The organism is Cohnella caldifontis (genome assembly GCF_029360585.1).
GTDB classification, from domain to species: Bacteria; Bacillota; Bacilli; order Paenibacillales; family Paenibacillaceae; genus Cohnella; species Cohnella caldifontis.
Genome location: NZ_JAQZSJ010000004.1, coordinates 57,672 through 115,342 on the forward strand (window position 1 = coordinate 57,672; position 57,671 = coordinate 115,342).

A 57,671-nucleotide genomic window follows, 5' to 3' on the forward strand; every position below is an offset into this window, starting at 1 on the left:
CGACGCCTGTTGGGCTCAGGGCCATGAAATCCTTGCCCCACTGGCTGTCGCTCACCACGTCATTACGCGCGGAGTTCGTCGGGTGGATGAGATCCTGATACGGCTTGTCCATCATGAAGGAGAGGAATTCCCACGCTTCTTCGGGGTGTTTGGTCTGCTTGTAAATGAAGTACGGCACGACTTCCATGTACGTCGCCGGCTTGAGCTTGTATGGAATCGGAGCGATTTTGACGTCTTTCATGCCGTCCGGATTTTCCTTCGCCCGCTGCTCCTGCCAAGCGCCGTTGACGCTCATCGCGTATTGTCCCAGCGCCAGGTTCGTGTCCAATTCCTGATAGCCCCACGTTTTGCTGCCGATGACGCCTTTGTCCGCCAGATCCTTATAGAACTGGAATACTTCCGCGGCGCGCTTGAGCTGCTCGGGATCGTCGTTCCACGTGTTTTTGTACTTGCCGTCATCCATCTTCTCGGCGATTTCAAGGTCGTTCTGGGCCAGATACACGATGAGCTCCTGCGGCACGCGGACGCCCGTGCCCGTGATGCCGAACGCGTCGACGCCGGCGGCTTCTTTGATTTTCGGCCCCATGGCGATCAGCTCGTCCCACGTTTTCGGAGGCGCGCTGATCCCGGCTTTCTTCAGCATGTCTTCGTGGTATTCCAGGGCGCGGATGCCCAGATAGTTCGGCATGCCGACCAATTTGTCGTTGACTTTGAGAGCGTCGATGACGTTCGGATAAATTTTGTCTTTATCGCTCCACTTGTCGAAATAAGGCGTCAGGTCCAGCAGCGAATCGATCGCCGCGAATTCTCCGACCCACTCCGGCAGTCCCCAGCTGACGTCCGGCGCATCTCCTGCGTTAATCGCGGTGACCAGCTTGTCGTGAAGCATTTCGTAGCTGATGTATTGCATTTCGATTTTGATGTTCGGGTGGCTCGATTCGAATTCTTTAATGAGTTTCTCCGCGTCTTTCGATTCCTGGAGCGACGGATCGTCCGCATTCCAATACTGAAGGATGACTTGCTCCTGCGATGATCCGGATCCTTGCGAAGCGGACTGCGTTCCGCCGGCGGAACCGCCGTCGTTCGGAGCCGCTTTGCCGCCGCCGCTCCCGCATCCCGCCAGCACGGAGACCGCCAGCACGCCGGCCAGGAGTAGGCTTAATTTTTTGTTCCCGCCCATATTCCGTTTCCCCTTTCGTTATTTCATATAATGAATACGTTCCCAAGTGTAACAGAGGACCTTGGGACGCAACATGAGACGGAATTTAGATCGATGTGGAATTTATTCAGGTCGCGTGCCGCGGATAACTTCTTGCGGCATACAAAAGAATCAAGCCGGCGGCGATCAGGGATCACGGTCAGCTTCAACGGAAGCTTGCCGAAGTTAGCCAGACGAGCTTCACCTACGAATATATGGCTTATCCGATGACGTGTTTCCTGATGACTCGAGTGTTCTGTGTGTTCTACTTCGGAACCATGACCCGAGTGGAAGCGCCAAAACAAAAGAACGCAGCCAAAAAGTCTGCCGAACGCGCACCGCGTTCCGGCAAGACTTTTTCGTTGCGCCCCATGATCTACCGAAGCTCAGCCAGCAGTCCTTTGAGATGGTCGATGGACTGGCGCGTGAATTCGTCGAACACCGCCCGGTCGTCCGTCTCCATCGAAGCCGCCGCATACGGGTTCGAAACCGCCGGTAAAAACTCCATCGTCAGCGAGCCTTGATATCCGACGTCGATCAAGGTCCGCAGCACGGCGGCAAAATCCGTGATTCCAAGCCCTGCCGCTTCGCGGGTATTATCGGCGATATGAACGTGGAAGAGGTACGGCGCGATGTTCCGAATGGCCTGGCATGGATTCCTCTCTTCGATATTCATATGGAAGAGATCCGCCATGATGCCGACGCTCGGCATGCCTACTTCCTCGGCCAAACGCTTGGCCAGATCCAGCTTGTTGACCAGATACGTCTCAAAACGGTTTAAGGCCTCGATCGCGAGACGGATCCCTCGGGTCTCGGCATATTGTCCCGCCTCCCGAAGGCTCGATACGGCGTTGCTCCATTCTTCCCTCGCCGTCGTGCCCGGCGCGGATTTGCCCACGGGCGAGGGGACGACGATGAGCACCTTGGCTCCCGCCTCGGCCGCCAAATCCACGCACGCTTTCACGTAAGCGACTGCATGGGACCGAATATCCGGATCGGATGACGATAAATCCCGCTCCGCCGTATAAATCCCGCAAATCGAGGTGACCGACAATCCGTATTGCGCCATCAGCCGTTTGATTTCGGCGGTGTCCAGGCTGGCCGGCTCGCCGGCCAGTTCAATGCCGTCGTATCCGAACCGCCGAAGCCGCTTGAAGCTGGCTTCCAGCGGCTCGGCGCCGTAAATCCATTGCGTCGCGCTGTACTTGAACATCCGAATCGTTCCTCCTTTATCCTTTGACGGCTCCCATGGTGAGCCCGCTGACCATTTTGCGCTGCAGGATGAGGGTGATGATCGCGATCGGCACGATGATCATCGTGCCGGCTGCGGCGATTTGCCCCCACAGGACGCTCACGGGCGTCGCGTATTCGTTGAGCCCGACCGGAGCGGTGCGCACGTGCGGACCGGACAAAATATTCGCGAACAGGAATTCATTCCAGGCGAAAATAAACGACAGCAATCCGGCGGACACGAGCCCGGGGCCAATGATCGGGAAGATCACGCGGAAAAACGCGGTAAACCGGTTGCTGCCGTCCACGAGCGCCGATTCTTCGATTTCGCCGGGCACGTCTTTGAAAAAGCCGTACAGCAGCCAGGTGGCGAGCGGCAAATTCATGAACGTGTACATAAGCACCAGAGAAGTATAGGAATCCAAGAGCCCGAGCTTCGAAAATACCAGGTAAATCGGCAATATCGACACGATCGGCGGGATAATCCGGAGCGTCAGGATCCACGTCAGAATGTTTTTCCCGCCTTTGAGGTTGTACCGGGCGAACGGATAAGCGATCCCGCATCCAAGAATGATCGCGATCACGGTCGAGACAGCCGACACCCAGAAGCTGTTAAGCAGAAACCTGGAGAAATCGCGATCGACGAGCACCGCACGGTAATTGTCCCAAGTCGCCGAAAACAGCCACTTGGGCACGGCGGTGAAGGCGTCATTTTGGGTTTTGAGCGAAGTGAGCACCATCCACACGATAGGGAAAATGAAGATCAGCATGGCAAAGATGACGATCGCGTATTGCGCGGCAAGGCCGGAGCTGCTTCTATGCTGTCTCATCGCGAGGCCCCCTCGTCAAACAAATTCATTCGTTTCATCGCCAGCGAAATCAGCGTCACGACGATGACTAGCATGACGACGCAGATGGCGGCGCCGTAGCCGAATTCGAGGAATTTGAAGCCTTTGTCGTACACGATCCAGCTCAATGTGGACGTGACGTTGATCGGGCCGCCTTTGGTCATCATGTAAATGGTGTCGTAAATGCGGAAGGCGTCAATGGTCCGCAGCAGCAAAGCGATGGAAATGATCCGGGACAGCTGCGGAATCGTCACATACCGGAACATTTGCCAAGGGGAGGCCCCGTCGATCGCGGCGGACTCGTACGGTTCGTCCGGTATGCCCTTCAGTCCCGCGAGCAAGATGATCATCATGAACGGCGTCCATTGCCAGATGTCGGTCAGGATCAAAGCCGGCAGCGCGAGATGGAGATCGGACAACCAGGCTTGGCGCGAAAAACCGGCCAGCTCCATGAAATAATTCAATACCCCGTACTGCTCGTTCATCATGAACCGGAACATCAGGCCGACCACCGTCGGCGCCATGGCGATCGGCAGCAGCACAACCGATTGGAAAATTCTTTGGCCCAGCGGCAGCCGGTTCAGAACGAGCGCCAGCCCGAGACCGATGAGGAATTCGAGTGCGACCGTGCAGACGACGAAAACGGCGGTCACCTTGAGGGCGTTCCAAAAGTTATGGTCCTGGAACAACGTCCGATAATTGTCGAAACCGACGAACGGATTTTGGGGGCTGATCGGGCTGTACTCCTGGAAGCTGATTTTCAACAAGAACACGAAAGGATAGATTGAAAACAGCAACAGGAGGAGCATGCCGGGAGCCATGACCCAGTAAGGTCCGGTTCGCGCGAGTCTGAATTTCTTCATCTGACGGCCTCCTGTCGGAAAGATGAAGGGGGAGTGTCTCTCCCCCTTTTGGTGCTGCGCCCGTCTCCGGATGAATTACTTCAGCATTTGATCCACGGCTTCATCGGCTTTCTTGAGCGCGTCTTCGACGGACATTCGGCCGAGCTGGATGGCGCTCAAATATTCGGAAACGGTGCTCTCCCACTTCTCTTCCTGCGGGAAGAAAGGACGGGCTTTCGTCGTTTTCATCGCTTCGGCCAGCGCTTGGTAGCGGCGGAAACGGAGGACGTCGGTGCCTTCGATTTTGGCGCCGGTGAGCGCCGGATCGTTGTAGGACTCGGTGCGGACCGGATCGCCGCCGCCCATCGCCGCCTGCTTCACGTCGTTTTGCTTGCTTTCGAGCCAAGTCATGAACTTGAACGCTTCTTCGGCGTTTTTGGACGTTTTCGGAATGACGATCGACCAGCCGGCCAGGTGGGGAATCGATTCCTTCATGGCCGGAATTTGCGCGAATTCCCATTTGCCCACCGTTTTCGACGTTTTCGGATCGTCGACTTCGAATGCCGACCAGGACCAGTGAATCGCCATGGCGATTTTGCCCTGGGAAGCGTCCGAAGCCACTTCGGCGAACGTATAATCGTTGATGCCCGGAGGCGAATATTTCAGCAAGTCCGCCCAGGTTTTGGTCGCTTCGATCGCCTGCGGCGTGGACAGCGACGATTTCATGGTGTTCCAATCGATGACGTCCGCGCCGTTGGAGTACAGGAAGCTGAGCCACGTATGCACGTTGCCGAAACCTTTGGTTGCCTGAGCGGCCCAGCCGTACATTTTCTGACCGTCCACCGCCCTGCCGGTAAAGAACTCCGCGGCGTCTTTGAACTGGGCCATCGTTTTCGGAGGAGCGAGATCATACCCGTATTTCGCTTTGAAGTCGGCTTTGTTCTTCTCGTCGTTGAACAGGTCCGCACGGTACCACAGCAAATGCGGGTGTATCGTCTGCGGCAAACCGTAAATCGTGCCGCCTTCTCCGAAGGAGCCGTTCTTGCCGTTCCACTGCGTGAGCGCAAGCGCGCGCGGCAAGTATGCCGACGTATCCACGTTGTATTTCTTGATCAGGTCGTCCAGCGGCAGCAGGCTGTTCGTCGAGGCGAACTCCGGAATCCAGTTGTAGTCGACATTGAACAAGTCATAGTTGGCTTGGCCCGCGATCGCGAGTGCGAGTTTCTGGTAAATCACGTCGCGGCCGACCAGCTCGATGTTGACTTTGACGCCCGTTTCTTTCTCGTACTCTTTCGCCAGCTCCTGCGTGGCCTGTCCCCAAGTGGCGCCCAGGAATACGCCGTTTAGCGTCACTTTCTCCCCGGACGGCGGGCTGGCGCTGCCGGAAGCGGAGGCGGCCGAAGGTGCGGAAGGAGCAGCGGAAGAAGAAGCGGCACCCTGATTCGATTTGGACGAGCAGGCGCTAAGCAAGAACAATCCGGCAAGCATCAGAATGAATGACGTCTTCATGAATCTGCTTTTATTCATGGACCCAAGTCCCCCCAACGGATAATTAGATCTGCGTGGAATCGACGACGATTTTGATCGTGTCCTTGCTGGTTATCGCTTCTTGAAGCCCCTCGACCACTTGAGGCAAAGGGATCGTCTTCGTGATGATGTCTCCGGGCTTGAAACGTTTGCTGCCGATGAGCGCGATGGCCTTCACCCAGGTGTCGTATGTCCCGGCGTAGGAACCGACGATCGTCAGCTCTTTGCTGTAAATCTCGAACGGCTTGATCTCCATCGTCGCCGCGGCCGGCGCCGCACCGTAAGTGACGAGCGTCCCGCCTCTGCGGACCATTTGGAACGCCTGCTGGTATGTCGGGATCGAGCCGACTGCTTCGATGACGAAATCTGCGCCCCTGCCTTCCGTTAAATCTCGAACGGCCTGCACCGGATCGAGCTCGGCGGCGTTCAGCACATGATCGATGCCCAGCGATTTCGCTTTCGCGATCCGGGTCGCGTTCATTTCGCTGATGATGACGCGGGCGGCGCCGTTCATCTTGGCGAGCAACGCGTGCACGAGGCCCATTGGTCCGGCGCCGATGATGGCGACCGTGCTGCCCATCGTGATGTTCGCGCGATCCTGCCCCCGGATGGCGCAGGCCAGAGGTTCGATGTAGGCCGCCTCTTCCCACGTCATGCCGTCCGGCAGCTTGTAAATGTTTAACTCAGGCGCTTTCACATACTGGGCGAAGGCTCCGTCGGTGTGCACGCCGATCTGTTTGATGTTCTCGCAGAACAGCTTCTGTCCCATCCGGCAGTAGAAACATTTGCCGCAGCTCATGTTGATGTCGGCCGTCACGCGCTCTCCGACTTGGACCGTCGTGACCGCGGACCCTGCCGCGACCACCTCTCCGGAAAATTCGTGCCCCTGGACGAGCGGATAGGGCACCGGAAACGTCCCTCTGAAAATATGCGGATCCGTCCCGCAAATCCCGACCCGTTTGACCGCGATCAACACCTCCGACTCCCCGATTTCGGGAACCGGAACCTGTTCGAGCCTCATGTCCCCGGGCTTGTGCAGGACGGCGGCGAGCATCGTGTTCATCTTCATGCGCCTCCCTTAGATGGATTGGAACAGCTTGCGCAAATACTCGATGGATTCTTGGGAGTACCGATCATAGAATTCTTCCATCCGCACGCCTCCGAACGGATCGGCGAACGGCGGCAGCAGCTCCATCGAAATGTAGCCTTCGTACCCGATGTCGGTTAGCGCTTGGGCGATCGGCCGGAAGTCGATATGGCCGCGGCCCGGCGCCGCGCGGTTGCTGTCGGCGAAATGCACGTAGAACAGCTTGTCGCCTACCGAGCGGAATGCCTGCGCCATATCCGTCTCTTCGATGTTCATATGGTACGTGTCGCCCATGCATCCGACATTGGGCAGACCGACGTCCGTGACGAGCGCCAACGACTGTTCCAGTCGGTTGATGAGATAGTTCTCGTACCGGTTCCAGGCTTCGACGGCCAGCCGGATCCCGTGTTCCCCGGCGTAGCTGCCGGCTTCCCGCAAGCTTTCGACGGCCCACTTCCATTCGGTCGCCGCATCCGCTTCCGCATGGATTTTCATATTCGCCGTAGGCGTCACCGAAATGCCCTGGGCGCCGAGCGTCTTGGCGAAATCCACGCAGCTCTTCAAATACCGCACGGCGTTTTGACGAATCTCCGGACGGCTCGACACCAAGTCGCGGTCCGGAGTGTAAATCGCGCAAATGGAGGAAGCGGAAATTTGATGCCGGCCGAGCGACTCCCGGATTCTGCCGGCATCCATCTTGTCCGGTTCCCCGACGAACTCGACGCCGTCGTAACCGAATCTGGCCAGCCGCTCGATTCCCTGCTCGATCTCTTCGCCCGCGTAGACCAAAGTGTTGTAGGCGTATTTGATTTTCGCCACTGTATGACCTCCCTCATCGGAATGACTTCATGATACCGGGGAAGCGTTTTCGGTTTAACAGGTGAAATTTAATGTTTCCCCCCGTATTTTTAGCGAACATCAAAAAGAACCCTGCCCATCGGCAGGGTTCATTCTCGATCGGCGTCGGCGTCCGCTACCGGGTGCCGCACCGAGACGCGGAAGCCGGCCGCATTCTCCGTATCGATCACCACGCCGTAAGGTACGCCGAAGTGCAGACGCAGGCGTTTGTGCACGTTGATGAGACCGATGCCGCGCGGCTGATCGTTAGTCCCCGATGTTTCTTCTAAAGATAACGGCTGCTGAAGCCCCGGACCGTTGTCTTCGATGATGAAGAGCAGGTCGTTATCCCGACGCTTGGCCGTCACCAATATTTTGCCTTTGCCTTCCGGCAATCGATTGACCCCATGCTTGACCGCATTCTCGACCAAGGGCTGCAGGATCAGCTTGATCACCTGAAGCTTCACGATTTCCGGCTCCACCTGAAAATAAACCTGAAACGACCTTTGGCTGCGGATCTGTTCGATGTCCAAATACAGCCTCGCATGCTCGATTTCCCTTTCCACTGTCGTCCGCTCGTTCCCGTTGTTCAGGCTGAACCGCAGCAGGTTGGCCAGCTTCATGACCATCGCCGCGATGTCGCCGACGCCCGCTTTCTCCGATTTCCATTTAATCGCGTCGAGCGTGTTGTAGAAAAAATGGGGATTGATTTGATGGTTCAACGTTTGCAGCTCCAGCCGCCGTTTGTCCGCCTCCATGTCCCGGGTCGTATCCAGCAGGTCGTTCATCCCCGAGATCATCTGATTGTAACCGCGCACAAGCTGCCCGACTTCGTCCTTCTTGCCGTGATGGAACGGAAACGGCTGGAGCATCCCCATCTTGACGCGGTTCATGTGATTGACGATATCCTTGATCGAAAGGGTGAAGCTTCGCACGATGACGACGAGGAGGATGGTCATGAGAATCAGGCTGATGAACACGATCCAGAACGTAAAGCTCTGGATTTGCGCGATAGCCCCCGTCAAATCCTTGTGCGGCACGGCCGCGACGAGGCGCCAGCCCTCGATGCCCAGAGGCGTCTCGGCTTTGGACCAGACGCGGTCGGAAATCCGTTTTTCGTTAAACGAGGCGGATGCCGGATGCGAAATGACGTTGTGATGTTCGTCCAGCATGTAAAACATGTAATTTTTGAATGAGGACGGCGGCGAGAGCATTTCCCGAACCGCGTTGTTGGGGATTTGAATGGCGAGCACGCCCAGCGGCTCGTAATAATAGGAGGAGCGAATGGCTCGAACGTAGATGAAAATGGGCTGATCCATCCCTTCATCCCAAACGTGGTACCACATGCCGCGATTTTGCAGGTCGAAGATGCGGCTGAAAAACGTCGGCGACGGGTCGATTTTGTTTAACTTGATTAACTGTCGGTAACGTGGGTATTTGGAGATGTCCTTCGGGAAGACGTACAGTTCGTTGAAACCTTTGCGGCTCGATATAATCTCGATCATCCGATTGATGAAATCATACTCTTCCTGCTGGTTGGCCGGCGGCTTGGAGCCAAGCAGAACCTGCAGGTCCCGCGATGCGATCATCTTCTCGGATTCCATCTCCACGCTGCGGAAGAAGGCGTTGATTTGCCGCGCGTTCAGTTGAAGATTGTCCTCGAGAAACTGCGAGGTGACAGTCGACAGCTGCTTTTTCGATTTTTCGTATGACAGGATGCCGAGCAGCACCACGGGAATGAAGACGGACAGGGACACGAGCGCGAACATTTTGTTGAACAGCCTGTTTTTGTTTTCGAACAGTCGTCTGATCATTTCCCGTATCGATACTCCTTCGGGGTTAGTCCCGTCCGCTTCTTGAACAAGAGCCCGAAATACTGCAGATCGCGGTACCCGACTTTTTCGGCGATCTCGTAAATTTTCAGGCTGGTTTCCCTCAGCAGCGTTTTGGCGCGATCGATTCTCACCTCGGTCAAATAATCCAGGTACGTCCGGCCGGTCTCTTTCTTGAACGTTTGGCTGAGCCACACGGGGTGAATGCACAAGGCTTCGGCGAGGACCGCCAAGGAAAGATTCTCTTCGGCGAATCTTTCGTCGATGATTCGGACCGCCCGCTCCACGATGGCGTTCGTCTTCGGCGTTTGGCATTCTTTGACGAGCCCGGAAAAATACCCGCCGAGCACGTCTTCGTAATCCTCGAGCGTCCGGCAGGCGTCCAGCGACTCCCAAACGCGGATCGGAATCTCCTCCAGTTCTTTCGAGACGGACCTGCGGATTTCCAGGTGAACCTCCGAGATCAGATTCAGCACGCCGCGCGTCATGTCCTCCCGACTCTCGGTCCCTTCTTTCCGCAGCGTATCCAGAAGGAAGACGCGCACGCCTCGGCGGATCGTCTCCTGATCTCCATGGACGATCGAGGAGGACAAATGCTCGGCGGACCAGGCCTCGGGCAGCCGGCCGGGATCGCCGGTCTCCGCGCAGGCTTCGGGATCGGACATCAAGGAGGAAATCCGAAACGCGGCCAGCGCTTCCTGATAGGCTTCGTGAAGCTGCTGAAACTTGGTTTTGACGGCGCTTTTGCCGACGGCGACATCGACTTTGTGGAACTGCGCGACGGACGCCGCCAGTCTGTCCGCGATCGCATGGGCGTTCACGCCGTCAACGGCCGTAATGAACACCCAGCGGTGCTTCGGATCTTTGAACAAAATCGACGGCGGATACGCCTGGGCGCAATCGTTCACGATATTTCCGATGGCGAAGGTTTGCAGGGCATGCGATTGTCCCGGCGGCTTGCCGTCCGGAAACCCTTTCGTATCCAACACGAAAACCGTGTACGACCGATCGGCCAACCATTCCAGGTCCCACAGGCGCAACCGGTGGTATAGATGTTCTTCCAGCCGGCTCGGCTTCAGGCAAAGTTCCACCAGGTGCTCGTCCCTTACCCACCGCGTTCCGATTTCGGCGAAAGATTGCTGCCGACGGAGCTCCAGATCCCTCGTTTTCCGTTCTCCGATGCGGAAAAGCGATTTGCGGATTTTCTCGACGAACTCGTCCGTCTCGTAGGGCTTCAGCAAATAATCGACCGCCCCGAGTCGGATGCTTCTTCTCGCGTATTCGAAGTCGTTGTAACCGCTTACTACAATAACCGTCGGCTGATAACCCCCATGAACGGCCTCCTCCACCAAATCCAAACCCGTCTTCCCCGGCAGCATGATGTCCGTGACGATCAGGTCCGGCCGCTCGGACTCCACGATTTGAAGCGCCTCTTCCGCTTGATTGGCGGTAAACAGCGCAAAATCCATATCCCGGATCGACTCTACCGCTCTTCGCATCCCTTCCAGAGAATCCGGTTCGTCCTCGATCAAGATGAGTTTCATTTCATGCCCTTCCCTTCTCTAACCAAACCGGACCGTTCCGATGACTCCACTTATAACTTATTCGTCCACTTTCACCCAACGTCTTTCGGCATGGCTTTTGAGAATCGCGTCGATGATCTTCATCGTATAATGGCCGTCCCCGATCGAGGCGAACGACGGCGATACCGGCTCGCCGGCTTCCTTCGCGCGCACGGCTTTGTAGAAATCGAGCAGCAGGTTTTTCATGCCGTCCGGCCATCCTTCCTGGTGCCCGCCCGGATAATGGGCCAGTTCCGCGGCTTGCCGGCTGAGCAGTCCCGGGTCGCGCACCAATTGGCGGTTCGCCTCGTCGCGGCGTCCAATCCACAGGTTATTCGGCTCCTCCTGGTCCCAGGCAAGCGCTGCCGTTTCGGCCGCGATTTCGAAATACAGGCGGTTTTTGCGGCCTGCCGATACTTGCGACACCGTAAACACGCCCTGCGTCCCGTTCTCGAAATGCACCAGCACGCTGCCGTAATCCTCCGTCTTCACGTCCACCGGCTCCGTCTCCGCTTCAACTGCTCCCGAGAACGTCGCAACGGATCCTTTCGGTTTTTGGCGGACGGGATGCACCGTCTTCAAATCCGCGCACAGCTCCACGATCCGCTGCCCGAGAATATGCTGCACGGTATCGCACCAATGGGAGCCGATGTCCGCGATCGCCCGGGATAATCCGTTCTTCCCGGTGTCCAGGCGCCAGCTGTAATCCGTGTCGTACAGCAGCCAATCTTGGGTGTATCCGCCGTAGACGAGGTTCGCCTTGCCGAAATCGCCGCGGGAAATATACTCGCGCGTCTGCTGCACGATCGGGAAATGCCGGTAGTTGAAGCAAACCCCGTTCACCGCTTCGCTTCGGCGGGAGAGCTCGAGCAGCTCCAAGGATTCCCGGCTGTTTTTGGTCAGCGGTTTTTCGGAAAGCAGATGTTTGCCCGCCTGAAGGACTTGCTTGTTCACGCGGAAGTGCATATCGTTCGGCGTGCAGTTATGGACGGCTTGCACCTCCGGGTCGGCGATCAGCTCCTCCGGAGATCCGTACGCCTTCGGGATGCCGTATTGATCGGCGAAAGCCTTCGCCTTCTCCAGGCTGCTGCCGGAGACGGCGACGATTTGCACGCCCGGCACCCTCCGCAGCGCCTCCACATGGAATGATCCCGAAAAACCCGTTCCAATGATGCCTGTTTTGACTGGATTCATGAGCGGATTCCCTCATCTTTCGTACTGGAATTTCGTCAGCGACGTTTGCAGCGCGCCGCATGCTTCTTTTAATTCCGCGGAAAGCCGGGCCAGGCCTTCGCTGATCGTCAATTGTTCCGCGCTTTGGGAGGCGACCTCCTGGGTAATCGCCGAAGATTCCTCGGAGACCGCTGTGACGTTCTCGATCGCTCTCTTCAACGTTTCCTGGGCTTGCTCCAGATCCTTCAGACGTGCCGTGCTGGCTTCCGCCTTCGTCAGAACTTCTTCCATATGGCCATGCACGTTGCCGAAAATCCGGTTCACCCGATGGACGTAACCCGCTTGCGCGAGCAAAATCGGCTGCGATTCGAGAATGGACGCGGACGTTGCCTGGATCTCCTCATGGAGCGTCTCCACGATGCCCGCCACCACTTCCATCGACTGCCGGGATTGTTCCGCAAGCCTTTGCATTTCCTGCGCGAGCACCAGGAAGCCTTTGCCTGCGTTTCCGACGCGGCTGGCCTCGATACCGGCGTTCAGGGAGAGGATCTTCGTCTGCTGATTCACCTGCGCCATCAGATCGAAGATTTTTTCCATCGACTTGGTGCTATCCCTGAGGCGCTCCACTTTCTGCGCCATTTCGCCGGTCTTGCGTTCCGCCTCGCTCGTGTTGGCCGTCAAATCCCCCAAGCAGCGAATGCCCTCCTGACTGAACACCCGGACTTCCTTCGCGGTATCCGCGACCTCCGTGATGCTCTCCATGACCGATTTCAATTGCTCGTTGGCCGCGAGCGTGACTTCGCTGCCGCAAGAGGCCTCTTCCGCAAGCGATACGGCGCCTGCGGCGATTTCTTCGGTCGCCGCGGCGATCTCTTTGGCCGTTTGGGACGTGCTAACCGACACCTGCACGATTTGGCCGGCCGTCCCCATCACCGCGGCCGCAAGCTTGTCCGTATCCCGGATCAACTGCGTCATCTGGCTCATCATTTGGTTAAAGCTGTTGCTCAGTTCCCCGATCTCGTCCTTTCGGGTGAAACCGGCGCGAACCTTCAAGTTTCCTTTGGCGCCTTCTTTCATTAAATTCCGGATGCGCTGCAGGGGACCGCCGATTCTTCTCGCGAGAAGGTACCCGATGACGAGCGCAAGGACAGCCGCCGAGAAGGCCGCGATCAGGGTAAAACGGTAAATGCTGTCCGCATGGGCGTATACCGAGGCTTTCGGCACAAGACCGATCAAAGTCCAGCCGGTGAGCTCGGATTTCGCGTATACCGCGAGCAAATCGGCGCTTCCGTCGCGAAGCGACAATTCGCCGGACCTGCCTCCCATCGCAAACGGCGGAGCGTCCGTCCAGGAAGCATTTGCGCTTGCCACGTTCGTTCCGTCGGCGTCCCGCATCAACACGTTCCCGGAATCCAGCCGGATTTTCTTGAGCGTATTGCCGAGTAATACCGGGTCGAACTCCATAAGGAGAACCCCGATGGGATCGTCAAAGGAGTTTTTCAGAATTTGCGCGACTCCAAACGACGATTCGCCGGCGCGCGCGATTCCGAGATAACCCTGCTCGCGCGGAGGCAGCCATACGAATTTGCCGTTCTGGTCGATCGCTTTCTTATACCACTCTTGGGTCGCGATATCCTTCGGAATCTTGACATCCGTCGTCCCGAACGATCCTTTGTCGTTGAGTACGTAGATACCCGTCACATAAGGCTGTGACAATTTCAGGTTTTGCAGGTAGCTGCGGACTTTTCGGTCCATCGTGACGCGCTGCACCTGCTCCAGGTCGAAATTCAGCAGCGTGAAAATCTGGTCCGTGAATTCCGTGTTGTTCCGGATCTGATTCGACAGGTTCTCGTAGTTGCCGAACATGTATTCCAGCTTTTCGTTCGCCTGGACGATCGTTTGCAGAGAGGAATTAGACACCTCGGAGGCGATGGTGCGCTTCGACAAGTCGTACGAAATGAGGCCGACAGCCAAAACGAATGCCAGAATGCCGACGAAAAAGATCAAAAACAGTTTGAACCCGATCGAGTGCAGGCTAAATCCTTTCGCAAACCGTCTATTCGCCGCCACGGGCATCCTCATCCTTCTCCGGATTTACTTGTTCACGGCTTTCCGGCCGAACGCGACGGCCAAAATGATGATGAGTCCTTTGATGATCATTTGCTGGCTGACGTCGAGTCCCATGATGATCAAGCCGTTGTTGATCGTGCCGATCATCAGCGATCCGATGACCGTACCGACGACGGTTCCGACGCCGCCGAACAGGCTTGTGCCGCCTAGAATGACGGCCGCGATGACGGACAGTTCATCCCCTTCGCCGAAAGTGAAGCGTCCGGAGTGCATCCGTCCGGCATACAGCATCCCGGCCAGGCCGGCGATCAACCCGGAAGCGGCGAGCACCATGAGCTTCGTCCGGGCCACGTTGACGCCGGAGAAACGCGCGGCGTTCTGGTTGCCGCCCGTAGCCAGCGTTCTGCGGCCAAACGTCGTTTTTCGCAGCACGACATGACCGATGACTGCGATCACCAGCGTCCAAATGAGAAGGACCGGAATCTTCCCGATGTCCCCGGACCCGAAGATGTAAGAAAAGTTTTCGTTGAGAATCGGGACGGGGGCCGTATCGGTAATCCACATGGCGAACCCTTTCGCGATTCCCATCATGCCGAGCGTAACCAGGAATGACGGGATGCTTACCTTCGTCACAAGCCATCCGTTAACGGTACCGATCGCCAGTCCCGTACCCAAACCCGCCACGATGGCGCCCATAATCCCGTAGCCGTGTTCGAGCGCCAGCGCGCTGGTAAGCGAAGCTAAGGCCGCGATGGAGCCGACCGATAGATCGATCTCCGCCGCGCTGATGACGAAGGTCATCGCCACGGCCATAATGGAAATGATCGCCGTTTGTCGAACGATGTTCATGATGTTGTTCGAAGTGAGAAACCCGTCGGAGTTCAGCGTGATGGCGAAATAGGCGAACACCACGATAAACGCGATATACACGATATATTGCCGCCAGTTGAATTTTCGGGTCCAGGCGACGGTTGCCTTCGCCTCAGAAGTATTGGATTGCATGCTGCAACTCCTCCTCGGACTGGATATCTTTCCGGTTATATTGATTCACGACCCGGCCGTCGTGGAACACGAGAATGCGGTCGCATACCGCCAGCAGCTCGGTGAGTTCCGAAGAAACGACCAGGATGCTTTTGCCTTCGGTCGCCAGATCGCGGATCATGTCTATGATTTCGGTCTTCGCCCGGATATCGATTCCGATCGTCGGCTCGTCGAGCATGATGATTTCCGGGGCATTGGCCAGCCACTTGGCGAAAACGATTTTTTGCTGGTTTCCTCCCGACAGCAGCCGGGTGGTTTTGTGGATCGAATCGGTTTTGATACTGAGCTTGCGCACCCATTCTTCGGAATTCCGGTTCCCTTTGCGGTCGTTCACGAAACCAAGGGGCCCCGCTATTTTGGAGATGGACGGAAGCATGATGTTGTCCTTCACTTCATGTTCCAAGACCAGCCCTTGTTCCCTGCGGTCTTCCGGAACGAGCGCGAGCCCGCAGCGGATCGCGTCTTTCGGGGATTTCATCCGTACCGGCTTCCCGTGGATGCGCACTTCGCCGTCCGTCCACGCGTCAATGCCGAACAGCGCGCGAAGCGTTTCGGTCCGCCCGCTGCCCATAAGGCCCGCGAATCCGAGGATTTCCCCTTGCTTGAGTTCGAAAGTAACGCCGTTAAGCCGGTTGTCCGTTTTCAATCCCGACACCTGCAGGATCGCTTCTCCATTGCCGGAAACCGGTCTTTCCTTCCATTCGAACTTATCCAGGTTTTTCCCCGCGATGTGGCCGATGACGCTGTCCATGTCGAGGCGGGAGGTGTCGTCCGTCACCAGGTGGCGGCCGTCTCCGAGGATGGTGATCCTGTCGCATACGCGATAGATTTCTTCCATCCGGTGAGAAATGTAAATGATCGAGATGCCCCTGCTCTTCAGACGTTCGATGAGCGAAAACAGGATTTCGGACTCCCGTTTGGTCAACGACGAGGTGGGTTCATCCATGATCAATATTTTCGTTTCCTTGGACAATGCTTTGGCGATTTCGGTCATCTGCCAGAAGCCAACGCCCAGATCGGCCACGAGGTCGCTCGGCTTCATGTCGACCTCCAAATCTTCCAACAGCCGCCTGGTCAACTCGGTGCATTGCTTATCGTCGATGAAACCCGCTTTCGTTTTCGGTTCCCGCCCGAGAAAAATGTTCTGTGCGACGGTCAAGGTAGGCACGAGGCTGAATTCCTGGAAAATCATCGATATGCCGTGTTTTTCCGCATCCGCCGGCGTTTGGATCTTCACTTCGTTTCCATCGATGCGGATCTGTCCCGCGTCCATTTCATAGACGCCGGTCAATATTTTCATGAGCGTGGATTTTCCGGCTCCGTTGCCGCCCATCAAAGCGTGGACTTCACCCCGAAGCAGTTCAAAACCGACGTCTTGCAAAACCTTGATGCCGTTGAACGATTTGCTGATGCCGCTCATTTGCAAAGCCGGCACTGCCATACTCCGACCCCCAGACGATATGTCGGGCGGGGACGGATGTCGCCCCCGCGCCGGCATGTTTTGGTGAAAACGTGTCGTTACGCGAACCTTACAGGCATTTGACCCACTTGTCTGTCTCGGCGGATTCGATGATCGCGTCGGAGATGACGGAGATTCGATAGCCGTCGTAGAAGTTCGGCGATACTTCCGTATCGTTCACGATAGCGGAGAAGAAATCGTGCGCTTCGATGATTTTCGTCTCCGTGTATCCGATACCGAGCGCCGGAATCGGCCACAGCGCATCCCCGTACGGATGGGCGGGGCCGGTGTAAATCGTGCGGAAACCGCGGCGGTCGTCCGGATCGTTCGAGAAGCACACCTGCAGCTCGTCGCGCCGCTCGTAGTTGAAGCAAATCGAACCCTTTTCGCCATGGATTTCGAACGTGAGATAGTTATTGCGGCCCCACGCGTTGCGCGTCGCCTCGATGCTGCCGACCGCGCCGTTCTCGAAGCGCAGCAACGTCGTCACCTCGTCATCCGTATCTACCGGTTCCTTCCGGACGTCCGCTCCCGCTTTCACCGTACCCAATTTGTCGACGGAGCCGGATTGCACCGGCCGTTCCGTGATGTAGTGGCTGAGCACGCCCATGACTTGGGAAATTTCGCCGACCAGGTAACGCGCGAAATCGATCACGTGCGTTCCCGTGTCTCCCAAAGCGCCTGAACCCGCGACGTCCTTGCGGAAACGCCATGATAGCGGCGAGCTGGGATCCGCGGACCAGTCCTGCAAATAAGTGCCGCGGAAATTCAGGATCTTGCCGATGGCGCCTTCTTCAATGTACTTTTTCGCCAAGGCCACGGCCGGCGTACGGCGATAGTTGAAGGCGACCATATGCTTCACGCCGGCTTGCCGAACGGCATCCCACATTTGCTTGGCTTCCGCGCCGGTCCGGGCCAGCGGCTTTTCGCAAATGATGTGTTTGCCTGCCTTCGCGGCCGCGATGGCGATCTCGGCATGGGAGTTGTTCGGCGTGACGATGTCGATGACGTCCACGCCCGGATCTTCCACGACTTTCCGCCAGTCGGACGAGTAGGACTCGAAGCCGTAACGGTCCGCCGCGGCTTTCGCCAGCTCGTCGTTAATGTCCACGACCGTTTTGCGGTAAGGAATCGCCGGAGCCGGCGAGAAAAACATCGGCATTCCGGCATAGGCCAGCGAATGCGCCTTGCCCATGAAACCTCCGCCGATCATCGCTACGTTCAATTTGCGCATGTTACGTGCACTCCTTTACTTTTTGGCTGCGTCTTGAATGGAGGAAGGAGCGTCGGTGCCGTATACCGTTTTCCAAGCATCCAGGATATTGTCTTTCGTAACCGGAAGAGCCGGTACCGCATAATACGGAGCAGTCTGCTTGCCGAGCAGGGCATAGCCCGCCAGGATGGCTTCCGCGGTTCCCTGGTCATACGGCAGCTGAGCGCCGAGACCTTTGATCATGCCGCCGGAAGCGATGTCGAGCGCAACGTTGGTGCCGAGGTCGATCGTGGTGATGACCAGATCGTTGCGGCCTGAGGAGCGGGCGGCTGCGAGAGCGCCTTCCGCCGGAACGTCCCAAACGACGAACAGACCTTTGAGGTTCGGATGCTTGGTCAGCAGTGCGGAAGCGACTTTCTCGCCGTCGTTCGGGCCCGTAATGCCGCCTTTGTCGATCAGTTTGATGTTCGGGTATTTTTCTTTGATCGTTTTTTCGAATGCGTCCGTTCTTTGCTTCGTGACGAAGAAGTCCGCGTCATGGTAGATCATGCCGATTTCGCCGGATTCGCCGATGGCCTTGGCCATGATGTTGGCGGACTCGACGCCGTTGCCGTAGTTGTCCGCGGATACGACGCTGACATAATCCTTGCCTGCTTGGAGGCCGTTGGGCTTGTTGTCCATGAACACGAGCTTCACGCCGGCCGCGGCGGCCTTCTTGTAGGCGTCCGCCGTCGATACCGGATCGACCGGGATGCTGACGATAACGTCCGGCTTCTTCGACAGAATCGTCTCGATGTCGGACACTTGTTTTTCCGACTTGAAGTTGGCGTCGGTGGTCGCGATGACTTCAATGCCCATTTTGGCGAAAGCCGCCTGCAGACCTTTGATTTGCGCCGTCGACCAGTCGTTGCCGGCATAGTGCATGGCGATGGCGGCCTTGTAGTGGCCCGCCTTGATTTTCTCGATGTCGTCGGCGGACAGCGACAGCGTTTTCGCCGAAACCGCCGTTTCGCCGTCCGGGCCCTTGCTCAAAATCTCTTTGTCCGGCAGCGCCTGGTTGATCGTCAGGGCTTCGCCCGACGCAGCGCTGGAAGCACTCGGAGACGCGGAAGCGGAAGCTGAAGCAGGTGCAGACGCGGAAGGTGAAGCGCTTTCGGAAACCGCCTCCGAGCTGGACGGACTCGAATCGCTGTTATTGCCCTTGCCGCAAGCCGCCAGAACGGCAACCAATGCCATAACCAGAACGACCGTAAGTGCGAGTTGCTTTTTCACGGAAAATGACCCCCCAAATGGTTATTGAAAATCGCATTGCTCGCGAAGATACTTTCTGCTGATGACCGCTCCGCGATAAGGGTCGTCGTGGCTGTCCAATTCGACGGTGATCCAACCGTCATAGCCGTGTGCCCGGAGGATCCGCGTCATCTCCGCGAAGTCCTGTCCGCCTTCACCCAAAGGAAGGAAGTTTCCGGAACCGTAATCCTTGTAATGAACGTAGCGGACCCGGTCGATGTATTTGCGGATCACGGCAACGGGATCGCCTCCCCCCGCTTCGATGTGCGCGGTATCCGGGCAGAGGGAAATGTTCGTCAGTTTCATGATGCGGTCGAGCTGATCCGGCGCCTGAACCATGGTTCCGAGATGCGGGTGGTAACTGGGTACGAGGCCGTACTTCTCCGCCACTTGCGCCGCGCCTTGCAGCGACTCCGCCAGAGCTTCGAAATCGGAATCGAGGATACCGGCTGCCCGGATCGCTCCTCCTCCGAGGACCAAATGCTCGGCTCCGCATTCGGCGGCCAGTTGGGCTACCTTTTCGATTTTATAAAGCTCTTCTTTCCAAATGTCCGGGAAAATGAAGTTCGCGCCGGTATAAACGCCTACGAGTTTTTGGCCATGCTGCTGCAGCAGGTTTCGGAATTCGGCGGGACGGTCCTCATACGTCATGAGGTTTCCGTCAAACAGTTCGATGCCCGCAAAGCCGGCGTTTGCGATCTCCTTGACCGCCTGCTCCATCGATCCCGGGGTCCAATAGTACAAATCCTTTACCGAGGTGACGCCGGCGGGATGACCCACGACGCCGCCCCATGTATTCGTCTGGTAACCAAGCTTCATCTTTGTTCACCTCCTTTCAAAGGCCGGCGTACGCATGCTCTGCCGGAATCGTCGGTTTTTGGCTTTTCAGCATTTGCGCCAGCTCGGCCGGCGCGCGTTCCCGCAAAATTTCCTGCCACTTTGTCAACAGATTTTCCGAAGTCACCTTATCAGGGCTTACGCCGATGAAGGAAGGAATGCTTCTTCCAAGCAAAGCGTTCGCCGCCGACAACGCCATTGCTCTTCCCTGATCGTAAGGACGCTGGGCGCTGATGCCTTTGATGGGGCCGCCCATCGCCATGTTGTAGGCCACGTCCGTATCCAGATCGGCCGTGATCACGCCGATGTCTTCGCGGCCCAACTCCCGAAGCGCTTTCAATACCGCGAGCGCCGGACCTTCCCAGGAAACGTACAGCCCTTCGATTTCGGGATGGTTTTTGATCATCTCGTAGCAGGAATCGAAGGCCTTGCTTTCCTTCATGAACGGTTCCATCGCCACGATTTCGAGCTCCGGAAACTCCTCGGAAAGAACTTGTTCCACCGCCATGTCCCGCTGTTTCGTGGCGAAGAACGAGGCCCCGTGAACGAGCATGCCGACCTTTTTCTTGCCGTTGTCGGTCAGGTATTGCCCCAGGATTCTCCCCGCGACTTGTCCGTTCTCCCGCTCGTTGACGGATACGCAGGTGACATAGTCTTCTCTTCTGAAGCCGCGCGGCACGTTGTTGATGAGCACCAGCTTGGTGCCGGCGTTCACGATTTCCCGGTAACTGCGCGACGTCAACGCCTCGTCCGCGGGGATACTGATCAAGACGTCCGGCCGCATCGCGAGGATGCTTTCATGCTGCGTGATCTGCATCTCCGGGTTAAAATGCGCGTCCGTCACCGCCAGCACCTTGATTCCAAGCTCCCAAAAAACGTCTTTGATTCCTTTCTCGTGCATCCTCGCCCAGGCGGTTCCCGCATAGTGGAACGATATCGCGGCCGTATAAGAACCGGATTTGATCCGTTCGATATCCGCGGCGCTCAGCCCGAGACATTCCGGACTTTCGGCTTTTTCGCCAAGCGGACCGCGGCCGATGCACTTCGTCGAGTGCCGGATGGTCATTCTGCACGGCGCGACGGCGTTCTCCCCGCTGTCCGGTTGAGACGCGATTTTGCGTGTCAATTTCTCCAGGCTCATTCTTCCGAGTTCATGCGGATCATGGGCAACCGTCGTAATCGCGGGATTGACCAGCCGGTTCGCTTCCAGCTCCGTAAGGCTCACCACCGAAAGGTCTTCCGGGATTTTGAAGTTTCGGTTCGTGAAATAACGCAGGAACTCGAAAGTCGCGACTTCGTTCCCGATCACCCATGCCGTCGGCCTGTCCTCCTCACAGGCCCCGACCGCATCCGTTTCGAACGCTTTGTCCGGCTGCCGCCCCAGTACCCGTGCCGGATCGAACACCAGCTCGTGCTCCCGCAAGGCGGCTTGGTAGCCGGAAAGGATCTGCGGGCAGGCGTATGGATTTTCGGGATCGTAAATCAAGCCGATTTTTTCATGGCCGCTTTTGATGAGGTGAAGCGTTCCTTTGTAGGCGCTTTCGCGGTAATCGATCAACAGATGCCCGTTTTCCGCGATGCGGTCCGCGTGGCCGATGATCACCATGGGAATGGGGAATTCAGCAGAGCGGATGCGTTCGCTGCGGCGTTTGTCCGTAATGAGGATGATGCCGCTCGGCTTTTCCAATCTCACATAATCCTGCACGGCTCCCGGATGATCCGACTGGAGAACCACGATCTGGCGGCCTTCCTGGGCCGCTTGGCATTTCACCCCTTTCAGAATCTCCACGCAGAAATAGTCCGTTATGTTTTCGACGACGCATAAGATCACGTCGGTTGAAGCCGCTTTCACGTTGCGCAAAAGGAACCCCGGTTTTTCGTCCAGCTCCTGGATGACCTTCATCACCCGTTCGGTCAATTCATCGCTGACGTATCGGGTTTTATTCACCACGTGGGATACGGTCGCGATCGACACCCCTGCTTTCCGGGCGATTTCCTTCATTTTCACGATTCGGTCACCTTGCATTCTTCTGCAAAATTTACGTAAATAAAAGCGTAAAAGCCATCTTTTTTACTCTCAGGATTTAAGTGATAGTCATTATATAACATGAAAACGCTGTCTGGGTCAATGAATTTACGCAAAAATTTTATTTTAGCCGTCAAAACGTGGAGGCGTGAAAGAAAAATCGTCCGTTTTTTCTCGATTTCACTGATTCACTCCCCTATTTACGTAAAAAAGCCGACCCTAAGGTCGGCTTTTATGGGATTTACGGGTTCCGGTTGCCTTTCAATGCGTTTGCGAGCTGAGCCGGTGCGCGTTCTTTCAGGATTTCCTGCCATGCGATCAGCAAATTGTCTCTCGTGACTTTGTACGGACTCACTCCGATATAGGACGGGGTGCTTCTGCCGAGGAGCGCGTTCGCGGCGGCGAGCGCGATCGCCCTTCCCTGGTCATAAGGACGCTGCGCGCTGATCCCGATGATGGAACCGCCGGCGGCCAGGTTCAGCGCCACCTCGCTGTCCAAGTCCGCGGTGACCACGCGGATCTCTTCCCGGTTTAATTCCCGCAGCGCTTTCAGCGCCGAAAGGGCGGGCCCTTCCCAAGAGACGTATAACCCTTCGATCTCCGGATGGTTTTTGATCAATTCGTAACAAGTATCGAATGCCCGGGATTCCTTCTCGAAGCTCTGCACCGCGACGATTTCTAGGTCGGGAAATTCTTCGGTGAGCACCTGTTCCACCGCTTGATCCCTTTGCCGGGTGGCGAAGAAAGGAGCGCCGTGAACGAGCAACCCGATTTTTTTCTTGTCATGTCTTTTGAAATAATCGCCCAACAATCTTCCGGCGATTTGGCCGTTTTCGCGTTCGTTTACGGAAACGCACGTGACGTAGTCCCGGCGTTCGAAACCTTCCGGAACGTTGTTGATCAGCACGAGCTTGATTCCGGCGTTTAACATGGTGCGATAACTGGCCGCGGTCATGACCCCGTCAACGGGAACGCTGATCAAAATGTCCGGGTTCATGGAAAGGATGCTTTCGTGCTGCTTGTTTTGCAGTTCCGGGTCAAAGTGGGCATCGGTGACGACGAGCACCTTGATTCCCATTTCGGCAAATACGTCCTTGATTCCTTTTTCGTGCAGCCTTGCCCATGCGGTGCCGGAATAATGGAAAGAGATCGCCGCCGTATACTCTCCGGTTTTGATGCTCTCTATCTCCGAAGCCTCCAGATGCAAGAGTTCCGGACTTTCCGCCTTTTCGCCGAGGGGGCCTTTGGCGATGGTCTGCGTTGAGCTCCTTACTTTGATTTTGCTCTCCACGACCGTATTCTCGGAGTCTTCGCCCAGCCGTTTGATTTTCGCGATCAGCTTTTCGAAACTTTTCCGACCGATTTCAGCAGGATCGTACGACACCGTGGTAATCGGCGGGCTCAGCAAATCCCCCCATTGGAACTCATGGAGGCTAACCAGCGATAGATCCTCCGGACATTTGAGGTTGTGGCTGCCCATGAATTTCAAACACCCGGTCGCCGCCGCCTCGTCCGCGCAGAGAACGGCGGTCGTCCGGTTGGTCTGAGATAGGATGTCCTGCACCTCGTGCTTATCGTAAGCGCACAAGTCTTCCATCGCGACGACAAGGGAGGGGTCAAACGGAATACCTTGCTCGTTCAACGCCTCCCGATACCCGAGGAGTTTGCGATCGAACCAGGGGCCGTCCTTATCCCGATAAACGAATGCCACCCGGTCATGTCCGCTTTTCATAAGATGGTGGACCGCCTTATAGGCGCATTCGAACGCATCGAAGACAATATTCCCGTTCTCTGATACACTGTCCGCTTGACCGACGAAAACAGCGGGGATGCCGATTTCCTTCATCTTGGAGAAGTCGCTTTCCGAACGCGCGCCCATGAGAAAAACGACGCCGGCCGGCTTTTCGAGCCGGATGTATTCGTGAAGCAAGCCGAAGCTGTCCGAATGCAGCACGACTACATGCATGTCTTCGAGCCTTGCCCGGTCTCTCAAACCTTTGATCACGTCGACGCAGAAATAATCCGTGATATTATCCGCCAAGCACAGGATGTTGCCGGATTTCAGCGACTTTTTGTTACGTAGAAGAAAACCCGGTTTGCCGTCCGTTTCCTCGATGACTTTCAGCACCCGCTCCGTCAATTCCGCGCTGACGTACCGGGTTTTGTTCACCACATGGGAAACCGTTGCGATGGAGACGCCGGCCCTCTCCGCAATTTCCTTGATATTCATTCGGCTTTCACCCCCTCCGACACTCTGCGAATCGCAGCTTGGACAAGCGCAAAATACCCATCGAATTGAAGTATAAAATATTTCGGTCGATGAGGAAATCCGCGGGATGAAATTCGGTCCAAAAATCCATTTCTGCGAATATACTGGCCTCGGCATGTATTAAAACCGGGACATTGATCAATCATCCTTAAACATCTCAACGAATTCGGAAGGCGTCATGTGCGTGTGTTTTTTGAACAGCTTGCTGAAGTAGTTCACGTCCTCCAGACCGACGGCTTCCGCGGCCGCATGCACTTTGCTTCCTTTTCGCAAATGCTCTTTGGCTTTATTGATGCGGATCTGGTTGATGAATGTCGTAATGCCGATGTCGTATCTTTTTTTGAAGGCGCGGGACAAAAACTCTTTGCTGATGAAGAATTGCTGCGACAAGTTGCTCAGCGAGAGGTCCTGCCGGTAGTTGCGGATGATGTATTCGTAGATGCGGGAGATCAGGTCCAAATGCGGAACCGTTCCGTCGGACAGCGTTCCCGTTTCGTCTTCGGCGGCGGGTGCAGCGTCTTCGTCTTTGGCCAGCCTGGATACGACCCGCCCCAGGGAGGCGTTAAAGGCTTCCCGATCGATGGGCTTGAGAATGTAGTCCTTGGCCCCGAATCGGATCGCTTGATGCATATAGACATAATCGTCATGGCCGCTTACGATGATGATATTGGAAGAAAGCTCGAACCGCTCCAGTTGTTTAAGCAGCTCCAAGCCGTCCATGCCGGGCATCCGCATGTCGAGCAGCACGATGTCCGGCCGGTACTCGCTGATCATCTGAAACGCCTGCAAGCCGTCCGACGCCTCTCCGATCACTTCGACGCCGAGCTGTTCCCACAGTCCGATTTTGCGGATCGTTCTCCGGATGTGGGCTTCATCGTCCACGATCAAGGCGGTGTAGTTCATTCCGGCCACGCCTCCCTTCCGGTGTCCGGGCCGTCCGCGGATGTGTTTATTTGGCCGGGGAGCCGGATCATGACCTTAAAGCCTTGGCCCGAGCCGCTTTCCACCCAAAGGCCGAACTCTTCGCCGAAATAGTAGCGAATCCGGTCGTGAATATTGAGCAAACCTCTGCCGTTCCAGCCGCTGTTCTCCTCGCGGGCTTCTCCCCCGAATTTCCGGTTCCATTTGTCCGCCTCTGCCGCGGAAATACCGGTTCCGTTATCCTCCACCACCAGCAAACAGCCGCCCCGTTCGTCCGTCTCGTTGTAAATACGAATGATCCCCGTGCCCATGCGGCTTTCCATCCCGTGTTTGATCGCGTTTTCCACCAACGGCTGAAGGGTCAGCACCGGCATATGACAGCCCAGTAACGAAGGATCGATATCCACGCGATAGTCCAACCGGTCCTCGTACCGGAATTTTTGGATGAACAAGTACTGCTCCACGTTGTTCAATTCCTGCGACAGCGTCACCAATTCGTTGTTGCGGCTGAGGCTGTAACGCAGGATCGTGCTCAAGGCGCCGCTGATTTTCTCGATCGAGTCGATTTGGTGTTCCACGGCAATACCGCTGACGATCTGCAGCGTGTTGTTGAGAAAATGCGGATTGATCTGCGCTTGAAGCGCTTCTAACCGCGCTTGTTTTTCATCGATTTTGGCCTTGTATTCGGAGTTGATCAGGTAGTTGATTTTATCGGTCATCTTGTTGAAGCTCCGGTTCAGCTTGCCGATTTCGTCGATCCGGTGCAGGTAGGTTTGCAGCTTCCCGTTGCCTTCTTCGAACTTTTCCATCGCATACGCGATTGTCTTGATCGGATTTGTGGTGCGGATCGCGATGAACAGCATGAGGATGATGCTGATGACGAAGATGCCGATCAGCAAAATGACGTTGGTGGCGGCGTTGCGCCGGACGTCCTCCATCAGCACGCGGTTCGGAATCTCCTTGACCATGTACCAGCCGGAAGATTCCGATTGATTGAACAGCAAAACGGACTGGCGGCCCGGCATATCCGCGTGTCCGGAGGTTTTCGCCGTTTTCAGCTTCGCCAGCAGCGCTTCGTCCGCCGGGTGAAAGATTTCCCGGGAATCGGTCGAATAGATGACGGTTCCGTCGCCGGAGACGATCACCAGTTTTTCCTCGGGCTTGCATAGTTCCCGTGCGAGGCGATCGAAATATTCGTAACCGATATTGATGCTGATAACGGATATGAGCTCGTCCTTTTTCAGCGGATTAAACAAGGATTTGGAAAAATTGAGGAGTTTTCCGGTACCGGTATTGGCGGATTCGCGAATATTCAAATTTTCGGACAGGTAGAGGTTGCCCCTCGACTGCAAAGCGCCTTTGTACCACGTATATTTGTTCAAATCCGGATTTTCGATCGCGAATGTATTTTGGGCGCCGGCGCTCGGAATGTCTTTGTGCGAAAACTCGTCCATGATGTACAGATGGCGATTGCGGTTGAAATACAAATAGACGCTGTCGGCATAGCTGCCGTAGCTGTATATGCTGGAGAGGATCTGATCGATCTTCGCGTTTTCGTTAATATAGTCTTTGTCTTCGTTGGCGAGGGAATTGTTCTCCCAGAAAATGCTTTCCACGAACGCCCTCTCCATCAAACGGTTGATTTCGAGGATGACGTTGCTGAAATAATTCCGGTTCGCCTGGTTGAGCAGCTTCATGTTCTGGTCGATCATTTCCGCCTTGATGTCCTGGGCGGCGTTCTGATACGAATAAACGATCATGCCGCACTGCAGCACGTAGATGAGCAAACAAACCAGAAGCAGCTTGTATTTCAAACGGCTTCTGAGCACGTAAATCATTTTATCCCGGTGGGACATGCCGATCATGACTTCACCCGCTGTCGATCTGATTTGACGAACGGAACCGAGGACCCGCCTTCGCGGTTCCTCGGTCTGTCGTCAGGCTTATGCTCTGGCATTATCCGCGTTCCCGGATCCATACCGCCATTTCGCCGGGGCGGCGATTGCCCCACATGCTATAGGGTACGGCCCGCATTCGATGCGGCACCGCGGGAAACTCGCCAATCCGGTACAGTTGCTGGCCCCACCCGGCAACGTCGTCCCGGCAAGCTTCCGCTTCCAGGGCAACAGCCCCTTCGGGACCGTCCTCCCAACTCGCGGTTCGGATGTCCGCCGACTTGGAGAGCGAGATTCCGGCAAGGTTCGGTCCATTGTCGGTTTCCTCCAGGCAGTAGACCATCGGCCCCCGTTGCAGCGCCGTCTTTCCGGCATTTTCGCGTACGAGCGGATGGGCCTTCACCCGCTCGACCGGCATGGGCAGCAGGAGCCGAATGACGTCTCCTTCTTTCCATGCCCGGCGAATCATCGCATATCCCCGAGCCACATCGGGTTCGAGGACCGGAGTGCCGTTGACCATCAGCATCCACGCCTTGCACCAGCCGGGAATCCGCAGCCCGACGGTGAATTCGCATTCCCGCTCCGGGTGGACTTCGAGCGTCACGTCTCCATCCCAAGGATACTCCGTTTTTTGCGCAATGGTGACCTTATGGCTTCCGACGGTAATGGCGGCCTCGTTTTCCATGTACAGATGAACGTATACGCCCCGGACGTCGGTGGAATACACGTATTGCCCCAGGGAAGTTAGCAACCGGGCGATATTCGGCGGACAGCAGGCGCATCCGAACCAATGGACGCGCTCCGGCTTCACGTGCTTATGGTCGGCTCGTTCGCGGACCGCTTCAGGATGAACCTCCAGCGGGTTCACGTAAAAATACCGCGTTCCGTCCAGGGAAATTCCGCTTAGCACGCCGTTGTAAAGCGCACGTTCCATGACGTCCGCATACGCGCCGTTCGGTTCGAGCCGCAGCATCCGGTGCATCCAGAAGACGAGGCCGATCGAGGCGCACGTTTCGGCGTAGGCAACATCGTTCGGCAGATCGTAATCGAACGTGAATCTCTCCGCATGCCCCTGCGAACCGATGCCGCCGGTAATGTACATGCGCCGCCCCGCCACGCTTTGCCAAACTTTCCCGAGCGCGTCGATCAGCGTGGAATCTCCCGTTTCGGCGGCAAGGTCCGCCATCGCCGCATACAAATACATCGCTCGTACGGCATGGCCGTCCGCATGCGGCTGTTCCCGAACGGGCGCGTGCGCCTGATGGTAGTCCAGGCCGAACCACTTGTCCTTGAAAATCCAGCCGAACGTTTCTTCTTCCGCCAAGAAGCTGGGCTGCTTGCCCCGCTCCTCGATGAAATACCGGCTGAGGCGCAGGTGTTTCTCGTCTCCGGTGGCGCGGTACAGCTTCACCAAAGCGAGCTCGATTTCCTCATGGCCGCAATAGACCTTGCGTTTGCCTTCCTCCGGTCCCATCACGGAAATGATATAATCGACATACCGGCAGACAATATCCAGAAGCTTGCGTTTGCCGGTCGCCTGGTAATAAGCCACGGCCGCTTCGATCATATGGCCGGCGCAGTAAAGCTCATGGCCGTGGGAGAAGTCCTTCCAACGGTTCTCCGGCTGCGCCACCGTGAAAAACGTGTTCAGGTAGCCGTCTTCCTGCTGCGCCCGGCCGATCAGGTCGATGACCCCGTCCATGACCTTCTCCAGCTCCGGACTCGGATACGAAACCAGGCTGTAACTTGCGGCTTCCAGCCATTTCGCCACGTCGCTGTCCTGGAAACGTTCGCCGTAAAATTTGCCGTTCGCGAGTCCGGCGGCGATTTTGAAATTTTCCACGGCATGGCTGGACTCGGCCCCCGGGATGTTGTCGTTTAACGCATTCCATTGATAGGGAATGACTTCCCGCGCCATTTGGTCGATCCGTCCCCGCCAGAAGCGGTCCCGGATCGATACCCGCTCCATCGGAACCGGAACCGTCAGATGATGTTCTCGCAATGGATGCACCCTCTTATCTCTCATTGATCCAGACGGCCATTTCGCCGCGCCCCCGATTGTTCCAGGCATAATACGGCACCGCTTTGATGCGGACCTTCTCTTCGGCAGGCCTCTGCGCCGAATAAAGCGCCGGCTGTTCGACAGCGGTTTTGACGGCATCCGCGTACAACGCCACCACGCCATTCAACAGACCTTCCTCGAAACGGGCTTCCGGCTTGCTCTCCCGCGGAAGGGAGATGCCGGAGAGCACCGGACCGTTGTCCGCCTCTTCCAGACAGTAAACGACCGGTCCTCTCTGCAGCGCGACTTTGCCGCCGTTGTATCGGACCTTCGGATGGGCGTATACTTTTTCGACGTCCATCGGGAGAAGCAGCTCCAGCGTATCGCCGTCCGTCCAGACCCGGTCGATTTTCGCATACCCGTTTTCCACGGCGGTCTCCTTTGTGATGTCCACACCGTTGAGCATGATCGCATAATCGCGGGCCCATCCCGGGATCCGAAGCGCGAGCGTCCGTTTTACCGGGGCTTCGCCCTCGATGCGAAGACGCACGCTTCCGTTCCAGGGATAGCCGGATTCCTGGACGAGCGTGAATGCGCCGGAACCGCTGCCGATTTTCGCGCTGCTGGACATATAAAGATGCGTATAGACGACGTCCTCGTCCAGCGTATATATATATTGTCCGAGTGAAGTGATCAACCGGGAAATGTTGGGCGGACAGCACGGACAGTCGAACCAATGCTGCCGCTCCGTCAGGATGTGCTCCTTGTCTTTGCGGACGGCGCAGGCCTCCGGCCAGATTTCCAGCGGATTCGTGTAGAAGAACTGCTTGCCGCTCAATGCGAGACCGCTCAGCACTCCGTTATACAGCGCCCGTTCCATGACGTCGGCGTATTTGCGGTCCGGCTCCAGGCGAAGCATCCGCTGGGCCCAGAAAATGAGCCCGATCGACGCGCACGTTTCGTTATAGCTGGCATCGTTCGGCAGGTCGTAATCGAAGGTGAACATTTCGCCGACGGCGGAAGATCCGATGCCGCCGGTAATATGCATGCGCTTTCCGACGACGCTGTCCCACAGCCGCTTGCAGGCTTGAAGCAGCTCCCCGTCCCCGTATTCCAGCGCCAGATCGGCCATCGAACTGTACAGGTACATGCCTTTGACGGAATGTCCGTCCGCATGCTCCTGCTCACGGACCGGCAGGTGGGATTGCGAATGCTGGTAGTTCTCTTCCTCGAGCGCATAGACGAGATGTTCCATGATGTTCCGGTCGGAGGAGGCCGCCGCTTTCTCGACGGTGAAATAATAAGGCTTCTGCCCTCTTTCTTCCACGAAATATTTGCTGAGTCGCAAATATTCCTCGTCCCCCGTGACGCGGTACAGCCGGACCAGCGCGAGTTCGACCTCCGCGTGCCCGCAGTAGCCTCGCTTCTGACCTTCCTCCCGGCCGAACACCCTGCCGATATGATCGGCGTATTTGCGCGCGATTCGAAGAAAGGAATCTTTGCCCGTCGCCTCGTAATGCGCCACGGCCGCCTCGATCAAATGACCGGCGCAATAGAGCTCGCACGATTCCCGCAGGAAGCTCCATCTTTTATCGATTCCGTTCAGCGAATAATGGGTGTTCAAATAGCCGTCGTCTTCCTGGGCCTGATCCAGGATCTCAATGACGCCGTCGAGCAGCGCTTCCAGCTCCGCGTCCGGCTTGATCATCAGGCTGTAGGACGCGGCTTCGATCCATTTGGCCAAATCGCTGTCCTGCGACACCAATCCGAAGAAGCCTTGATCGGACAAACCGGCCGCCGCCTTGAAGTTTTCGACCGCCGCGCTTTTGGGAACGCCGGGGATCCGGTCGTTCAGCGCTTCCCAGATATACGGGATCGTAACGCCCGTAATCAGTTCCTGCCGGTCCTTCCAGAAGCCTCCGTCCAATCGCACGTCCTGAATCGGCAGCAGCTGCCGTATTTTGCGCGGGTGATGGGTTGTGTGGTTCAAACGAAACACCTCTTCAGCTTTCCGTATGGGATGAGGTTAACCTTTGACGGCACCGGCGACGATGCCTTGAATAATGTATCTTTGGGTGAAAACGTACAGAATCAGCAGCGGCAGCACCGCCATGACGCCGGAAGCCAGCAGCAGATTCCAGCGGTTGTTCGAAAATTGGTTGAAGAAAATCATCTGCGACAGCGGAATCGTATAGAACTTGTTTTTCGTGATAAGTATCAAAGGCAGCATCAGGTCGTTCCAGTAACGGATGACGTATATGACCACCAGCGTGCCGGTCACGGGTTTCAGAAGCGGAAAAATAATTTGGAAAAACATCCGGTAACCGTAACAGCCGTCCATTTCCGCGCATTCGTCCAGCTCGCGGGGAATCGCCTTTACGGCGCTGCTGAACAGCAGCACGCCCAGCGAGCAGGAAAATCCGGCATTCAGGACGCTGATCGCGAGCAGATTGTTTTTGAGATCGAGCCAGGCCGCCACTTGCGCGATCGGAATCATGACCACGGGAAACGGCAGCATGATGGCGATCGTGAAGAGCAGAAGAAGCATCTGGCTTCCCTTCGAGTTCAAGCGGGACAGCTTGTAGCCGGCCATCGACGTGATCACGATTACGATGAGCGTACTGACGCCCGCGAATAATACCGTGTTCAGGAATACCCTGTGATAGGCGCTTTCGCTCCAGGTTTCCGTGTAGTTGGCAAATTGCAGCGTTTTCGGCAGCGCGATCGGGTCCATCAGGACTTCTCCGAAGTCCTTTAGCGAGTTGACCGCGATAAACAGCAGCGGCGAAAACAAAATCAGCACGAATACCCAGAGTCCGAGCTCGATGCCGCGGTTTTTCAAAACGCTCGTCATTACATGGACACCTCCTTGCCGCGGAACACTTTCAATTGAAAATACGTGATGATGAGAACGAGTACGGCGAGCACTACGGCAAGCGACGAAGCGTATCCCATTTGCTGGTTGTTGAAAGCGGTGTTGTAAATGTAGAGGGAGACGCTCTCCGATGCATGGCCCGGTCCGCCCCCGGTTAACGTCATGAGCAGGGGAAACATATGGAGGGCATCGGTGATCGACAGAAACACGCAAATCGCCATCGTCGGCATGAGCAGCGGCAGCGTGATCCTCGTGATCTGCTTCCAGCCGGTAGCCCCGTCGATCACGGCCGCTTCCAGCGGTTCCTTCGGAATCAACTGCAGTCCGGCAATGTAGATGACCATGAAATAACCCATCGCCTGCCACATTTTCACGAAAATAATCGAGTAAAGCACCAGATGCTCGTTGGATAACCAGCTGATGCCGAAAATGCCCAGATGCGTCTTGTCGTACAAGCCGGTCATGAACCGTCCGAGCAGGAACTGCCACAGGAAACCGACGGTGACGTCGTTAAACAGAAACGGCGTGAAGATGACCGCCCTCAAAGCGGTTTTCGATTTGATGCTTCGGGTGAGCAGCAAGGCCAAAGCAACGGCCACGATGTTGATGCCGATTGTATACAGCACGGCATAAGTGAGCGTGAATCGGAGAGAACCGAGAAAGAGATCGTCCTTCAGCATGTTCGCGTAGTTGTCGATGCCGATATAGTGCCTTGATCTAGCGATGCCGTTCCAATCGGTGAAGGAATAGACAACGGTTTGCAACAGCGGCACGATGAAGAACAAAGAATAGAGCAGCAAAGCGGGTGCGACGAACTTGACGAAATCGACTTTGCCTCTCCACGATCTTCCGGTCCTCCGGCCTGTGATGGTCCTCATGTTCGGATGCTCCGCTTCTTCGAATATTCGGGACAAGGCTGAAACGGTCGGGATTCAGCCTTGTGCCCGCATGCTTACTTGGACAAAGAGCCCGCGAATTTCTTGAACGCCGCGTCGAACTGGCCGATCAGCTTCTTGTGATCCTTCTCGCCTTTATAGATATAGTCGACGATGATTTTCCAGGATTCCGCGTCGAATCCCGCCGGTTCATAAGAGTAGTAAGTAAAGACCGTCTTGTTGTCCTTGAGGTATTGCTGGAGCTCTTCCGAAGCGGAATCCAGCTTCGGATCGGCCGTCGAGTTGGCCGTCGGAATGCCGATCGAATCGTAGTACACCTTGGCCTCTCCGTTGGAATCCATGAAATAGTCCACGTATTTGCGTACGGCGTCCATGTCCTTGGCGTTTTCCAACACGTTGATGACGAAGCCGTACTGTTTCGGGAATTTCAGCAGGTTCGGATCTTCGGAAATCGGCAGCGGGAACATGCCCATGTCCAGATCCTTGTTCAGCTCCCTCAATTGCACGATGGACCAGTTGCCCTGCACCATCATGGCGGCGTCGCCTTTGGCGAATACGGCGTATTGTCCGGAAACGTCGCTGTCGAACGGACGCGGCTGCGTATTGGCCACGATCAGGTCGAGCACGCTCAGCGCTTCATCCATGCCCGGCACGTCGAACGTCCAGTTGCCTTTCTTGTATTCCTCGATGTTTGCCGTTACCTTCGGCGTAAGAATCGGAGAAGCCGCGTAGCCGAGGAACTGTCCGATCGTCCAAGGCGTCGCGAAACCGGCCGCGAACGGCGTAATGCCGGCCGCTTTCAGTTTCTCGACGTCGGCCTTCAGTTCGGAAATGGTCTTCGGAGGCGATTGGATGCCGGCTTTCTCGAACAGCTTTTTGTTGTAGAATACGCCCCATGCCTGCGTGTCCATCGGGATGCCGTAGATGCCGTCTCCCACTTTCACCGTCTCCAGCTCCGAGGGATTGATTTTCTTCATGAACTCTTCGTTCTTCAGGTCCTTGATGTAGCCTTCCTTGACGTAAGAAGCCAGTTCAAAGCCCTGCAACTGCGAGGTCATATCCGGCGCGTCATTGGTTGCCAGCCGCGTTCTGAGCTGCTCCAAGTGCTGCAAGCCCGAGGGTTTGAACGAGACCGACACGTCGGACTGGCTCCCGTTAAAGCTCTTCGTAATTCTGCCGAACAGCTCCGTCCGGTTCGGATCGCCGAACAGGAAGTCGATCGTACCCGAGCCGGCCGGTTTGCTGGCCGCGTTCGAAGCCGGAGGAATTCCCGCCGCCTCGCTGCCGCTGCCTTCGCCTTTGCTCGAACAAGCCGCCAACAAACCCGCCGACAAGACGACGGTAAGACCGATGCCAAACCATCTGTTTCTTTTCATGGAAGCCCTCCATAAGTGTGTGATTGCGCTTACAGATCCATCATAACAACGCATTCCAATCACTTTAACGTAGGAAATTGACCTCGCCAAGTACAATATTGACCTTCTGTCGACATAAAAAATGACGCTCGGGCACGAAATCCGCGTCATTCCGGTACTCTTCATCGATTTCAAAATAGGGGTGAGCGGCCGCGAAATGTTGCTTCGCCAATCGAGACAAGTGTTGCGTCTCAACTTCTAAATTCGCATGAAATATTCGTTGGAAAGCTCATGCAACGACGCTAAGCGTTCCGCTGCGGCTTAGTGGTATATCGACTTGAACTTTTGTACCCGTTAGGTAACCCCATTATGTCCCCATTAGCCGGAATTGAATTCTTCGTACAATAAAGCAACCATTAAGAAAAAACAAAAAAAACCCTTGTTCCGCAAGGGTTCTTATCATCTTAAGTATGGTGCGGTCGAGAGGACTCGAACCTCCACGGTATTGCTACCGCCAGCCCCTCAAGCTGGTGCGTCTGCCATTCCGCCACGACCGCATATGAGTTGTCGTCTTCCACGAGGTTGTGGACGAGACCAAAAACTGGTGAGCCATGAAGGACTCGAACCTTCGACACCCTGATTAAAAGTCAGGTGCTCTACCGACTGAGCTAATGGCTCAAATTCTGGGGACCCCGAAAAGCAATCGGAATTCGCTGCAACGCCGCGCTTCACTTTTTTGGGGTGTTTTGGTGACCCGTAGGGGATTCGAACCCCTGTTACCTCCGTGAAAGGGAGGTGTCTTAACCCCTTGACCAACGGGCCATACGGGCTTTCGATCCGGCCGTTCATCATGCCCCTGTTTCAGACGACAAGGATGATTATATCTGATCCCGGCAGCGAAGGCAAGCCTTTTCGCAACGTTTTTTTGCAGCCAATTGCTTACAGTTGCGGGCCCCGTCGCGATCCCCGAAAATCAGAAAGGCCCATCGGCAAGTCTGCCGACCGGGCCCCGGTTTCGTCACGTTTTGGGATAAAGCAAATGGCGGAGAGAGAGGGATTCGAACCCTCGCGGCTGTTACACCCTAACGCTTTAGCAAAGCGCCCCCTTCGGCCTCTTGGGTACCTCTCCATATATGGCTCCCCGAACTGGACTCGAACCAGTGACAACTCGATTAACAGTCGAGTGCTCTACCGACTGAGCTATCGGGGAACGTTCAAAAGTGACATTGATAAATTTATCATGATCCCCAAGCGAAGTCAAGCCTTACGAACGCGTTTTTTGTTGCCAATTTCGAGGGAGCCGGAACCGGCCGGATCGGCTGCACGCACGGCTCTCGCCGGCGTATTTTCGTCACCCCGGACGGGGTTCCGCTTCCACGAGCCTGAGCTTGCCGCGACAGCGTCCGCAGGCGTATTTGCGCGGGTCCGTCTTCCGCTTGCGCGGGTAGGTTTGTCCGCAGGATCGGCAGATGAGCAGGTACTTCACCGGCAACGTTCGCCTGGCTCCGGGCAGCGCTTTGCAATACCTGGCGGCTCCGACCTGCTTCAGCAGCGCCTTGAACTCCGGATCCCGGTGCTTGTATCCCCGTCCCTGCAGATGCAAATGATAATGGCAAAGCTCGTGCTTGATAATTTTCTCCGTCTCCTCCGGTCCGTAAGCGGCCAACTGGTGGGGACTGATCTCGATATGATGGGTTTTCGTGAAATAGCGTCCGCCCGTCGAACGCAGCCTGGCGTTGAATATGGCGCGGTGTCGGAACGGGATTCCGAAGCGGTCCAGGGACACTCTCTCCACCCAATTTTGCAGCTCGCGGTCGTCCAAGACCTTCTCCTCCGATCCCTGAAACTACTTGAATTGTAAGCTTCCCTTGGGCTACACTGTCAAGTAGCAAACACCCGAATACCGAGGAGAAATCGCCGCATGCCCGACATGTCCTATATCGTGTTCCGCCAGAACGACGGAGGCCTCCAGTTCGTGGAAATGCCTTCTTCCCACGCCTACCAACTCAGCGCGCTCAATCTCCGGCTGCATAAGGAGCTTACCAAGCTGACGGCCGACAACGTGCCGGACTTGCCCAAAGCCGTGGCCGAATGCCAAGGCCTGGAGCTGTTGGACGAGTCGATGTCCCCGGTCAGCGGACTCGCCTACATCAACGAATTGGAACGCGCCTTCGCGGGCATCCGCGAGCAATCCTACCCGCTCGTCTCTTTGCTGACCGAAATCCGGGCCCTCCAAGCGCAGCTCGAGCAATGGTACGAGGAAGAAGAATTGCACTGATCCCGGCGCTCATACGTGACGTTCGGACCTGCACGATATTTCGACCCCTCCCATATGTTAGTACTGCAGGAAACGACGGGAGGAGGACGATTTCGATGCCGCAGTGGCTCAGCAACCAGCTGATGCGCGCGTTCCAGAAAAAAGACCGCCGGCAAATTCGTCTGCTCAACGATTGCTGGTTCTATTACCGCGCCAAACCGGAGAAGTCCAAAGATTCCACGGGCGGCGCCAGCCAATTGCCTTAATCTCCGGGCTTGCCGTTCGGCAAAGCCGCCGTTTGCATCGTTCCGAAAATGCAAAGAGCCTTCTCGCGAAGGCTCTTTTTTGTCGTTTTAATGCGATGGCGAAACCTCGTTCCAAAAGGTGACGTCTTCGATGGGCAGGCGGGTGGTCGGATGTCCTTCTTGAGCCGCTTTGCCGATCGGAATCAGCATCACGGGCACGTAGCGGTCCCCGAGTTCGAATGCCGCCTTGAACTTTTCGCGGTCAAAGCCGCCCATCGGGACCGTGTCGTACCCTTTGGCGCGGGCGACTAGCATGAGCTGCATCGCGGCCAACGAGGCGTCGATCACCGCGATTTCGCGGGCACGGTCCTTCGGCAGCGAGGAATACATCTGCGTAGACCGTTCCGCGAATTGCTTGGCGAGATCGGGAGCCATATAGCCGGCTTCGGCCGCTTGGCGATAGATCTGATCGGCGTTGCGCCAACCCTCCAGATCGCCCAGGATCGCGATGACCGCGGAAGCCTCGACGACTTGTTGCTGCGAGTTGGCGATCGGCAGGAGCTCCTGTTTCCGCTCCGGCGAATCGATCACCAAGTACCGCCAATGCTGCATATTGGACGAAGAAGGCGCCTTGGAAGCCAGCGTCAGGATTTCCTTCAGCTCATCCCGGGAAATCTTCGTGTCGGAATCGTACTTGCGGACGGATCGGCGGCTCTGGACGACGTCGATGAACGATTGCACTTGCTCGGCCGTAACGGCTGGTGTCACAGTGGTTTCCTCCTTGTCGCGGCCCTTCTTCGTCCATTCTGAGTATTTCCTTGCACAGTTAACGGGATGCGTGCCAATGAATGCCCGAATCTGCACCTATTAACTGAGCAAGAAAATTCACAGTTAAACGAAATAAAAAAGCGGCCGCTACTGTAATATTTGTGATTACAGTATACGACCGCCTTTATTTGATGTCAACAGGATTCCAATCCATGGCTTCGGCTGCCGCCCGCTCCGCCAAATCGGCGACGGTATACCGGCTTAAGACGACCTTCAGGCTCATATCCATTTCCTTCGTCAAATCGAGGAACGCCGCCTTCATCCCCCTGCCGAACGGATGGGAGCCGGTCGTCTCCTGAATGCCGTAGCAAAGCGGATCCCCCACTTGCAAAGCGGAATAGACCTCCGCCAGCGTCAGCCTCCGCGGATCCTTCTTGAGCCGGTATCCGCCGTCGCGGCCTTCCCGGGTCTCGAGAATCCCTTCTTTGGCGAGCACCGCCAGAATCCTCCGCAGCAGCGTGGCTTCGGAGTGCAGGTGTTCCGCGAGCTCCGCGCTCGGGCAAGTATGCGGCTGTTCCTTCGATAGAATCACCAGTGCCTGCAGCGCCAAGCCGAACCATTTCGGATGATGGTTCCCGGTGCACTTTTCCGGATTCATTTCCGCGCTCCCTTGTTGGTGGCTGGACCCGGCCGACGGGTCCGATTTGTCTGCATTGTAACACGAAAACCGGAAACCCGCCATGCCCGGAAGCGGCATTCCGGCGGATTCCCGGTCACCATTTGTTGCCTTATTGGGGCTTTTTCATCGTCAGGCTGACGCGTCCCTTCTTCAAATCCGTGCCGAGCACCCATACGGTCACCGTATCGCCGACGGCCACGACATCGGTCGGATGTTTGACGTACCGGTCGCTGAGCTGGGAAATGTGGACGAGCCCGTCGTTCTTGATGCCGATGTCGACGAACGCGCCGAAATCGACGACGTTGCGCACGGTGCCTTGCAGTTCCATGCCCGGCTTCAGGTCTTCGATGTCGAGCACGTCGGTGTGGAAAATCGGCGGCGGAAGCTCGTCGCGGGGGTCGCGTCCCGGCCGCATGAGGCTGTCCACGATATCGCGGAGCGTAGGCAGGCCGACCTGCAGCTTCTCCGCCATCTCCTCCTCCCGGATCTCGCGCAGCCGGCTCTTCAACGCCTCCGACCCGATCTCGTCCGGCTTGCACCCGAGCTCCTTGAGCAGCTTCTTGGTTGCGTCGTAAGATTCGGGGTGGATCGGCGTGCGGTCGAGCGGATTGTCTCCGTCCGGAATCCGCAGGAACCCGACGGCTTGCTCGAACGTTTTGGCGCCCAGCCGGGGAACCTTCTGGAGCTGTTTGCGGTCCGAGAACTTGCCGATCTCTTCCCGGTATTTCACGATATTGCGCGCGAGCGTCGCGTTAATGCCGGACACGTACGACAGCAGAGACGGAGACGCCGTGTTCAAATCGACCCCGACATGGTTAACGGCCGATTCCACGACCCCGGTCAGGCTTTCGTCCAGCCGTTTCTGCGAGACGTCGTGTTGGTACTGGCCGACCCCGATCGCCTTCGGCTCGATTTTGACCAGCTCCGCGAGCGGATCCTGCAAGCGCCGGGCGATGGACGCGGCGCTGCGCTCGGCGACGTCCAGGTCGGGGAATTCCTCCTGCGCGAGCTTGGAAGCCGAATAAACGCTGGCGCCGGCCTCGCTGACGATCAAATACTGAAGGCCGCGCTCCGGCATCGCCTTGATCACGCCGACGACGAATTGCTCCGTCTCGCGGGAAGCGGTCCCGTTGCCGATGACGATCAGTTGAACGCCATACTGCGTGATAATCCGCCGGAACACCGCTTCGGCTTCCGCCTTCTTGTTGTGCGGAGGCGTCGGATACGTCACCGCCACCTCCAGCAGTTTGCCGGTCTCGTCGACGGCCGCCAGCTTGCAGCCTGTCCGATAGGCCGGGTCGACGCCGAGCACGACGCGCCCTTTGACCGGCGGCTGCAGCAGCAGGTTGCGCAGGTTCTCGGAGAAAATGCCGATCGCGTGCTCCTCCGCCTTCTCGGTCAGCTCCCCTCGCAGCTCCCGCTCGATCGACGGGGCGATGAGCCGCTTGTACGAGTCCTCCGCCGCCGCGGCCAGGATGTCCCGGCTCGCCGACGGACCGCGGAGAATCCGCCGATGCAGCTCTTCCACCACGCGGTCGACCGGCACCTCCACCGAGACGCCGAGCACGTCCTCCCGCTCGCCGCGGTTGATCGCCAGCACGCGATGAGGCGGCAGGCGTTTTACCGGCTCGTTATATTGGTAGTACATTTCATATACGGATTCGGCTTCCGGATCTTTGGCTTTGCTGTGCAGCACGCCGTGGTCCCAAGTGAACCGCCGGACCCAGCGCCGGATGTCCGAATCGTCGGCCCACATTTCGGCCAAAATATCCATGGCGCCCTGAATGGCTTCCTCCGCCGTCGCGACGCCTTTGCCCTCGTCCACGTACCGCGCCGCTTCCGCGAGCGGATCGCCTTGTTTCGGCTGGGACGACAGCCACGACGCCAGCGGCTCGAGGCCGCGCTCTTTGGCGACGCTGGCCCTCGTCTTGCGCTTCTGGCGGTACGGCCGGTACAGGTCCTCGACCTCTTGCAGCTTGACCGCCTTGCGGATCGCTTCTTCCAGCTCCGGCGACAGCTTGTCCTGCTCGCCGATCAGCCGGATCACTTCCGCCTTGCGGTCTTCGAGTCCTTTCAAGTAATTACGCCGTTCTTCGATGGCCCGAAGTTGGTTTTCGTCCAGCTCGCCGGTCATTTCCTTGCGGTACCTGGCGATGAACGGGATCGTATTCCCTTCGTCCAGAAGCGCCGCCACGGTGCGGACTTGTCCCGCACCCAGGTTCAGCTCCGCGGCGATCTGCCGGATCATCCGCTCGGACGCTTCGCGTTCCGTCGGATCCGTTGCTGCCGTCATGATCTTAACCCCCTTTTCCCCTAAGCCAAAAGGGCGCTCCATAAGGAGACGCCCTTGCCGGTGAACGCGCGGCCGCCGGGCCGCCGCCCATGACAGGGAAATTTTCTTTCCCTATTATGCAAGCGGGAGAAACGTAAATCAAGAACGCCAGCCGGGGCGCTTTACCGGGCGTGGGCCAGCTTTCAGATGAAAATATTGGATTTGACCAAGAAGTAAAGAATTAGATCGTGAAAATAAGGTTTTAGGCTGGCCGCAGGCATTATGCTGCCGGGCAGGATAATTTAAGATCAATTGCGGAGAACCGTATCACAAGTAACGTCAAGTTTTTGGGATTTGGCTAAAAAAGGGTCCGAAACGATCCTCGAATAGAATAACTTTATCATATTATATTGATAGAGTTGACCACATTTTATTACACGTATTTCGATAATCATTGTTTCACCTACTTTGCTTATCGTGTGCTCCAGGGTGCCCGGCTAGCACCGGAGAGCGTGCCGTGGCAAAGCAAATATATCCTTCCTGAAAAAGCCAAAGAGGCTGTCTCAAAAGTAAGCTTTGGAACAGCCTCAGCAATAAAATCTAATCACAATAGTAGTAAACTAAGAGCTAAGCGGTCCGTTCTCGCTTAACTCCTTCGTTTTTGACGTCTATGGAGGCTTTCTTGAGCAGATTGTGGGCAAGGGACAGCCACCCGACCTCCAGACTTACCTTGGGTAAGCCTAAGCAAGTACCTCTTGAAGCCTCGGTTGTTCTTCATATCACCGAACACAGGCTCCGGCTCGATCATGCGCCTCACGGCTAGGGCATAGCCTTCTACGCTGCGGAGCTTTTCGTTTGCTTGATTCTTTAACCTCAAATACTTCATGCTAACTTTGATCTCGCGATCACCTTGGGCTTTCGTACACTGCGGTTTCAGCGGACACTCTTCACAACTGGCGCTTCGGTAATGATGATATTCGATTTCATACCCGCTTTCCGTTTTCTCTTTACTCACTCTCCGGAAATGGAGCGTTTGTCCTGCAGCACACGTCCATGTATCTTGCTTACTATTATAGGTCCAGTTGTCGATCTTGCTGATATCCTTTTGCCATGCCTTGCTCTTTTCCCGGTGATACGTGCTATATTTGACAATGGCTTCAACTTCGTTCTGTTCCAGTCTGAACATTGTAGCCTGGCTTGAGCTGGCCGTTTCGAATGTGGTCTTCTTTCATCCGCATAAACGTGGCGTCGTGGTCCGTTTTGCTGTAGCTGTTTCTCGTGCCTAAAATCTCTTCTTGAGTCTCGTACTTTTGGAGGCGCGGAAGCAAGTCCTTTCGGAGTGTGCACACCGCCTTCTTTAGCGGCTTGTCCTTTGGTTCCTCCTGCAGACGCTTCTCCAATTGTTTGACAGCTTGCTCCAGCTTTTCACTGGTGATGGAAGAGGACCCGCCCAACTCGAGAAGATCTTGGCCGCTGTGCGTTCCTTCTTCTTGCTTCTCGGCTGCCTCAATGGCGGCGAACAAGGTCTGGGCTTTCTCCTGGAGCTTGGCCTTCTGCTTTACGACTGCCTTTCCCCAAACAAATGAAAACCGGTTAGCATTGGCCTCGATCTTGGTTTCATCCACAAAGTAATGCTCAAGCTGCACGTAGTTCTCCTCAGCCAGAAATTGAAGAACCGCGGTAAACACCGCTTCCAACACGGTTTTCATACGCTCCGAGCGGAAGCGGTTGATGGTGCGGAAGTCCGGTCTCTGCCGGCCTGCGATCCACATGAACATGATGTTTTCGCGAACGGCTTTGGCAATCTGACGAGAAGAGTAGATACGCTGCGTGTAGGCGTAAATGATGACTTTGGTGAGCATCTTGGGGTGATAACTATCTCGCCCGCCTCCGGGGTAAGCCGCGTCGAATATGGCGTCGTCGAGACGATTGACGGCGGCGTTAACTACACGTACGAGATGATTTGCGGGAATGTCCTCTTCTAAATCCATTGGTAAGCAGAGTGATCCATGGTATATTGAATGTACAAAGAAACCTCTCCTTTACGGTAATGGTTGGGTGGTACCTCCATTTTACCAAAGGATGGTTTCTTTTTGTTTAACTAAAAGAAAAGAGGCCTATCCCTCAGTCATCATAGATGACTGGGGGCAGCCTCTTTTAGACTTGCTTTCTCGCATCGGCTGCATCCGTGGAAAAAGCCGGCTCTTTTTGTTCTTCCAAAGCGGCCTCTCCATATAATTCGATTAAGTGAGTGATATGGTCCACTCCCCAGTCATTCATTGCCTGCAATAAAGGGGCCATTCGTTGGCCATATTCGGTGATAGAGTATTCGACTTTGGGAGGAATTTGATGATAAACCTCGCGATGGATAATATCGTGATACTCTAATTCCCTTAACTGTTGAGTGAGCATTTTTTTGGTGATGTCCGGGATCGCTTTTTGAAGTTCGCTAAATCTCATCGTGCCATTTGCAAAAAGGCGAAGCAGAATAACAGGCTTCCACTTCCCGATCAGAATATCTAATGCGGTTTCAAATTTACAAAAGGTAGTCATTCCCCACTCTCCCCCCATTTACCCTACTAAGGTTTATTTTTCTATACTGAGTTTATATAAAGTACCTACTTCGAAATACTTGCAACACATAATATTATAGGTCTGGATATTGAGCATGCACAAGCAAAGGAGCTGACAGACCATGAATATCTCGTTGTGGATCGTGCAAGGGATTCTAGGACTGGGATTTATTTATTCCGGTTGGATGAAGGCATTTAAGTTTGAAAAAGCAAAAACGTCTTGGCCTTGGATGAGCGAGGTTTCAAGAGGGTTCGTATTCTTTATCGGAATAGCAGAGCTTATAGGGGTTATTGGATTGATTATTCCTCAAGCGACCAACATCGCGCCAGTTTTGACGCCTTTCGCCGCAATCGGTCTTGCCGCGATTGTTCTTTTCGGAGCCGTATTCCATGCTTTACGTAACGAATATCGAGAGATTGGCGTTAACATCGTGTTCTTGGTGATAGCCTTAATCGTCGCTATAGGCCGTATGTGAGTCGCTGGGGCGCGGTGAACCGTACCACACATTAGGCCGAGCTGTTTTGAGCGGCAACAAAATATACCGTTGAGATGACCGTTAAAAAAAGCAAATATCCGAAAAAGCTGTATACATGCATCCATTGATCGGAATGGGCAAACGCCCCTAGCCGTTCTGCCAGTTTTTCCGCAATGGACATCAACAGGCTGGCAATCAAGATCAAGCATGCTTTCCCTAATGGATTCACTCGGGTGAGGACATGCAAAAAAACCATCGTCAACAGAGGCAGTCCGATTAAAGTGAAGACGATATTAATCGGGAAGATCTCCGGAAGCAGCCGATGAGGAAACCGATACAGCCCTTTGCCGACGAAATAAAGATCCAAATAAGTACCCGCAAGGGATGACAGGAGCGCGCATGCTGCACTATTTTGATTCCAAAAAGGGGATCGTTTTTTGGGCAAGCGCGGCAACCTCAAGCCGTCCCAATGTTTTACAGTATTCACTCTTGATTTCACCGTCCATCGTTTCGATGTCATCCTCTAAATCATCCACCGCGTTTAGGTCCTGGAACCAATCTCCCGGTTCTGCCTCAGAGTGGCTGACGTTTTTCCAGGCATGTTCAAGTTTGGGGCTGTAAATTTTCCTCGCTCCTTTACGAAGCCGGCATGATTTTAACCTTAATGGATAGGTGATTCCAGGCAGGCCTTCGTTTACGTAATGGAATAAATGCGGCCAGTAATCCCTCCTGGATCCCGTGTGCGGATGACGTTTCGCCCAATCCAGTGCCTGCGCATGGAAATCCTTGTTTTTAAACAAAATGGCATACAGCCTTTTCCCAAGCAAGATCCGTTCATGAAGAGACCGGAATTGGTGAAGGGTTTGCCCCTTTAGGTTCTCGCCTTCCGAAGGAAAAAGAATTTGATTGAAGGACAGCCAATCCTGAAGCTGAAATTCGAATTTGGATAATACTTCCTTTTGATAATGAGGATTTTGAATGACCCTTCGTTCCAAGTAGCTTTGTTCGTTGATGACTAACGCGATACACAGAATATAGGAATCTCGGACTCTCCAAAAATAGTTCCAAACCGTTTCCATAAAAATCGAAACGTTAAATAGGGGCATCAGATCAAACAAGGGTCTATTTTGCTTCAAACTCTCTTCGTACAGCAGAAATTGCGGGTATACGTCTTGGAAAATCAGCCAATTGCCGCGTTCTAGAAAATGAAAAAAGGTTTCCTGCTCCTTCTCCGAGAGCAGTTTGGTTAAAAACTCCCCCTTGAGATCGGTCATATTCCATCCGCCATTGCGTGAGACCATATGGCCCAAGAACGCCCAGTGGACTTCAGGATGCCGGAGATAAAACTCGAGATAGGCTTTCGTTCTCGTCAAATTGTTGAGGTTGCGCTCGCGGGTCATCCATTTTATTTTGTTCAAAAGATTATGATCGAAGAGCGCCAACTCTTTCGAGAGGGCTTGGGTGTGTTTCTTTCGTTTCCTTAATTCTTGGCGAATCGTTTCAAGCGGTGAGTTTTGCCGGTTTCGGATGAATAGGATAGCCGCTTCCCTCCCATATGAATGCTCTTTCGTAGAGCCGAATATGAATAGCCTAAAGATGCTTTCGCGGGAGGAAGGAGTGCCGGAATGCTGGATGCTGTGAAGGGGAGAGAGTGGATCATGGATCGGCTTCGAAAAGACCAATCTCCCGATGGATCGTGGGCTTATCCGTTTGACACCGGTATTTCTACCGATGCTTATATGATAATTTTATTACGGACTTTGGAAATTGATGATGAGGAATTGATCCAAGGTCTTTGCCGAAGGATAATGAGCAGGCAGCAGAAAAATGGCGCATGGAAGCTTTTTCATGATGAAGGAGAGGGCAATGTAACGGCCACTTTAGAAGCCTATTACGCTTTGCTCTTTTCCGGATTGTACCGCAAGGACGATGAGCGGCTTCAAGCCGCCAAAAGGTTCATGATCGCCAGCGGCGGGTTATCGGAAGTGAGTACGTTTACGAAAATCATGCTGGCGCTGACCGGGCAATACGAATGGCCATCCCATTCCCCGCTCCCCATTGAAATGATTCTGCTCCCGCATAGCTTCCCGATCAATTTCTATTCTTTTTCCGTATTCGGAAGAGCCAATTTGACCCCGATCATGATACTGGCGGAAAAAAAGTTTTCCATTCCATCCGCCTATGCTCCTGACCTGTCTGATTTGAAAGGGATCAGGGATGACGAGGACCAATGGGTCCGCTCAAGCGAATGGCGTTCGCTGCTCTCCATGATTCAGGACGGAGTCAACCGGCTGCTCGGCGTTCAGAGCGAGCTGCGCCGCTTAGCCATTGAGCGGGCCGAAAAGTATATGCTGAACCGTTTGGAGCCGGACGGAACCTTTTACAGTTATTATAGCTGTACCTTTCTGATGATTTTCGCCCTGCTTTCCCTCGGATATAAGAAAACGGATCCGGTCATTACCAAGGCCGTAGACGGGATTCGGGCCATGAAAAGCGAAGTGAATGGCCTTCCTCATATGCAATACACCACGGCAAACGTGTGGAATACCTCATTAATCGGTTATACGCTTCAGGCAGCGGGCGTTTCGCCCCAAGACCCCATGGTGGCGAAGGCAAACCGTTATTTGCTGAGACATCAGCATGATCGCTTGGGCGACTGGGCTGTGCATAATCCGAACGTCTTGCCCGGCGGCTGGGGGTTTTCGGACGTGAATACCATGAATCCGGACGTGGACGATACAACGGCTTCGTTGAGGTCCATAACCGGAATCGCGTCGCGCCATCCAGCCGCCTGGGGAAGGGGCGTCAGTTGGGTACTGTCGATGCAAAACGATAATGGCGGCTGGCCCGCTTTCGAGAAAAACGCCGATTCCAAGCTCTTGCAATTGTTACCGATCGAGAAGGGAAAATTTCTGCTGATGGATCCCTCTTGTGCGGATTTGACCGGGAGAACGCTTGAATTTATCGGGAATTATACGAACCTCCCCGTCAGCCATTCGGTTATCCGGCATGCGGTGCAGTGGCTGTTCCGAAATCAGCGGGCCGACGGCTCGTGGTACGGACGGTGGGGGATTTGTTATATATACGGCACATGGGGGGCGATTACGGGCTTGAAGGCAGTCAGCATACCGAATACCCACCCATGCATTCAAAAGGCGGCGGCATGGCTTAGGAGTATACAGAATCCGGACGGCGGCTGGGGCGAATCTTGCCGAAGCGACATTCGAATGACCTACGTTCCGTTAATGGCGAGTACGCTGACGGACACCGCTTGGGCGCTGGATGCCTTGATCGCCATTGCTGACCGGCCGACCGCAGCCATCCAGAAAGGAATAACCTATTTGCTGGATTCCCTTGAGAAGGAGGATTGGTCCACCGACTATCCCAAAGGCCAAGGGATGGGAGGAGCGTTCTATATCCATTATCATAGCTACCGGTATATCTTCCCGCTGCTTGCTTTAGCGCATTATCGAAGGAAGTTTGAATAAAGAACCGTCCCCAGGGTCATCCCCGGGGACGGTCATTCGCTTCCGTTTCTCGATTACTCGAACGTGACGAGGTTCAACAAGCGCTGCAGGACGGCGGCCGCCTCCGCTCTCGCGGCGGTGCGCCCGGGCGCCAGCTGTCCGTCGGTCGTCCCTTTCAGGATCCCCTTCTCCAGCATGGCCGCGAACGCTTCTTTCGCCCAGCCGGCAACCGAATCGGAGTCCTTGTAAGCCGAGATGTCCGCCGATGGGCCGCCTTTATCTTCGCCAAGATAGACGAGCGCATGGCCGAGCATGACCGCCATCTCGGCGCGCGAAATCGTTTGATTCGGCCGGAACGTGCGGTCGGCGTATCCGCTCACCAGTCCGGATTCGGCCGCGGCCTCGACGGACGAAGCGTACCACTGCGTGCCTTCGACATCCGTGAAGAGCGGCTTGCCGGACCCTCCTTCCGAAATGCCGAGCGCGCGTACGAGCATGGCGGCGAACTGCGCCCGGGTGACTTGCCCTTCCGGGTCGAACCTTCCGGCGCCGACGCCGAACACGATCTGCTTCGCGGCCATTTCCTCTACGGCCGCCCGGGACCAATGCTGCTTCACGTCCTCGAACTCTGCTCGCGAAGCGACGGCCGCGTAGACGCTGTTGCCCTTGCGTTTGAACAAGAGCACGCTTCGGCCGCCTTCCTTCGTAAGTCGGGAAGGAACGGGCCGCCATTTCCCGGCGCTTTCGTCCAGCCACATGACGGTCGTGCGGTCTGCCTTCGCCGCGTCATCGACGTCAATCGCCCGGGTTAAGAAACGATCGAACGAGTCGATCGTGCGGGCGCGGTCCTGTCCGTCGACTAGCGCAAGCGTGAAATCGAACGGGGAAGACACCGGCGTCAGGCCGTAGTCCCGGTTCAGCCGCGCGGAGATGCGTTCGCCATCCGCACCTGTAAGCTTCCTGAATCCCGCCCGTACGTATCCTCCGTTGCCCGCGTAGGCCTGTAAGGAGTTCTTCAGATCCCCAAGCGGCAAATCGAACCATCCTTCCTCGGAACGTATCCGCAGCTGGGCTTGCTGCCTGCTTCCCAGCAGCTTGGCGATTAGCGAGGCACCCAACTGCACCTCCCCGCCGGATGCGGCGGACGGCAGGCTCAGCTCGTATTTCCCGGCGGACGTTTCCACGATATCGCCATCAACCGTCCGGCCGTTCGGCAGCGTGATCTTCGCCGTAGTCGAGGGGTTGGACGGCTTAACAGGTTCGGGGTCCGACCGGGGCGGTTCCTCCGGCGCCAGAACCCGTACGGGAATCGACATTTGAATGCTTGTTCCATATACTGCATCCGTGACAGTCGCCGCAATATTCGCGTCGCCGGAAGCGATCGGCGAAATGATCAGAAGATTGCCGACGACTTGAGCAGCCGCCACGCCCGGACGGTTCGAAACCGCTCTGTCGATCCGCAAGGCGTGTCCGGCATAGGCCGGCGTTGCCAATTGCTCCGCGGTCATGGATAACGAAGAGCCGCCGCTTTTCAAAATCAAGGGTTGGACGGTCTTAGCGACGGGAGGCAGCATCTCGGAAGAGCCTACCGTCACCGGCAGCAGAATATCGGCGCTGCTTCCGTAGACCGATTCCGTCACGGTCACCGAAGCGATCGTCGATCCAGCCGAGGCTGGCGTAATCCACAATTGGCCGCCCGATATCTCTGCGTTCACGATTCCTGTCGGATTCAGGGTTACGCTAGCGAGAGTCAGCTCCGGCATTCCGTAGACCGAAGCAATGACGCTGACGGGCAAAGCCGTCGCCGGGCTTTCCGCCATCAGATGCAAAGGCTGGGCCAGCGGCTGGTAGACGACAAGCGGCAAGGACACCCGGTCTTTCTGAGAACCGTTGGAATCCACGGCTTCCGCTTCGATGAAGAAGACGCCGCTCGTTGTCGGGGTACCTTGAATGATCCCGTTCGCGTTTCCTTCCAATCCCGGCGGAAGAGCGCCGCTAAAATTCCATTGGACGCCGGATTGGCTTCCCGTGGAGGTCAGCTCCTCGCGATACGCCTGTCCGACTTGTCCGCTCGGGAGAGCGGTCGTCCTCACCTCCGGCGGGGCGGAAACGAGAATTTGCCTTTGCACGGCTGCGGACGTTCCCTTAACAACGGCCTTTAGCGTCGCCTGGGCATTGCCGGACGGCTGTTTCGGCAACTCGACCTGAGCCGTATAGCGGCCGTTGCCATCCGTCGTCACGGATGCCGGAACGGAGCCTTGGGAGATGCTCAGTTCCACTTCCGCATTGGCGATCGGCCTGCCGGTTTCGTCATATACGTATCCGTACGCGGGCAGCCTCTCGCCGGGAGAACCCCCGAGCAACGATTCTTGGAGCGCTTCGTCTCCCAGTTCCAGCGTAATGCGCACGGATGCCGGTGCACCGACATAAGCGAACTTCCCCGCCTCCGTCAATTCGCTGGCACCGTAAGCGTTTTGCACCCGCACGTCGACGACGCCGGTTCCCGGCGGCGAGACGGCCCTTAGCGTGCCGCTGTCGACGAATTCGGTCGAAGCGGCGGGCTCGCCGCCGAACAGCACGACGGAATCCGCCGTGAAGCGATCGCCCGACACGGTAACCGCGGTGCCCCCCAGGGCCGGTCCCGAATCGACGTCGATTCCCGTGAGCGTCGGCGGCGGTTCGATCGGCGAGCCGATCGCGAACGCGATGCCGCCGGACAAATTTCCGATCGCCGCGGCATCCAGCGTCACGGCCGTGATGCCACGGGCTGAGTCGAACGTCTGCCCCGGAAGCAGACTCCAGGACTCGCTTGCCGCATCCCAACGGTACAAGTGATGGGCCTCCGGCGTTACGTTCTCCACTTCGAACGCGACGGTCGAAAAGCTTCCGTTTTGTTGGATTCGGAAATACCGGTTCGCCGTACGGAACGTTCCGATCGTATCGCCGCCCGGGTTCCGCTGGAATATGGAAACTTCCAATTGGCCCTGGCCGACCGCGTTCGCGGTTACGTCCCCGGATTCGACGACCACGGCGCCGTCCGCGGCCGCGCTGGATCCGGTTTCCACGTACGCGGCTTCCGCCGGCAGCACGGGGAAATCTACGACCGTTTGCGCGGTCGCATCGGCGCTGTCCTTTACTTGCACGGCGAGATGGTAATCCCCGGCTTCGGTCGGCACGCCGTCGATAATACCGGTTGACGCGTTCAGCGTCATCCCCTTCGGCATGGTGCCGGAAACGACGGACCAGGAATAGCTGCCGGTACCGCCTTCCGCGGATAGTCGAATGTAACCATAGTCTCCGATCTTCATGGAGATGTCGGCGTCGCTGCTGTCGTCTCTGTTCTTATTGATTTCCGGAGGCTGAACGACGAGCGGCGGCGGAATCACCTTCAGTTTCAGTTCCGCGGAAGCCGATTGGACGGGACTGGAATCATCCGTCGCCCGAACCGTAAACGCATAGCTTCCGAAACTGTCGGTTGCCGGAATCCCCGTGATTTGTCCGTCTTCGCTCAAGCTCAATCCGGACGGCAGTTCCCCGTCGATCACGCTCCAGTGATGGGAGCCGTTTCCTCCCGCCGCTTCCAGCACAGCTTCGTAGGGGTCGCCCGCCTGCCCGTCGGCCAGGCTAGCCGTCGTGATCGCCAGCGGGTTAAACGGAAGCACCCGCAGCGAGATTTCTCCCAGCTGAGCGGGATCGCTCCCCGCTTTGCCGGCGGATACCGCGATCAGCAACGTGCCCGCCGTCGTATCCTTGACTGCCAGTGTCGCTTTCCCATCCGAATCGGTCGTATCCGAGCCCGGGCTCGCGGCCGTCACCTGGGCGGTCGCGGAATTCCCGGCAGTCGCGGTAATCGTGTATCCCGGAAGCGGCACGCCGTTTTCGTTTTTGACAATGACGTTCAGCGTCGCCGGCGTTACGCCGTCCCCCATGATTTCGGTCTCGGTAAAGGCCAAAGCAGATTGCTCCGCCGCGGGAACCGGCTCGGTGAGCACGACCGTCGTTCCGCCCAGCGTTTCGCCCGTCGCTGCATCGTCAATGCGCAGCGCCAGCGTCTCCGCCTGGGTGCCTTGATAGCGGAACTTCACGATGCCCGAGCTGTCGGATACCGCCGTCTGCGCCGGCAGGTTGCCCGATACGCTGCCGGTGCCGGTCAGCTTGACCGACCGTCCCGGCATCGGGGTCCCGCCGCTGTCCGTCACTTGGAACGTAAGCTCCGTTTGGGCGACGCCGTCAGCAGGCAGCACCGGGGGATTGGCAACCAAGCCGCTCAGGCTCAGGCTGTATAGATTGGCCGTTCCGGCGAATTCTTTGGCGAACGCCATCAGCGTCCCCCGAGACGGGTCATAGGACATCATAACCGGATATACGAATTCGTTCGTCAAGGAAGGATTGCGGAAAGACGGCTGTCCGACGGCTTGGACGCGCGTCCACGAAGACAGGACGCCGTCCCCGTTGCCCGTGCCGCCCAATGTGCCGAGGCCCCAGAAGTCTTGCTTCATCGGTCCGACGCCATAGCTGCCCAGCTGCTTTTCGTAGCCGCCGTACAGCACGAGTTGACGCGAGGCTTCATGGTAGGCGGCTCCGGACAGATACAAATCCTGCGGACCGACTCCCGCTTGGTAGACTTGGGTGGTTTTGTCCAACCAGTCGGTCCCGCTCCATTCGTACACTTCGGTTTTTCCGGTCGTCAAATTGCGCGCGATGAGCACCGGCTTCCCGATCCCTTTATGGTAGACCATAAGCGGGTCAAGGGTTTTCGGCGGCTGGACCGTCGGGGATTGCTGAATCCATTGCGTACCCGTGAACATCCAAGTATCCCCATAGGCGGGCAGCATGTTTTCGTTACCGCCGTACAGAATCAAATTCCCGGCGCTGTCCTGCGCCAGTGCCGCGTTCTTCCGGGGCGGCGGAGCATCCGTCCCGGATATCGTCCGTCCGGACCCATTCGGAATCCACGATACGCCATCGTGGAGCTTGGTCCATGCGCCGTCCTTCCAAAGCCACGTATCTCCGAAAACGAGATAGCTGACGTTGCCCGACCAATCGTTCGCTTCGCCTCCGTACAGAACGATGCCGCCAAGCTTCGGCGAATAAGCCATGGAAGCATAGTCTCTTGGTTTCGGCGCCGCAGACAACCCCGTGGCTTGTTGCCAGCCGCTTCCGTTATACAGCATCGTTTTGCCGTCGCCGGTAAACCGCATCAGTTCACCCGACTCCGGATTATAGACCATTCCGTTGCCGTAACCGGGGTCGTCGGAGATCGTTCCTTCCGCTTTCCATATATACTGCCCGCTTGCGCTGGGCGGCGCGATTACGGCGGTTACGTCGGCCGTCCCTGTAAGGCTGTCATAGTCGCCCTCCGTGGCCTCGTGGGTTGAATCGACGACTCGGAACTTCATCGGATAGGTTCCGGCCGTCGTCGGCGTGCCCGACAAGATACCGTTCGCATTCAGCGACAAGCCCGGCGGAAGCGTTCCGGATTCCAGCGACCAGTTGAACGGCGCCGTGCCGCCTTTCACCGGCAACTGATAACTGTAAGGCCGGCCCGCGAACTGTCCGATCTGCCCCGTGCCGTTTACTTGCATGACCGGAATTTTATAAACGAAATCTTTCGAAAAGTTCTCGGCATCCGTCACGCGGATCACGAATTCCTCGCCTCCGCTCGGTGCGAGCAGCGTGCCTTTGATTTCTCCCTTGATCGGATCGAGCGTCAAGCCTTTCGGCAGTGAACCGGAGACGATCGAAAGCTTATAGCTGCCGACCCCGTTCGCCGTCTGCTGTTCTGCCGTGAACGGGTATCCGCCGGACGGGTGGAGCGAAGCGCTGTACGTTTCGCCGACTTTCCCGCCGGGCAAGTAAGGTTCCATCGCGAGCTCGGGCGCGGCCGAGAATGGCACGGCCGGCGGCGTCCCTTTCGCGCCGAGCGTAAAATTCGTGTAGATCGAGATAGGCGGGTAGGGAAAGGCCGGAACCGGGATCATGCCGGCGGAACCTCCGACCTTGATTTGCAATTCCGCATAATTGACCGACGGAGCGTATTGAACCTCCGGGAACTGGATCGTGCCGGACGTGGCCGAAGGCGTGATATCCCACGTCGAATTCCTTACCACGTGCCGGTCGGCGGTATAGTTGAAACGGTCCGTAATGACCGCCCCTGCGGCGCTCGGCCGGGTCGAATCCATGATAAAAGGATCATTGCCGCCAACCATGTAATCGAGATTCAAAGTGATTTTGAATTTGAGCGGCACTTTCGGAATCGAAAGCGGGATCGTGATGCCCGTCGTACGGTCCATCCAGAAAGAACTGCCGCTGAAAGGCGCCGCCTTATTGGTCGAATTGCCGAACCCGAAATTAAGGATCGGCACGCCCAAATTGTATTGTTTTCCCAATACGTCGATAATGAAATGGACGTAAAACCCGACGCCGAACGTCGAATACATCGTATTTTCGTTTCCGCCGACTCCCTGGGACGTCATCGTGACGGTGAACTTGGACTTCTGGCCGACCTCCAGCTTCGGAAGCTTGAAATTCGCTTCGGCCGGCCAATTCCACGCGGCTCCCATCCCGGCGTTGAACTCGAACCATACGCCGATTTTCCCTAGTTCGCCCAAATCCACGAGATAAATAATCGGCCAATTCCAATGGATGCCGGGGAACCCCGATTGGCCAGACAGCGTATACTTGGCCGTCTGGCTTGTCGCGGCAGCCGCGGGAGCGAGTACTTTCGTCTGCGGCTTGAGCGTGTCCGAAGCGGTCAAAGGCGAGCTTGCAGGCGCTTCAGCACCCGATAAGGCGCTTTCCGGGGCGTCCTCCGGCGTCACGGCAGAGGTCTGCGATTCCTCCGCGGTCGGGATCGGGTTCGGCAGCACCGGATTTTCGATCGGCGCCGCCTCGGACATGTCGCTGACGAAGTCCGCGACGAGCTTGCCGTCCTTGAGCTGTCCGGCAACCAGCAGGCCGCTGCCGAGCGAGATCGAGACGCCCTTTTTCGTCTGATATACCGTTTTCGGGGTCAATTGAACGGCCACGTAGTCCGCCAACGCCGATTGCGGTTCCGCTGCCTGAATACCTTCGTCCGCATCCGAATCGAGCTGGATCGCCTCTTGCTTCAGCAGGAGCGCCGAGCCGTTCACGGAAACGACCTCTCCGAACATCGCCGTTCCGACGGCCGACGAAGCAATGCCGGAAGCCGGCGTAGCCTGGGCCGCTTCAGCCGCTTCGACCTTCAACGTGCCCGCGAAGGTCTGGAAGAGCAAGAATGCCGCCGTGACAAAGGCAGCGAACGGTTTCCATCTGCCGAGTCTGTTCATAAGATGAAAATTTCTCCTCTCGCATCTAGTAAACGATTCTATGAACTCAACCGGAATTCTACCTTTTGCCGCTCCCAAGATTCTCCCAAAACAAAAAAGAGTCCCTTTGCCGATCAAAAAAAAGAAGATCGCCGAACCCCGCCGCGAGTGCGGGAACATCGGCCATCTTCCTTCGTATCGATTCCGTCAAGCTGTTATGGATTGCGTTTCAGTCCGACTTATCGCGCGGCTTCGCGCCGCATCACTCCGTTTCCGGCCGCTGCCACAGCGCCATCTGCAGCAGCATCGCATGCTCGAAGCGCCGAGGATCGTATCCGGTGAGCGAAGCGATCTGCTCCAGCCGGTAGATCATCGTATTGCGATGAATGCCAAGCGATGCGGCGGCGCCCGCAACCGATAAATTCGCGGCGCAGAAATGCCGGATCGTTTCCGTCATCTTTTCTTGCCAGACGGGCTCGATCTTCAGCCATAGCCGCTCGCCGTGCTTCCGGGGGATCAGGCTGGCAAGCGCCCTGGCCTCGATGTCGTCGAAGCGAACGATGCCCGCCTGCTCTTGCCCGGCGGCGAACCGCAGCGCCATGTCCGCTTCCTCGAAGCTGGCGCGAACCAGCGCAAGGTTCGCCGCCGGATTGCCTACGGCAATCCGGCCGTTCAAACGCTCGGCCGCCATCCAGTCGGACAGCTTCCGCAGCGAGCGCTCCGCTCCGGCGCGGTCCGCCCGGGCCAGCAACAGGACGAGTCGCTGCGGCCCATCGTTGCCGAGGATCGTTTCCTCGCTTCCGATCGCCTCGACGATACCGGAAATCAGGCTCTCCCGGCTCCGGCTCGCATCGGGGAATGGGCAGGCTACGATTGCCGCCTGATAGGGAGGCTTCCAAGGCAGTTGCAGCGATTGCAGCCGCCGAACGATCGCGTCGGTGTCCGGCGGAGCGTCCTCGCGGCGCACCAAAGCTTCGACGATGAGGTCGATCTCATGCTGCCGCCGCTCCGCCTGCCGCTTCCATTCGATTTGGCGGATCATGAGCTCGGTGGTCATTTTCAGCAATTGTCCGAGCGGTTCCAGTTCGTTCGGCAGGCCCGTGATCCCAATGGCCCCGATCGTGCGTCGTCCGAATCGGATCGGGATGTTGACGCCTTTCTGCGCGCCCGCGTACCGCGTGTCATCGGATTCGTCCACCGCGATCGTCTCGTTGCGGCGAATCGCTTCGGCCGCGGCCTCGTGGCGGATGCCGATGCGGGCCGGGTCGCCGCTTGCGATAATGGTGCCGGATTCGTCCATCATGTTGATATTGCGGCCTACGCGCACCATCGTCTCTCTTACGATTTCTTCCGCCAATTCGGGGGACAGCAGCATGACTTCGGCTCCTTTATGCGCCTCTTCGTTTGTGCATAATGCATGATAATTCTATATCATTTCGATTGATAATTGTACGGAATATACGAAGAGTTCGGAAACAGGGTGAGCTATAATAAGTTGACACGATCGCAACGCTTTATGAAACTGCAGCCGGGAGTGAGGGGTAAGGTGCGTATATTGATTGTTCCGGATTCGTTTAAAGGCAGTTTGACCGCCGTCGCGGCGTCCGAAACGATGGCCGGCGCCGTGCTGGCCGAAATGCCCGATGCGGAAGTGTTTCGCATTCCGCTGGCGGACGGGGGCGAGGGGACGGTCGATGCGCTGGTCGCGGCGCGCGGCGGGCGGACGGTGCCGATCGAAGTGACGGGTCCATTGGGCGAACGGGTTCAAACCTATTACGGTGTCATCGGAGAAACGACGGCAGTCGTGGAAGCGGCGAATTTATGCGGATTGACGATGGTGCCGCCGGAGCGGAGAAACCCGCTGCATACGACTTCCCGGGCACTGGGCGAAGCGATTTTGGCCGCTTTGGACCAAAGCAGCTCGCGGATCATCGTCGGCCTGGGCGGGAGCGCGGTCAACGACGGCGGCATCGGCATGTTGTCGGCGCTCGGGGCCGTTTTCCTGGACGGTGCCGGGCATAAGCTGTCCGGATATGGGCGCGATTTGCCGGAGCTGGACCGGATCGACCTGAGCGGCCTGGATTCGCGCCTCAAACGTTGCGAAATCACCGTGGCGTGCGATGTCCGCAATCCGCTCGTCGGCGAGGAGGGGGCCACGTTCGTGTACGGCCCGCAGAAAGGCGCGTCCGCGGAGATGTGCCGGACGCTCGATGCGGCTATGGCGGCTTATGCCGCCAAGCTGGAGGCATGCTTCGCGGACATGGGCATGGGCGCAGCCGCCGGCGGAGCTCCGCTGCGCGACGCGCCCGGCGCCGGCGCTGCCGGCGGTCTCGGGTTTGCGCTGCTGTCCCTTGGCGCCAAGCTCGTGCCGGGCGCGCAGTTGATCGAAGAGCAGACCGGTCTGAGAGCGGCGGCGCGGGCGGCGGACTGGGTCCTGACCGGCGAAGGGCGGAGCGATGGGCAGACGCTGTACGGCAAGCTGCCGCTGCATGTTGCCCGGCTGGCCCGCGAAGAGGGGACGCGGGCGGTGCTCATTTCCGGCAGCCTCGGCCCGGGGAGCGAGCGCCTGTTGTCCGAGTTCGCCGGATGCTTCTCCATCGTGGAGCAGCCCAGCTCGCTGCAGGACTGCATGGAGCAGGCCGAATCGCTGCTGTATCGCTGCACGCGCAGCGTCGCGCGTCTCATCGCCCAGGCGGCTGGCCGGTAAGACGCGAACGGAACAGGGCCGGCGAATGCCGGCCCTCAGCCTGTTGAAAAACCTTCAACACTTCTGAATTTTATATTCGTTTTTTCGAGTTTACGTGTTGGGATAAACGCAATTCGCCGGCATTCTATGCGAAAAATCGCATACAATCGCTCAACTTTGCGGTCGCAGGGCGAAATGCATTCGAAATTTCAAACAGAATCATTAGAATGATCTGCTAAGATGATTCGTAATTGATCTTTCGAACCGTTGGATGGTTTTCCCAGGGGTATCAAAGAACCCTGGCAACGGCTTCGCCAACAATCTGAGGGCCGGCGAATGCCGGCCCTTTTGAATACGTCCATATATTCGGAAAAGGGGAGGATCGCCCCCTTTTTCAATGCGCCATGCCCGCTAAGCCCGCGGCGTATTGCCGGGCGCTTCCCCGCTTCTTTCGCGCTCGCGCGCTTCCTGCAGCTCCTCTTCCCATGCGAGCGACTGATAATCCGCCGCCTTGTCCGACGTCCGGAACCAATGCAGGAAATCTTCCCACAACGCCACCGGCCAATCGCCGTCGATGTCGGCCGTCGTGTATTTGCCTTCCGCCAGCCGCTCGAACCCGAACACGTCCCGAACTTGCGATTTCTCGGCCAAAACGACGGCCAGCTCCGCCAGAT

At 56.6% G+C, this 57,671-nt stretch carries 40 protein-coding genes, 5 tRNA genes and 1 pseudogene (2 of these 46 cut by a window edge); 5 read left to right on the plus strand and 41 right to left on the minus strand.

Annotation, left to right across the window (positions count from 1 at the left end):
- From PTZ19_RS08545 to PTZ19_RS08695, 31 genes are all read right to left on the minus strand, one after another.
- Positions 1-1,180, minus strand: partial view of an ABC transporter substrate-binding protein gene (locus tag PTZ19_RS08545; RefSeq protein ID WP_276353771.1) — the 5' portion only. The gene continues 158 nt to the left of window position 1, outside the view; only the first 1,180 of its 1,338 coding nucleotides appear in the window; the start codon lies at positions 1,178-1,180; its stop codon lies beyond the left edge, outside the window.
- A 394-nt stretch (positions 1,181-1,574) separates the two neighbouring features.
- A complete protein-coding gene (locus tag PTZ19_RS08550; protein ID WP_276353773.1) occupies positions 1,575-2,411 on the minus strand; it encodes a sugar phosphate isomerase/epimerase family protein in 837 nt (278 codons plus the stop codon).
- Positions 2,412-2,427: 16 nt separating this feature from the next.
- Entirely contained in the window at positions 2,428-3,258 is an 831-nt protein-coding gene (locus PTZ19_RS08555) for a carbohydrate ABC transporter permease (protein ID WP_276353774.1), read from the minus strand.
- Positions 3,255-4,139 carry a carbohydrate ABC transporter permease gene (locus PTZ19_RS08560; RefSeq protein ID WP_276353775.1) on the minus strand — a complete coding sequence of 295 codons (885 nt, stop codon included), beginning with the start codon at positions 4,137-4,139 and terminating at the stop codon, positions 3,255-3,257. The genes PTZ19_RS08555 and PTZ19_RS08560 overlap by 4 nt, the downstream gene beginning before the upstream one ends.
- Before the next feature lie 75 nt (positions 4,140-4,214).
- Complete coding sequence (locus tag PTZ19_RS08565; protein ID WP_276353776.1) at positions 4,215-5,645, minus strand: ABC transporter substrate-binding protein; 1,431 nt, start codon at positions 5,643-5,645, stop codon at positions 4,215-4,217.
- A gap of 25 nt (positions 5,646-5,670) precedes the next feature.
- Positions 5,671-6,708: a zinc-dependent alcohol dehydrogenase family protein gene (locus PTZ19_RS08570; RefSeq protein ID WP_276353777.1), complete on the minus strand. Its 1,038-nt coding sequence runs from the start codon at positions 6,706-6,708 to the stop codon at positions 5,671-5,673.
- Between the two features lie 15 nt (positions 6,709-6,723).
- Positions 6,724-7,551: a sugar phosphate isomerase/epimerase family protein gene (locus tag PTZ19_RS08575; RefSeq protein WP_276353778.1), complete on the minus strand. Its 828-nt coding sequence runs from the start codon at positions 7,549-7,551 to the stop codon at positions 6,724-6,726.
- A 128-nt stretch (positions 7,552-7,679) separates the two neighbouring features.
- Positions 7,680-9,383, minus strand: a complete 1,704-nt coding sequence (locus PTZ19_RS08580; protein ID WP_276353779.1) for a cache domain-containing sensor histidine kinase — start codon at positions 9,381-9,383, stop codon at positions 7,680-7,682.
- Positions 9,380-10,945, minus strand: coding sequence for a response regulator (locus tag PTZ19_RS08585; RefSeq protein WP_276353780.1), 1,566 nt, complete (start codon positions 10,943-10,945; stop codon positions 9,380-9,382). Before PTZ19_RS08585 ends, PTZ19_RS08580 begins: the two co-directional genes overlap by 4 nt.
- A gap of 57 nt (positions 10,946-11,002) precedes the next feature.
- Complete coding sequence (locus tag PTZ19_RS08590) at positions 11,003-12,157, minus strand: Gfo/Idh/MocA family protein (protein WP_276353781.1); 1,155 nt, start codon at positions 12,155-12,157, stop codon at positions 11,003-11,005.
- A 12-nt stretch (positions 12,158-12,169) separates the two neighbouring features.
- Positions 12,170-14,206, minus strand: coding sequence for a methyl-accepting chemotaxis protein (locus PTZ19_RS08595; RefSeq protein ID WP_276353782.1), 2,037 nt, complete (start codon positions 14,204-14,206; stop codon positions 12,170-12,172).
- 24 nt (positions 14,207-14,230) lie between these two features.
- On the minus strand, positions 14,231-15,208 hold the full coding sequence (locus PTZ19_RS08600; protein ID WP_276353783.1) for an ABC transporter permease: 978 nt from the start codon (positions 15,206-15,208) through the stop codon (positions 14,231-14,233).
- Entirely contained in the window at positions 15,189-16,688 is a 1,500-nt protein-coding gene (locus tag PTZ19_RS08605; RefSeq protein WP_276353784.1) for a sugar ABC transporter ATP-binding protein, read from the minus strand. The genes PTZ19_RS08600 and PTZ19_RS08605 overlap by 20 nt, the downstream gene beginning before the upstream one ends.
- 88 nt (positions 16,689-16,776) lie before the next feature.
- Positions 16,777-17,940 carry a levoglucosan dehydrogenase gene (locus PTZ19_RS08610; RefSeq protein ID WP_276353785.1) on the minus strand — a complete coding sequence of 388 codons (1,164 nt, stop codon included), beginning with the start codon at positions 17,938-17,940 and terminating at the stop codon, positions 16,777-16,779.
- 15 nt (positions 17,941-17,955) lie between these two features.
- On the minus strand, positions 17,956-19,191 hold the full coding sequence (locus tag PTZ19_RS08615) for a substrate-binding domain-containing protein (protein WP_276353786.1): 1,236 nt from the start codon (positions 19,189-19,191) through the stop codon (positions 17,956-17,958).
- A gap of 21 nt (positions 19,192-19,212) precedes the next feature.
- On the minus strand, positions 19,213-20,028 hold the full coding sequence (locus PTZ19_RS08620) for a sugar phosphate isomerase/epimerase family protein (RefSeq protein ID WP_276353787.1): 816 nt from the start codon (positions 20,026-20,028) through the stop codon (positions 19,213-19,215).
- 16 nt (positions 20,029-20,044) lie between these two features.
- Positions 20,045-22,048, minus strand: coding sequence for a LacI family DNA-binding transcriptional regulator (locus tag PTZ19_RS08625; RefSeq protein ID WP_276353994.1), 2,004 nt, complete (start codon positions 22,046-22,048; stop codon positions 20,045-20,047).
- A 265-nt stretch (positions 22,049-22,313) separates the two neighbouring features.
- Positions 22,314-24,302: a LacI family DNA-binding transcriptional regulator gene (locus tag PTZ19_RS08630; protein WP_276353788.1), complete on the minus strand. Its 1,989-nt coding sequence runs from the start codon at positions 24,300-24,302 to the stop codon at positions 22,314-22,316.
- 177 nt (positions 24,303-24,479) lie between these two features.
- Positions 24,480-25,244: a response regulator transcription factor gene (locus PTZ19_RS08635; protein ID WP_276353789.1), complete on the minus strand. Its 765-nt coding sequence runs from the start codon at positions 25,242-25,244 to the stop codon at positions 24,480-24,482.
- A complete protein-coding gene (locus PTZ19_RS08640) occupies positions 25,241-27,127 on the minus strand; it encodes a cache domain-containing sensor histidine kinase (protein WP_276353790.1) in 1,887 nt (628 codons plus the stop codon). Before PTZ19_RS08640 ends, PTZ19_RS08635 begins: the two co-directional genes overlap by 4 nt.
- Positions 27,128-27,218: 91 nt before the next feature.
- On the minus strand, positions 27,219-29,126 hold the full coding sequence (locus PTZ19_RS08645; protein ID WP_276353995.1) for a glycoside hydrolase family 127 protein: 1,908 nt from the start codon (positions 29,124-29,126) through the stop codon (positions 27,219-27,221).
- Between the two features lie 46 nt (positions 29,127-29,172).
- Complete coding sequence (locus PTZ19_RS08650) at positions 29,173-31,149, minus strand: glycoside hydrolase family 127 protein (protein WP_276353791.1); 1,977 nt, start codon at positions 31,147-31,149, stop codon at positions 29,173-29,175.
- A 36-nt stretch (positions 31,150-31,185) separates the two neighbouring features.
- On the minus strand, positions 31,186-32,013 hold the full coding sequence (locus PTZ19_RS08655; protein ID WP_276353792.1) for a carbohydrate ABC transporter permease: 828 nt from the start codon (positions 32,011-32,013) through the stop codon (positions 31,186-31,188).
- The gene (locus tag PTZ19_RS08660) at positions 32,013-32,912 is read right to left on the minus strand and encodes a carbohydrate ABC transporter permease (RefSeq protein WP_276353793.1); all 900 of its coding nucleotides are present in this window, start codon (positions 32,910-32,912) and stop codon (positions 32,013-32,015) included. The genes PTZ19_RS08655 and PTZ19_RS08660 overlap by 1 nt, the downstream gene beginning before the upstream one ends.
- 74 nt (positions 32,913-32,986) lie before the next feature.
- Positions 32,987-34,306: an ABC transporter substrate-binding protein gene (locus tag PTZ19_RS08665; protein WP_276353794.1), complete on the minus strand. Its 1,320-nt coding sequence runs from the start codon at positions 34,304-34,306 to the stop codon at positions 32,987-32,989.
- A gap of 450 nt (positions 34,307-34,756) precedes the next feature.
- A tRNA-Leu gene (locus tag PTZ19_RS08670) sits at positions 34,757-34,842 on the minus strand.
- A gap of 45 nt (positions 34,843-34,887) precedes the next feature.
- A tRNA-Lys gene (locus tag PTZ19_RS08675) sits at positions 34,888-34,963 on the minus strand.
- Positions 34,964-35,032: 69 nt separating this feature from the next.
- Positions 35,033-35,107 (minus strand) — tRNA-Glu (locus tag PTZ19_RS08680).
- A gap of 218 nt (positions 35,108-35,325) precedes the next feature.
- Positions 35,326-35,414 (minus strand) — tRNA-Ser (locus tag PTZ19_RS08685).
- A 5-nt stretch (positions 35,415-35,419) separates the two neighbouring features.
- Positions 35,420-35,495, minus strand: a tRNA-Asn gene (locus tag PTZ19_RS08690).
- A 141-nt stretch (positions 35,496-35,636) separates the two neighbouring features.
- The gene (locus PTZ19_RS08695; protein WP_276353796.1) at positions 35,637-36,107 is read right to left on the minus strand and encodes a SprT family protein; all 471 of its coding nucleotides are present in this window, start codon (positions 36,105-36,107) and stop codon (positions 35,637-35,639) included.
- A gap of 99 nt (positions 36,108-36,206) precedes the next feature.
- Here PTZ19_RS08695 and PTZ19_RS08700 point away from each other — a divergent pair, with 99 nt between their 5' ends.
- Together PTZ19_RS08700 and cmpA are read left to right on the plus strand one after the other, a co-directional pair.
- Positions 36,207-36,563 carry a hydrolase/acyltransferase gene (locus PTZ19_RS08700; RefSeq protein ID WP_276353797.1) on the plus strand — a complete coding sequence of 119 codons (357 nt, stop codon included), beginning with the start codon at positions 36,207-36,209 and terminating at the stop codon, positions 36,561-36,563.
- A gap of 95 nt (positions 36,564-36,658) precedes the next feature.
- On the plus strand, positions 36,659-36,808 hold the full coding sequence (gene cmpA, locus PTZ19_RS08705; RefSeq protein WP_276353798.1) for a cortex morphogenetic protein CmpA: 150 nt from the start codon (positions 36,659-36,661) through the stop codon (positions 36,806-36,808).
- Positions 36,809-36,895: 87 nt separating this feature from the next.
- Here the strand turns inward: cmpA and PTZ19_RS08710 are convergent, their stop codons facing one another.
- The 5 genes and pseudogenes from PTZ19_RS08710 to PTZ19_RS08735 form a co-directional block, all read right to left on the minus strand.
- Positions 36,896-37,555, minus strand: a complete 660-nt coding sequence (locus PTZ19_RS08710) for a nitroreductase family protein (RefSeq protein ID WP_276353799.1) — start codon at positions 37,553-37,555, stop codon at positions 36,896-36,898.
- Between the two features lie 184 nt (positions 37,556-37,739).
- Entirely contained in the window at positions 37,740-38,213 is a 474-nt protein-coding gene (locus tag PTZ19_RS08715; protein WP_276353800.1) for an Rrf2 family transcriptional regulator, read from the minus strand.
- A 130-nt stretch (positions 38,214-38,343) separates the two neighbouring features.
- Positions 38,344-40,527 (minus strand): Tex family protein, encoded by a 2,184-nt coding sequence (locus PTZ19_RS08720; RefSeq protein WP_276353801.1) that lies wholly within the window; start codon positions 40,525-40,527, stop codon positions 38,344-38,346.
- A gap of 606 nt (positions 40,528-41,133) precedes the next feature.
- Positions 41,134-42,535, minus strand: a pseudogene (locus tag PTZ19_RS25390) (transposase).
- Positions 42,536-42,663: 128 nt separating this feature from the next.
- Positions 42,664-43,059, minus strand: a complete 396-nt coding sequence (locus tag PTZ19_RS08735; RefSeq protein ID WP_276353806.1) for a winged helix-turn-helix transcriptional regulator — start codon at positions 43,057-43,059, stop codon at positions 42,664-42,666.
- Positions 43,060-43,201: 142 nt separating this feature from the next.
- Between PTZ19_RS08735 and PTZ19_RS08740 the strand changes: the two genes are divergently transcribed.
- Complete coding sequence (locus PTZ19_RS08740; protein ID WP_276353807.1) at positions 43,202-43,555, plus strand: DoxX family protein; 354 nt, start codon at positions 43,202-43,204, stop codon at positions 43,553-43,555.
- A gap of 31 nt (positions 43,556-43,586) precedes the next feature.
- On the opposite strand, the gene PTZ19_RS08745 is transcribed toward PTZ19_RS08740, so the two are convergent.
- Both PTZ19_RS08745 and PTZ19_RS08750 read right to left on the minus strand, forming a co-directional pair.
- The gene (locus tag PTZ19_RS08745; protein WP_276353808.1) at positions 43,587-44,000 is read right to left on the minus strand and encodes a CBO0543 family protein; all 414 of its coding nucleotides are present in this window, start codon (positions 43,998-44,000) and stop codon (positions 43,587-43,589) included.
- A complete protein-coding gene (locus tag PTZ19_RS08750) occupies positions 43,963-45,084 on the minus strand; it encodes a DUF2515 family protein (protein WP_276353997.1) in 1,122 nt (373 codons plus the stop codon). Before PTZ19_RS08750 ends, PTZ19_RS08745 begins: the two co-directional genes overlap by 38 nt.
- 129 nt (positions 45,085-45,213) lie before the next feature.
- Here PTZ19_RS08750 and shc point away from each other — a divergent pair, with 129 nt between their 5' ends.
- Positions 45,214-47,043 (plus strand): squalene--hopene cyclase, encoded by a 1,830-nt coding sequence (gene shc, locus PTZ19_RS08755; RefSeq protein ID WP_276353809.1) that lies wholly within the window; start codon positions 45,214-45,216, stop codon positions 47,041-47,043.
- Positions 47,044-47,096: 53 nt separating this feature from the next.
- Here shc and PTZ19_RS08760 read toward each other — a convergent pair whose 3' ends face one another.
- Positions 47,097-54,332: a putative Ig domain-containing protein gene (locus PTZ19_RS08760; RefSeq protein ID WP_276353811.1), complete on the minus strand. Its 7,236-nt coding sequence runs from the start codon at positions 54,330-54,332 to the stop codon at positions 47,097-47,099.
- Between the two features lie 241 nt (positions 54,333-54,573).
- Positions 54,574-55,686 carry a CdaR family transcriptional regulator gene (locus PTZ19_RS08765; protein WP_276353812.1) on the minus strand — a complete coding sequence of 371 codons (1,113 nt, stop codon included), beginning with the start codon at positions 55,684-55,686 and terminating at the stop codon, positions 54,574-54,576.
- 171 nt (positions 55,687-55,857) lie between these two features.
- Here PTZ19_RS08765 and PTZ19_RS08770 point away from each other — a divergent pair, with 171 nt between their 5' ends.
- Positions 55,858-57,018, plus strand: a complete 1,161-nt coding sequence (locus tag PTZ19_RS08770) for a glycerate kinase (RefSeq protein WP_276353813.1) — start codon at positions 55,858-55,860, stop codon at positions 57,016-57,018.
- 390 nt (positions 57,019-57,408) lie between these two features.
- On the opposite strand, the gene PTZ19_RS08775 is transcribed toward PTZ19_RS08770, so the two are convergent.
- Positions 57,409-57,671, minus strand: the final stretch of a protein-coding gene (locus PTZ19_RS08775) for an RraA family protein (RefSeq protein ID WP_276353815.1). The gene runs 649 nt beyond the window's last position; 263 of the gene's 912 nt are visible here — the last part of the coding sequence; the start codon falls outside the window, past its right edge — the gene reads right to left on this strand; the stop codon is at positions 57,409-57,411.

Excerpts from the sequence above, each read along its gene's own strand:
- PTZ19_RS08620 (WP_276353787.1), bottom strand. The coding sequence starts at position 20,028 with ATGAAGCTTGGTTACCAGACGAATACATGGGGCGGCGTCGTGGGTCAT.
- PTZ19_RS08590 (WP_276353781.1), bottom strand. The coding sequence starts at position 12,157 with ATGAATCCAGTCAAAACAGGCATCATTGGAACGGGTTTTTCGGGATCA.
- PTZ19_RS08760 (WP_276353811.1), bottom strand. The coding sequence starts at position 54,332 with ATGAACAGACTCGGCAGATGGAAACCGTTCGCTGCCTTTGTCACGGCG.
- PTZ19_RS08625 (WP_276353994.1), bottom strand. The coding sequence starts at position 22,048 with ATGAAGGAAATCGCCCGGAAAGCAGGGGTGTCGATCGCGACCGTATCC.
- PTZ19_RS08635 (WP_276353789.1), bottom strand. The coding sequence starts at position 25,244 with ATGAACTACACCGCCTTGATCGTGGACGATGAAGCCCACATCCGGAGA.
- PTZ19_RS08720 (WP_276353801.1), bottom strand. The coding sequence starts at position 40,527 with ATGACGGCAGCAACGGATCCGACGGAACGCGAAGCGTCCGAGCGGATG.
- PTZ19_RS08600 (WP_276353783.1), bottom strand. The coding sequence starts at position 15,208 with ATGCAATCCAATACTTCTGAGGCGAAGGCAACCGTCGCCTGGACCCGA.
- PTZ19_RS08765 (WP_276353812.1), bottom strand. The coding sequence starts at position 55,686 with ATGCTGCTGTCCCCCGAATTGGCGGAAGAAATCGTAAGAGAGACGATG.
- cmpA (WP_276353798.1), top strand. The coding sequence starts at position 36,659 with ATGCCGCAGTGGCTCAGCAACCAGCTGATGCGCGCGTTCCAGAAAAAA.
- PTZ19_RS08630 (WP_276353788.1), bottom strand. The coding sequence starts at position 24,302 with ATGAATATCAAGGAAATTGCGGAGAGGGCCGGCGTCTCCATCGCAACG.
- PTZ19_RS08665 (WP_276353794.1), bottom strand. The coding sequence starts at position 34,306 with ATGAAAAGAAACAGATGGTTTGGCATCGGTCTTACCGTCGTCTTGTCG.
- PTZ19_RS08565 (WP_276353776.1), bottom strand. The coding sequence starts at position 5,645 with ATGAATAAAAGCAGATTCATGAAGACGTCATTCATTCTGATGCTTGCC.
- PTZ19_RS08640 (WP_276353790.1), bottom strand. The coding sequence starts at position 27,127 with ATGATCGGCATGTCCCACCGGGATAAAATGATTTACGTGCTCAGAAGC.
- PTZ19_RS08715 (WP_276353800.1), bottom strand. The coding sequence starts at position 38,213 with ATGAATCCGGAAAAGTGCACCGGGAACCATCATCCGAAATGGTTCGGC.
- PTZ19_RS08585 (WP_276353780.1), bottom strand. The coding sequence starts at position 10,945 with ATGAAACTCATCTTGATCGAGGACGAACCGGATTCTCTGGAAGGGATG.
- PTZ19_RS08605 (WP_276353784.1), bottom strand. The coding sequence starts at position 16,688 with ATGGCAGTGCCGGCTTTGCAAATGAGCGGCATCAGCAAATCGTTCAAC.
- PTZ19_RS08580 (WP_276353779.1), bottom strand. The coding sequence starts at position 9,383 with ATGATCAGACGACTGTTCGAAAACAAAAACAGGCTGTTCAACAAAATG.
- PTZ19_RS08550 (WP_276353773.1), bottom strand. The coding sequence starts at position 2,411 with ATGTTCAAGTACAGCGCGACGCAATGGATTTACGGCGCCGAGCCGCTG.
- shc (WP_276353809.1), top strand. The coding sequence starts at position 45,214 with ATGGATCGGCTTCGAAAAGACCAATCTCCCGATGGATCGTGGGCTTAT.
- PTZ19_RS08700 (WP_276353797.1), top strand. The coding sequence starts at position 36,207 with ATGCCCGACATGTCCTATATCGTGTTCCGCCAGAACGACGGAGGCCTC.
- PTZ19_RS08735 (WP_276353806.1), bottom strand. The coding sequence starts at position 43,059 with ATGACTACCTTTTGTAAATTTGAAACCGCATTAGATATTCTGATCGGG.
- PTZ19_RS08560 (WP_276353775.1), bottom strand. The coding sequence starts at position 4,139 with ATGAAGAAATTCAGACTCGCGCGAACCGGACCTTACTGGGTCATGGCT.
- PTZ19_RS08610 (WP_276353785.1), bottom strand. The coding sequence starts at position 17,940 with ATGCGCAAATTGAACGTAGCGATGATCGGCGGAGGTTTCATGGGCAAG.
- PTZ19_RS08645 (WP_276353995.1), bottom strand. The coding sequence starts at position 29,126 with ATGGAGCGGGTATCGATCCGGGACCGCTTCTGGCGGGGACGGATCGAC.
- PTZ19_RS08660 (WP_276353793.1), bottom strand. The coding sequence starts at position 32,912 with ATGAGGACCATCACAGGCCGGAGGACCGGAAGATCGTGGAGAGGCAAA.
- PTZ19_RS08555 (WP_276353774.1), bottom strand. The coding sequence starts at position 3,258 with ATGAGACAGCATAGAAGCAGCTCCGGCCTTGCCGCGCAATACGCGATC.
- PTZ19_RS08740 (WP_276353807.1), top strand. The coding sequence starts at position 43,202 with ATGAATATCTCGTTGTGGATCGTGCAAGGGATTCTAGGACTGGGATTT.
- PTZ19_RS08655 (WP_276353792.1), bottom strand. The coding sequence starts at position 32,013 with ATGACGAGCGTTTTGAAAAACCGCGGCATCGAGCTCGGACTCTGGGTA.
- PTZ19_RS08570 (WP_276353777.1), bottom strand. The coding sequence starts at position 6,708 with ATGAACACGATGCTCGCCGCCGTCCTGCACAAGCCCGGGGACATGAGG.